Source organism: Marivivens sp. JLT3646, assembly GCF_001908835.1.
In the GTDB taxonomy this organism is placed as follows: domain Bacteria; phylum Pseudomonadota; class Alphaproteobacteria; order Rhodobacterales; family Rhodobacteraceae; genus Marivivens; species Marivivens geojensis.
Genome location: NZ_CP018572.1, coordinates 452061 through 506595 on the forward strand (window position 1 = coordinate 452061; position 54535 = coordinate 506595).

Consider the following 54535-nt stretch of genomic DNA (forward strand, 5'->3'; position numbering starts at 1 on the left):
GTTGCATCCATCGGCGACCACTGAACGTTGTCACAGAGGTTGCGCGCATGGCTGACCGTTTCGTGGATTTTATCCGCCATCTCATCCATGGTCAGGTTCGGGATCGCACGGTGCAACGGCGAGGTGCCGATGAACGTGTGAATACGGCCCGAGCCCGCATGTTTGATCGCTTCAGCGCAGCGATCGATGTCTTTAAAGTTCGCGCGTGCCAGACCGCAAATCGTTGCATTCTTCGAACGCTGAGCGATTTCGGAAACGGCGCGGAAGTCACCTTCGGAGGCGATGGGGAAGCCAGCTTCGATAATATCGACACCCATATCGTCGAGCAGCTCTGCGATTTCGAGCTTCTCTTCGTGGGTCATGGTGGCGCCGGGCGACTGTTCGCCGTCACGCAGGGTTGTGTCGAAAATCAACACGCGGTCTTTGGTCATGTCATAATTCCTTGTCTGTCCTTAGCTTTTTGTCCCGACGCTAAGACACCCCTGAGCGGTCGCGCCGGAAGGCACGCTCAGAGGCTGCTAAGGAGTAGAAGGGCGCACGAGGACGACGCACCGCAAATGCGGGCAGTCTGGGTGATATGATCCAAGCGCGTCATGGGGCGGGACTATACCCATGATTCCCGCGAGGGAAAGAGCGTTTTTGACTGTTTTTGCTCTGGCTCACTTAATGGTCGTGTTTTGGTCGGGGAAAACTGGACAGTAGGGAAGGAGAGGCTAGTTCTGGCGCATGAAACGAAACCTGATCATTGGCGCCTCAGGAGGCATAGGCCGCGCGTTTTGCGACGTCGTGGACGGCGAGGTCATCGGCCTATCGCGCCGTGACAATGGCTTGGATGTGACGGACCCTGCTTCGGTTGATCGCGTGTTCGGTGCCATTGAGGGGCCGTTTGATCGCGTCATCATCGCGGTAGGTATCCTCGCGCCAGACGGCGCCGCGCCAGAAAAATCCCTCTCGGCCATTGATGCGCAGACGATGGCGCAGGTCTTTGCGGTGAACACGATTGGCGTGGCCTTGATCCTGCAGCAAATGCCTCGATTGCTTGCCCCATCGGGGCGGGTTGGGGTCCTGTCCGCGCGGGTTGGGTCGATTGGGGACAATGGATTGGGCGGCTGGCATTCTTACCGCGCGTCGAAGGCTGCCGTGAACCAGATCATTCGTGGCACGGCGTTGGAACTGAAGCGAACGCACAAAGGATCAGTCGTCCTCGCCCTTCACCCTGGGACCGTCGATACGCCGTTCACTGCTGGCTATGCCGCGAAGAAATTGACGCCGACGGACTCCGCCACCGCACTACTCTCCGTCCTCGACGGGGCAGGGGCAGACCAATCGGGGTCGTTCTACGATTTCAACGGGGCGACCGTACCGTGGTAAAGCTCGTCCTTGTTCTGGGTGACCAGCTTTCGCCGACCCTCTCTGCCCTGCGCGAAGCCGATAAATCCCGCGATGTCGTTGTCATGGCCGAGGTCATGGGGGAGGCAACCTACGTTCCCCATCACCCCAAAAAGATCGCCCTCATCTTTACCGCGATGCGCAAGTTCGCGGATCGTCTGAGGGCCGACGGCTGGCGGGTGGACTACACTACGTTGGACGATTCCGAAAACGCCGGAAGCATTGTTGGAGAACTTCTGCGGCGCGCCTCCGAACATAACGCCGCCGAAGTGATCGCGACCCAGTCGGGCGAATGGCGTTTGATCTCAGCGCTTGAAGACCTGCCGATCCCCGTTCACCAGTTCCCTGATGACCGATTCATCGCCTCTCATCGCGATTTCGAGGATTGGGCTGAGGGCCGCAAGGCACTGCGGATGGAGTATTTCTACCGCGACATGCGCCGCAAAACGGGACTGTTGATGGACGGTGATCAACCCGCAGGCGGTCAATGGAACTACGACCACGACAACCGAAAGCCTGCGCCCGATGCGGTCGATTTTAGCGGCCCACTGCGGTTTGAACCCGATGCAACGACGGCAGAGGTTTTGGATCTCGTTGAAGACCGCTTTGGTCAGAACTTTGGCGATTTACGCCCCTTCTGGTTCGCGACAGACGCCCAGCAGGCGCAAACCCAACTCGACCATTGGATCGCGCTGGGTCTGCCGAAATTCGGCGACTTTCAGGACGCCATGCTGACGGGGCAGAAGTTCCTCTGGCACTCGATCATCTCGATTTATCTCAACATCGGCCTCTTGGACCCGCTTGAGGTCTGCAAACAGGCCGAAGCTGCCTATCGCAGCGGCACCGCGCCGCTCAATGCGGTTGAGGGTTTTATTCGTCAGATCATCGGATGGCGGGAATACGTGCGGGGCATCTATTTCCTGCACGGCCCCGACTACATGACCCGTAACGCGCTGGGCCATGATCGTGATCTGCCGTGGCTCTACTGGGGCGGCGAGACAAAGATGCACTGCATGTCTCAGGCCGTCGAACAAACTCGAACAGACGCTTACGCTCACCATATCCAACGGCTCATGGTGACGGGCAATTTCGCTCTTTTGGCGGGGGTCGATCCACATCAACTGCACGAATGGTATCTGGCCGTGTATGCCGACGCCTTTGAATGGGTCGAGGCCCCGAACACCATTGGGATGAGCCAGTTCGCCGACGGAGGCGTGATCGCGTCCAAACCCTACGTGAGCAGCGGCGCCTATATTGACCGCATGTCGGACTACTGTGGGTCGTGCCACTACAAGGTCAAAGACAAAACAGGCGACACCGCTTGTCCGTTCAACTTGCTCTACTGGCATTTCCTGATCCGTCACCGCGACCGTTTTGCGGGCAATGCGCGGATGGGGAACATGTATCGTACGTGGGACCGAATGGACGACACGCGCAAAGAAACGGTTCTAGCTGATGCGGAAACCTGGCTCGCCCGATTGGATGCGGGCGAGGTCGTTTAGTTCGCAGGCGCTTCGGGCGCAGCGTCTGGAGTGGCCTCGGCGGGGGCCTCTGGCGCACCTGTTGCAACATCACCTGCAGGGGCGGCATCATCTCGGGTCACGTAGAGGTCCTGATCCCAATTCCCGCTTTCGATCTGTCCCGAGGCATAGCGCATCGTGCCATCCCCCTGACGTCGACCCGCAACAAAGGTGCCCTGATAGATATCACCGTTCGAGTAGGTCGCGACCCCTTGGCCCGAAATTTCGCCGTTCTGCCATTCACCTTCATAGGTGAAACTCTCGTCCGCTTCGGTGGAAGGATTGTCAGGGATCGTGATTTTGCCCTGTCCGTGACGTTGGCCGTTCTCAAAATGACCAAAATAGACGGACCCGTCGGCATAGGTTGCCGTGCCAATCCCGTGGCGCTGACCGTTTGCCCATTCACCGTCATAGGAATACCCGTCGCCATAGCGCATCACGCCGCGACCGTGGTTTTTTGCGTTCTTGAACTCACCCTCATAGACGAGGCCAGAGGCGTATGTGGCGATGCCTGTTCCTTCGATCACGCCATCAACCCAACCGCCGACATAGGTCGAGCTGTCGGGATAGGTGATTTTGCCTTCGCCATTGGGGAGGTCATTTGCGAACTGCCCCTCATAGACCGAACCATCTGGATAGAGCACTTTGCCCTGACCAGACATAGCGCCGCCTTCCCAGCCGCCGACATAGACATAGCCGTCCGTTCCGCGGAACGTGCCCTGACCGTGGCGGCGGTCATCGTGGAAGCCGCCCTGATAAATATCACCGTTGGCGTAGGTCACCGTGCCCGTGCCTTCGCGGTGTCCTGCGACCAGATCGCCCTCGTAAATGTCGCCGTTCGGCTGGACCAAGCGCCCGATGCCCTCGATCTGACCTGCAACCCATTTGCCCTCGTAGATGGTGCCGTCCTGCATCAGCAGTTTGCCGTCACCTTCGCGGTCATCACGGGCCAACTGACCCTCATAGATCGTACCGTCGGGATAGGTGATCGTGCCAGAACCTTCTTTGACGCCGTTCACCCACTGGCCCGCGTAGCTGTAGCCGTTCGGGCTGCGCATGGTGCCCGTGCCGTGGTGCATCGCGTTGCGGAATTCACCTTCGTAGATGACACCGTTTGCATAGGTCGCAATGCCGCTGCCGGTGATGTTGCCATCCACCCAGTCGCCTTCATAGACACCACCATCGGCAAACGTGATCTTGCCTGTGCCGCTCGGCTTGCCTTCGGCGAATTCGCCTTCATAGACAGAGCCATTGGGGAAACGCGCAACGCCATTGCCTTGGATGCGGCCTTCGACCCAATCACCGTTATATTCGTAGCCGTTGGGTAGGCGATACATCCCTGTCCCGTGCTGTTTGCCGTTCAAGAATTCGCCTTCGTAGACGCCGCCATCCTCGTATTGTTTGGTCTGGACGTCCTGCGCCACGGCCCCTGTCATCGACAGAACCAATACTGCACCGCCCCATAGCGCCCAATTGCGAGTCATCGTTAACTTTCCCTATTCCAGCCCGCGTGATGCTAATAGAGCCCGCCCGCCGATACAACGGTCTAGGGGGGATTGGGCCGCAATCCGCTTTCCCTTAGCGTGGGTTCTGGTAAACCTGTCGTGAGTTAGCGCACAGGACACCGATGACCGATACATTCCGCATCACGATGGCCCAATTGAACCCTACCGTTGGGGATGTCGAAGGCAACGCCGCAAAGGCCAAAATCGTTTGGGACACCGCCCGCGCGGCTGGATCGCAAATGGTCGCTCTGCCCGAGATGTTCATCGCGGGCTATTCGACCCAAGACCTCGTGATGAAACCTGCATTCCAAAAGGCCTGCTATGACCGCATTGTCGCCCTTGCTGCGGAATGTGCAGATGGTCCGATGATCGGGATTGGCGGGCCGCTGGCGGAAAATGGACGGCTCTATAACGCCTATTTTATCCTCAAGGATGGTAAGATCGCAGCGCGTCAACTGAAACACTTCCTGCCCAACTACAACGTCTTTGACGAGGTGCGTCAGTTCAATCGCGGCGCAATTCAGGGGCCTTATGATGCTGGCCCTCTGCGGATCGGATCGCCGATTTGCGAGGACGCTTGGTTCCCCGATGTGGCCGAAGCCATGGTCGAAAGCGGTGCTGAAATCCTCGTCGTGCCGAACGGATCGCCCTACTACCGTGGAAAATTCGACCGCCGCATGAACACGATGGTCGCCCGTGTGATCGAAAACGATGTGCCGATGGTCTATGTGAATACCGTCGGCGGTCAGGACGATCAGGCCTTTGACGGTGGTTCGTTTGTTTTGAACCGTCATGGCAAACTCGCCGTGCAATTGCCATTGTTCGAAGAAGCCGTGGCCCACGTCGATTTTCACCGTACCGATGACGGCTGGGAAGCCGCCGAAGGTCCAAAGGCCACCTTTGGCGATGCGTGGGAACAGGACTATCACGCGATGGTCACGACACTCCGCGATTACATGCGTAAAACGGGGTTCAAGAAAGTGCTGCTCGGCCTATCGGGCGGTATCGACTCTGCCATTGTTGCGACCATCGCCGTTGACGCAATTGGGGCCGAAAACGTGCGCTGCGTGATGCTGCCGTCTGAATACACATCGCAAGGATCGCTCGACGATGCCGAAGACATCGCGAACCGTCTGGGCGTGCATTACGACTATGTGCCGATCAAACAGGGCCGCGATGCGATCACCGAAACGCTGGCGCCACTTTTCGCAGGTCGCGGTGCTGACCTGACCGAAGAGAACATCCAGTCGCGTCTGCGTGGTCTGCTGCTTATGGCGCTGTCGAACAAATTCGGGGAAATGCTGCTGACCACGGGCAACAAATCTGAGGTCGCCGTTGGCTATGCCACGATTTATGGCGACATGAACGGCGGCTACAACCCGATCAAAGACCTCTACAAAACGCGCGTCTTTGAAACCTGCCGCTGGCGCAACGCCAACCATCGTCCGTGGATGGATGGCCCCGCAGGCGAGGTGATCCCCGTTTCAATCATCGACAAACCGCCGAGCGCCGAACTCCGTCCCGACCAAAAGGACGAAGACAGCCTGCCGCCCTATGACATCCTCGATGCGATCCTCGAAGGGTTGGTCGACGATGAAGCCAGCGTTGCCGACCTCGTCGCCAAAGGCTTTGACCGTGATGTGGTTAAGAAAGTCGAACATCTGCTCTACATCAGCGAATACAAACGGTTCCAATCGGCACCGGGCACGCGCCTGACGAAACGGGCATTCTGGCTGGATCGTCGTTACCCCATCGCAAACCGTTTCCGAGATAACGCATAATTACGTCGCTTTCCGTCCTGCATGTCGGAAAGCGAACAGACCCCAGATCGATCGCGCCTAAATGACCGTCCATTCAGTATAGGAATGGACGACCATGATCACTGTGCACACGGTGCCCGACGCTTTTTCAATCGAAGACTGTGACCGTATTCTCGATCTGGTGCGCTCTGCACCGGCGAAGGACGCTAAACTTGTCGGGCGTGAGCAGAACCACAACCTGCGCCGCGCCGATCTCGTTTGGCTCGATGATGTTGAGGGCGCGGATTGGGTGATGAACCGGATCATCGATATTGTGCGCGTGGCCAATCGGGATGCCTATGGCTTTGACCTCACCGACTTTTCCGAAAGTCCGCAGGTCGCCCGCTATGGGGCAGAACGCGAAGGACATTTCACATGGCATTCCGATATCGGTGACGGTCGCGTGGCGTCCAAACGCAAACTGACCATGGTCGCCCAGCTGTCCGAACCCGAGGATTACGAGGGCGGCGCGCTCGAGGTCATGCCGTCAAACGCCGTGGTCACTGCGAATAAGGCACGCGGCACCGTCACCATGTTCCCATCTTATCTGTTGCACCGCGTGACGCCCGTCACCAGTGGCGAACGCTATTCGCTCACCATCTGGGCGCACGGACCTGCGTTCCGCTGATTAATCGAGGGGTTGGCCCAATGCGGCCAGCCCTGCGTTGACCCGCGCAGTTTCTTCAGCCGTCAGAGTGCGGGCGCGGGGATAACGTGGTGCCTCGCGGTCATTCAAGATCGGCCCCCAATTGTGGGTCGTATTAAAGAAGTGGTCAGCGCCTTCCTCACCGAAGACCCGCAGGTATCCCTGAACAACCACGTCCAGATAAGACAACAGGATCGGGCGCGTGACAGGTTCAAGGTAATGCGCAGCGTCGACCTCATACACGGCGGTTGATTGCACCGCGTCGTCGATCAAATGTGTCACGTCGCGGCGCAGATACCCGCTTTCCCGTTCATCCAGCGCCGCCCAATCTGCATTCGGAACCGCCGCCGTCACGCCAAGTAGGGTCGTGCGGTCACAGGGCTCCACGGACAGGAATGCGGGCTCTTGGATTTGCGTATGCCGCCACACGCGACGCCATCCTCGCAGCTTTGCGGGCTTGGGGTCGGGATAGGTGTGGGTGGTCAGGTTTACGAGGCTGCCATAGCCGAAAAAGCGCGGGTGGGTCATGCGAATATCCGTCGTCATCGTCCCCGCACCAATACAGCGTTCGGACCAGAGAGGCGAGGGGCTACTGAGATTCGCTCTTTAGGATGCCACGGTAGGTATAGCTTGGTTTGATCGCGCCAGCGGGTTCGTCGATAAAGCTGGGGTCTTGTGGCAGACATCCCGCCCCGCAGACCTGATAAGCCATCATTTCGGAGCTATCGATATACCACAGACGCCCACCCGGTGTGGCGACCCAGCCGTCGATGCCAGAGTCTTCGTCTGATTCCATATCGGTCGAGGACGGCAGTTCGGAGTTGTAGTCAGGGTTATAGGTGCTGTGGGTGTGGAACGAGGCGATCACATCCATCTTGGCAGGCCATGTCGGCAGATAGCATGACGCTTCTTCACCGCGATTGATCCGCGTGGTCATCAGTTCACCATCGGGCCCATAGCCCAAATACCCGCATAACTCGCGGTTCGCGGCAAATGATTGCTCTTGGATTTTCTCAAAGATCTTGATGACGAACGCGAACTCTGCACCATCAGGTGCTTCGGCTTGGGCGGTCATACTGGTCGCGCATAGAATGCATGCGGCTGTTTTTAAAAATCTCATGGGTGCGAGCATCCCCGCACCCATGATTCCAATCAAGTCCGAATGAACGGAAGATTAGAGAATGGTGATGTTGATCGCGGATTCACGACCATCACGGCCAGCCTGAAGTTCGAATTCGACCTTCTGGTTTTCGTTCAGACCAGTGAGGCCCGAGCGCTCTACTGCAGAGATGTGAACGAAAATGTCTTTTGCGCCGCCATCAGGGGCGATAAAGCCGTAGCCTTTGGTGGTGTTGAACCATTTCACGGTGCCGGTAGCCATCGTGATGTCTCCTGTTTTAGTAACCCGCTCGCGGAATTGCAGCGGAGCCGGCTCGTCAGAACGTGATCGAAGAACTGAGCCGGATTCGGAGACAGCGTCGATAAGTAGTAACTCGCGTCCGTTATGATGGGGTCCTCTCCTTAAATAATCAAGCTTTGTGTGAGGCCCACTTGACAGTTGGCGCAGTCTCGCAACATGTAGCGCAGCTTTGTCCGTAATGGTCGCGTTACATGTCCAAACAGTCCCCCTGAGTCTGATCGCAAATGGCTTGCCGCCGGCGGGGCGGTATTCCTTGTTTGGATGCGATCATGGCACCTTTGCTTACGTCTTCTGGTGATTTGGCGGCTGACCGCCGTTTATCTTATGCCGACGCCCTTTTGGCGGATGGCGATGCGCGCGCGGCGGCTGACCTGATGCGCGAAACCATGCCGACTGTCCCGATGTGGACGGCGGGGTGGATGCGTTTGGGCGAAATGGCCGATGCGGCGGGCGATGCGACCTTGGCCCAAGAGGCCTATGCCCAAGCCCTCGCCACGGACCCGTCTGATCGCTTTGGCGCAACCCTGCGATTGGATTTGCATCGCGCGGTCCCGCTGGCAGAACGTGTTCCTGCAGCGCATGTCGAGGCCCTATTTGACGACTATGCCCCTCGGTTCGAGGCCTCTCTTGTTGGTGCACTGGGGTATTGCGGGCCTGACCGCATTGCAGAGGCGCTCTCTGGTCCGCTTGGACGCGTGCTCGACCTTGGTTGCGGGACGGGCCTCATGGGCGCGGCGATTGTTGGGCGCTATGACTGGTTGGGAGGCTACGACCTATCCGCGCGGATGCTCGCGCAGGCCAAAGACAAAGCGATCTATGACCACCTCGAACAGCGTGACCTCGCCACACTGATGGTAGACGGCACCCGCTATGACACGATCATCGCGGCGGACGTGTTTATCTACATCGGCACGTTAGAGCGGATCATCGGTTGGGTCGCGGCATCCCTGACGGACACTGGCCGCTTTGCCTTTACCGTTGAAGTGCACGACGGGGAGGGGGTCAAACTCCAACCGTCGCACCGCTACGCCCATTCGGAGCAGTATATCCGTTCGCTCTTGGACATTGCAGGGTTCAGGGATATTCAATTATCTCAAACTACCCTGCGCCAAGATCGAGGTGAACCGATTGCTGCGCTGATCGTGACAGCCCGCGCGCCGCTACGCACTTCTGACCGCGAAGGCGAGGCTGAGGAAACCATGGCCTAGGGGCTTGCATCTTTGCCTCACAAACATATATGGTTTTTGAAATATATTAATGGAGGCACCGATGGCTGGCCTGAAAATGACCTGTTTCGATTGTGGGCAGGTGAACCGCGTTCCCGACGACAAACTGACCGCTGGCCCGAAATGTGCCACCTGCGGGACCAAACTCATGTCGAACAAGGCGATCGAGATCGACCTCAAGACGCTTCAGAAAGCAGCGAAAACCGATGATGTCCCGTTGGTCGTCGATTTCTGGGCGCCATGGTGCGGACCCTGTCGCATGATGGCGCCAGAGTTTTCAAAGGCTGCATCTGAATTGTCAGGCAAGGCACGACTGGTGAAGGTCAACACCGAGATGCACCAAACCGCGAGCCCGAAATTCGGGATCCGCGGCATTCCGACGATGGTGAAGTTTGCCAAGGGCAAAGAGGTCAAACGCCAGTCGGGTGCCGTTCCAGCATCCGCCATTATCACGTGGGCGTCGACCTAAGGTCTGATTGGCAGATCAGAGAGTTGTATTCAGGCGGCGTTCGGCATGGTCGGTCGCCAGCCACACCAATGGAATCGCGATGCCCGCGATCATATAGAGCGCAAACGAAGCCATCAGGCTCATGTTCAAGAATACGAGACCTGCACAGGCAGCGAGCAGGCCGATAAAACTTCCAGCAATAAAAGCGACAAACGCCATTTGAGTACCTCAACACACAGGATCAGCAGCGATCCGACGGTCAGGCTTAACGCCGTCAAAGTTGGTGCGTCTTGTTGGCTTATTCCTCTGTTTATCGACCCTATCCTTTGGAGCACGTCTCAACGTGACACCTGTTGCAGGAACATAACACTTTTGTGTTCGAATCCTGAAAGGCAGGGCTGGAACGTCTGAATTTCAGGCCAATTCGATTCGTTTTAGATCGTTTGGTTAATAGAAATTTTCTATCGAATGACGGGTTATCGATATTGTTTTTCGTGGTCACTTCAACGAGTGTCTGGCAAACTTTCGGAGCCCGCTATGACACAAGCCCAGCCCACGCCAGAGGCGATAGGCGAAACCATCGCCCGCCATCTTCACCTCGAAGGCCCGCTTTTGCCGATCCTGCATGATTTGCAGCATGAATTCGGCTTTGTCCCTGAAACCGCCGTTCCCCTGATCGCAGCCGAACTGAACATCGGTCGCGCTGAAGTGCATGGCGTGGTCAGCTTTTACCACGATTTCCGCGATGCCCCTGCGGGCAAGCACGTCGTGAAAATCTGCCGCGCAGAGGCATGCCAGTCGGTTGGCGCGAATGCCCTGTCCGATCACGCTTTGGCAAAATTGGGCGGCGATTGGCACATGACAACGCCGAACGGCAATATCACGATTGAACCCGTGTATTGCCTCGGCCTCTGTGCCTGTGGTCCTGCTGTTCTGGTCGATGATCAGCTCGAAGGTCGCGTTGACGCGGCTCGTATGGACGAAATCCTGGCGGAGTGCGGCGCATGAAAATCTATATTCCTCGTGACGCAGCCGCCAAGGCTCTTGGCGCTGAACGTATTGTCAAAGCAGTAGAAGCAGAGATCAAAGAACGCGGCATCGACGCGCAGATTATCCGCAATGGCTCCCGCGGGATGATCTGGCTCGAACCGCTGGTGGAGGTTGAGACCGCCGAAGGTCGTGTAGGCTATGGCCCTGTGACCGTCGCCGACGTCAAATCGATCTTTGAAGGTGACAGCGATAAGGCGCTGGGCGACGTTGAGCAGATCCCGTTCTTTGCCGCGCAAACCCGCCTGACTTTTGCCCGCGTTGGCAAGATCGACCCGCTGTCCCTGTCCGACTACGAAGCCCACGGTGGCCTCGTCGGTCTGCGCCGCGCCATCACCATGTCCGCCGAGGCTATGGTGGACGAAGTGAAAACCTCTGGCCTGCGTGGTCGTGGTGGCGCTGGTTTCCCTACAGGGATCAAATGGGACACTGTGCGTTTGGCGCAGGGCGAAAAGAAATACATCGTCTGTAACGCCGACGAAGGCGACAGCGGCACCTTTGCTGACCGTATGATCATGGAAGGCGACCCCTTTACCCTGATCGAAGGCATGATCATCGCGGGTCTCGCGACCCATGCGACCAAAGGGTTCGTCTACATTCGTTCCGAATACCCAGACGCCATCGAGCAGATGGAAGCGGCTTGTGTGATCGCTCGCGATGCTGGCGTTCTGGGCAATGTGCTTAACACTGGTCACCAGTTCGACATCGAAATCCGCGTGGGCGCTGGCGCTTATGTCTGCGGTGAGGAAACCTCGCTCCTCAATAGCCTTGAGGGCAAGCGCGGTACGGTTCGTGCGAAACCGCCGCTTCCTGCGCTGCAAGGCTTCATGGGGCGTCCGACCGTTGTGAACAACGTGATTTCGTTGGCGACTGTTCCTGTGATCTTTGAAAAAGGTGCGCAGCACTATGCGGACTTCGGCCTTGGCCGTTCCAAAGGCACCATGCCGATCCAAATCGCAGGCAATGTGAAATTCGGCGGCCTGTTTGAAACTGCGTTCGGTATGCCTCTCGGCGATCTCGTGAACAAAATCGGCGGCGGCACGGCTTCGGGTCGTCCAGTCAAAGCCGTTCAGGTTGGCGGCCCGCTGGGTGCCTATATGCCTGTGTCCAAATTCGACACGCCCTTTGGGTATGAGGACTTCGACCAGAAAGGCGGCCTGATCGGTCACGCTGGTATCGTGGTGTTCGACGACACTGCCGATATGCTTGGCATGGCGCGGTTCGCGATGGAGTTCTGCGCGGTTGAGAGCTGTGGTAAATGCACCCCCTGCCGTATCGGTGCGGTGCGTGGCGTAGAAACCATCGACCGTATTGCAGCGGGCGATAACTCTGCCGTCGAAATCCTGACTGACCTTTGTGAGACAATGAAAGACGGATCGCTTTGCGCGCTCGGAGGGTTCACCCCGTTCCCCGTCATGTCTGCACTGCAAAATTTCCCTGAAGAATTCTCGACCGCGAAGGAGGCCGCAGAATGAAGGACTTTATTATACCGTGGACCGATGATCGCGATCTCGGCACCCCTGCTGTAAAATCTGACAAAACCGTCACCATCACCGTCGACGGGTTCGAAGTCACCGTTCCCGAAGGCACCAGTGTTATGCGTGCCTCTGCGATCGCTGGTATCGATATTCCGAAACTCTGTGCGACAGACAGCGTTGAGGCGTTCGGTTCCTGCCGTCTGTGCGTTGTGGAAATCGAAGGTCGTCGCGGCACGCCTGCGTCCTGCACCACTCCTGTTGCAGCTGGCATGGTGGTTCACACTCAATCGTCCAAGGTTCAGAAAATCCGCAAAGGCGTGATGGAGCTCTACATCTCCGATCACCCGCTGGACTGTCTGACCTGTGGCGCGAACGGCGACTGTGAACTTCAGGATATGGCGGGCGCCGTTGGCTTGCGTGATGTGCGCTATGAAGCGGTCGAAACTCACTTCAAAGCCAAAAACAACAGCGGCGAAGCCAACCCACAGTGGCTGCCCAAAGACGACAGCAACCCGTATTTCACCTACGATCCAGCAAAATGTATCGTGTGCTCGCGTTGCGTTCGCGCTTGTGAAGAAGTGCAGGGTACTTTTGCTCTCACCATCGAAGGCCGTGGTTTCGACAGCCGCGTTTCGGCTGGCGCGTTGAACGACACATTCCTGTCGTCGGACTGCGTGTCCTGTGGTGCTTGCGTTCAGGCGTGCCCGACCGCGACCCTGCAGGAAAAATCCGTGATCGAAATGGGCACCCCGACCCGTTCGGTCATTACAACCTGCGCCTATTGCGGCGTGGGCTGTTCGTTCAAGGCAGAGATGCGCGGTGACGAACTCGTCCGCATGACGCCGTATAAAAACGGCAAAGCGAACCGTGGTCACTCCTGCGTTAAAGGTCGTTTTGCTTACGGCTATGCCACGCACCAAGATCGCATTCTCAACCCGATGATCCGTGACACCATTGATGAACCGTGGCGCGAAGTATCGTGGGACGAGGCGCTGTCATTCGCTGCGACCCGTCTGCGTGGTCTGCAAGAGAAATACGGTCAAAAATCTATTGGCGTGATCACCTCGTCGCGCTGCACGAACGAAGAAACCTTCCTCGTTCAGAAACTGACCCGCGCTGTGTTCGGCAACAACAACACCGACACGTGCGCCCGCGTCTGCCACTCGCCGACCGGCTATGGTCTGGGTCAGACCTACGGCACGTCGGCTGGCACGCAGGACTTTGACTCGGTCGAAGAAACCGATTGCGCGCTGATCATTGGTGCGAACCCGACCGACGGTCACCCTGTTTTCGCGTCGCGCCTGAAAAAGCGTATCCGTCAGGGTGCAAAGCTGATCGTGATCGACCCGCGTCGTACGGACATGGTGAAATCGAACCACATCAAGGCTGATCACCACCTCGCCTTGCGCCCGGGGACCAACGTGGCAATCGTTACTGCGCTGGCGCATACCATCGTCACCGAGGGGTTGATCGACGAAGACTACGTCAAAACCCGTTGCGATTGGGACGAGTACCTCGCCTATGCAGAGTTCGTCAGCGATCCGCGCCATTCGCCCGAAGCTGTTGAAATGCTGACAGGCGTGCCTGCGGTAGAGGTTAGGGCCGCGGCCCGCACCTATGCGACGGCTGGCAAGTCAGCGATCTATTACGGCCTCGGCGTGACCGAACACAGCCAAGGCTCGACCACCGTGATCGGTATCGCAAACCTTGCGATGCTGACAGGTAACGTTGGTATCAACGGCGCTGGTGTGAACCCGCTGCGTGGCCAGAACAACGTTCAGGGGTCGTGCGACATGGGGTCGTTCCCGCACGAACTGCCGGGCTATCGCCATGTGAAAAACGCCGACGTTCGCGAGATCTTTGAAAAGGCATGGGGCGTTGCGATTGATCCTGAACCGGGTCTGCGTATTCCTAACATGCTCGACGCTGCGGTCGATGGCACGTTCAAAGGCCTCTACTGTCAAGGCGAGGACATCCTGCAGTCCGATCCTGATACCAAACACGTTGCCGCCGGCCTTGCTGCGATGGAATGCGTGATCGTCCATGACTTGTTCCTGAACGAAACCGCAAATTACGCGCACGTCTTCCTGCCGGGGTCTACCTTCTTGGAAAAAGAGGGCACCTTTACCAACGCCGAACGCCGCATCAACCGCGTGCGCAAGGTGATGGCACCGAAGAACGGCTATGCGGACTGGGAAGTCACCCAGATGTTGGCGAACGCGATGGGCGCAGGTTGGACCTACACCCACCCGAGCCAGATCATGGACGAAATCGCAGCGACCACTCCGTCGTTCGCGAATGTGACATACGATCTGCTCGAAGAGCGTGGTTCGATCCAATGGCCGTGCAACGACAAGTCGCCAGATGGCACGCCTCTGATGCACGTTGATGGATTTGTCCGTGGTAAGGGTCGTCTGATCGTCACCGAATACGTGGCGACCGATGAAAAAACAGGTCCGCGCTTCCCGCTATTGCTGACCACAGGCCGTATCCTGTCGCAGTATAATGTGGGCGCTCAGACCCGTCGGACCGCGAACGTTGTGTGGCACGATCAGGACGTTCTGGAAATTCACCCACATGACGCAGAAGTCCGCGGCGTGAAGGACGGTGATTTCATCAAGCTCGCATCGCGGTCTGGTGAAACGACGCTGAAAGCGCAGATCACGGATCGTGTATCGCCGGGTGTGGTCTACACGACCTTCCACCACCCAGATACGCAGGCGAACGTGATCACCACGGACTTTAGTGACTGGGCGACCAACTGCCCTGAATACAAGGTCACTGCCGTTCAGGTCAGCCCGTCGAACGGTCCGTCCGAGTGGCAAGAGGACTACAACGCACAGGCTACCGCCTCGCGGCGTATCCTTCCGGCGGCAGAGTGAGCGCGGCGAAATCCATCGCTGGACAGAGCTGGCGGGGCGAGGTGCAGGATATGCACCGCGCCTTGCCCGAAGAAGTGCCTGTTGCCATCGTCTTTAACGGCACCACGCAGGCCGTGATGATGGCAACGCCAGATGCCCTAGATGCCTTTGGGATTGGCTTTGCCCTGACCGAAGGCACCGTCACCACCGCCGATGAGATCGAGAGCCTAGAGGTCATCGAACATGACCAAGGGTTCGAAGTGCGTATGTGGATCGCGGATGCAGCCGCCAAACGGATGGAGGATCGGCGTCGGTCGATGATCGGTCCGGTGGGGTGCGGCCTTTGCGGGATCGATAGCCTAGAGCAGGCGATGCGAAAGTTGACAACTGTCAACATTAACAAGACGTTAACCTATTCTGAGGTCAACACAGCGACCGAAGCGCTGCGCCAGCATCAGCCGTTACACGATCAAACGCGCGCCGTTCATGCGGCGGGGTTCTGGTGCGATGGCATCGTTGCGGTGACTGAGGATGTTGGTCGTCACAATGCCCTCGACAAACTGATCGGCACCTTGGTGCAGCGTGGTATCGATCCTGCGACGGGTGCGATTGTTCTCACCTCGCGGGTGTCCGTCGATATGGTCCAGAAAACTGTGATCGCGGGTGCGCCGATCCTCATCGCCGTATCCGCGCCGACCGTGCAAGCGGTTGAGATCGCCGATGCCGCCAACCTGACCATTGCTGCGCTGGCGCGTGGCGATGGATTTGATGTCTTTACCCATCCTGAACGGATTATCCCCGATGAAGTCTGAAAAAATGGTCTATATGGCGAACCAAATCGCCACCTTCTTTTCCTCGCAGCCTGGCGATGACAAAGCGGACCGCGTTGCCGCCCATATCAAAGATTTTTGGGAGCCGCGTATGCGGGGCCAGTTGAAATCGCATCTCGATGCTGGCGGCGAAGGCCTGTCGCCTTTGGCGCTTGATGGTGCAAAGATCGCGACGGCAGAGTAAACCGACCCATTGAACGTTTTTGTATACCGAGGTATACAAACTGCAAGCCTTTCGACCCTCCGAACTTATGGCGTGCGCTCCCGTGTCTGCAAAAACGATCTTTTCCAATGCTTTACCGATTTCGCTGTCGTTGACGATCGGCGGGATCGGGGGTGGGGTGTTCTACTATTTCCACCTGCCACTGCCGTGGATGCTTGGCGCGATGATCGCGACATTTGCGGTTGTTATGGGCGGGGCAAAGCTCAAGGCACCTGCGATGTTGCGGCCCATCGTGATCTCGGTGATCGGGGTCATGTTGGGGTCGGGATTTGACAGCGGCATCCTTGCCGATGCTCGCGCATGGGCGGTGTCGCTGGCCTTCCTCGGGCTCTACCTTGCCTTCGCATCGGCCATCGTCGTTCCGTTCTACACGCACATTGGTAAGTTTGATCGCACCACCGCGTTTTTCGCTGCGATGCCCGGCGGTGTGAACGACATGATGCTCATCGGCGAGGCGATGGGTGCCGATCCGCGTAAGATCATCCTCGCTCATGCGGCCCGTATTCTGGTGACGATTGCGGTGATCGCATTTTGGTTCCGCGTGGTTCTGGGGTTGAAGGTCACTGGCTTTGCCATCGAGCCTGTGTCGCTGGGTATGATGGATGTTGCGATCCTGACGGCCTGTGCCGTGGCAGGGGTCTATCTGGGGGGTTGGCTGCGTTTGCCTGCTGCGCAACTGGTTGGCCCGATGATCCTGTCCGCAATTGTTCATATAACAGGGCTAACCCATTCTGCGCCGCCACCCGTTCTGGTGATCGTCGCGCAAGTGGTGTTGGGCACCGTTTTGGGCTGCCGTTTTGTCGGGGCGCCGAAAGCAATGGTGGTGCGGTCGCTGGCCCTGAGCCTCGGTGCGACGCTGCTGACGTTGACTGTCACTTTGGTCTTTGCGGTTCTGTTCCATGGGTTGTTCGGGCAAACGGCAGAGCAGGTGATCCTCGCCTATGCCCCTGGTGGATTGACCGAAATGAGCCTCGTCGCGTTGTCGATGAACGCGGAGGTGGCCTATATCTCGGTCCACCACCTCGCACGGATCGCACTCGTGATCGCTTTCGCGCCCATCGTGATGAAGTGGCTGCTGCGCCGCAGTTAACAAATCCGCGGCAGCTGTTCTCCCACGAGCATATCGACAATCCGACTGCCGCCAAAGGCGGTGCGCATGGTGACCATCGGCGCACCCTCTTTGGCCCGACCGATGATGGTTGCGCCCTTGCCGGTGTCCACTGACCGCATCGCCGCCAGCGCCGTGTCCGCATGTTCTGCAGGGACAAAAAGGACAAGCGTTCCCTCGTTTGCCAGGTAGAGCGGATCAAGGCCAAGGATTTCGCAGGTGCCTTTGACCTCTGGCCGAAGGGGAAGAGCGGCCTCGTCGATCTCAATCGTGCAGCCCGCAGCCTCGGCCATTTCGTTGAGCGCAGAGGCGATCCCGCCGCGTGTCGCATCACGGCAGGCACGAACGGGAACAGCAGTGCAGGTGGCTTCCATCAGATGCCCCAATGCAGCGCAATCGGACTGGAGGTCAGAGGACAGCATCATGTCACCCCGCGCGGCGAGGATCGTCGCCCCATGATCGCCGAGCACGCCGTTCACGATGGCAACGTCACCGGGTTGGATCATGTCTGCCCGCAGATCACGGCCCGCTGGGATAACGCCGACGCCTGAGGTGGTGATGAACACTTTATCGGCGGACCCACGCCCGACGACCTTTGTGTCGCCCGTGACGATCTTTACGCCTGCCTTGTCCGCCTCGGCTTTCATGCTGGCGACGATACGGCGGAGGAGGGCGATTTCGGTGCCTTCTTCGATGATGAACGCCGCAGAGAGCCAAAGCGGTTTTGCGCCACCAACAGCCAAATCGTTGACTGTGCCGCAAACTGCGATTTTGCCGATGTCGCCACCGGGAAACTCGACGGGTGTCACCACGTAGCTGTCGGTCGTAAAGGCGAGCTGTGCACCCGCTTCAAGAAGCGCCTCATGGGTCAGGCGGGCCTGATCTTCGCGGCTGGTGGGTTCAAAGACCGAGGTGAAAACCTCTGCGATCAGGTCGCGCATTGCCTTGCCGCCGCCGCCGTGGGACAGCGTTACTTTGTCGTCGCGAAGGGTCATTCAGCAGGCTCCGCAGCGCGGCGTCCGCCGTATTGCCAATAGGCGGCGCAAGCGCCCTCTGAACTGACCATCAGCGCGCCTAGAGGCATCTCTGGCGTGCATCCCTTGCCGAATTGCGGGCAAGCGGTGGGTTTCATGCGACCTGTCATGACGGCGCCGCATTCGCAGCCTTCGGGTTCTTGGACCACACGGGGACCAGCGGCATAACCGATGCCAAACTTCTCTTCGGCATCAAACGCTTTGTAGCGGTCGCGTATTTTCAGGCCAGATGCGTCGATTTCGCCCAGCCCGCGCCATTCAAACGAAGGGCGACGTTCGTAAACGTCTTCCATCGCAGCGATTGAAATCGGATTGCCGTGTTCGGGCACGATGCGCGCGTATTGGTTTTCCACCTCAGCGCGGCCATCGCGGATTTGAGTGAGGACCATCAGCACCGATTGCAAAAGGTCCAGCGGTTCAAACCCAGCAACAACAATCGGCTTGCCATAATCGCGGGCGATAAAATCGTAGGGATGCACGCCGATCACCATCGATACGTGACCCGGCCCGACAAACCCGTCGAGCATCATGTAGGGGTCATCCAACAGCGCCTTGATCGGTTCGGGCACGGTGATGTGGTTGCAGAACACAGAGAAATTGGTCAGCCCATCACGCGCGGCTTGTTGGATCGACAGCGCAGTCGAAGGCGTCGTCGTCTCGAACCCGAGGCCAAAGAATACGATCTCTTTGTCAGGGTTCCGACGGGCCAGTTCCAGTGCATCGAGCGGAGAATAGACCATGCGAATATCGGCTCCGTCGGCCTTGGCCTGAAGCAGCGATTTTTTGGTGCCCGGCACGCGCATCGCGTCGCCAAAGGTCGTGAAAATGACGTTGGGTTTCTCTGCAATCTGCACACATTCATCGACGCGGGACATCGGCAGGACGCAAACGGGGCAGCCCGGACCGTGGATGAATTCGATGCCTTCGGGTGTCAGGCGATCCAGCCCGTACCGGAAAATCGCGTGTGTGTGGCCGCCGCAGATTTCCATGATGTGGACAGGTTTCTCTTTGGTCGCGCCGATCTGGTTGGTGACCTTCTCGATCTCGGCCAAGAGGGACTTTGCCGCCGTTGGATCGCGGAACTCTTCGACGTATCTCATTTCGTTTCCTCCAGCGCCTTCGCACCCTCGGCCATGGCCTCAAGCGTCTCTTGGGCCTCGCCCAAACCACGCAGGGCCTCAAGTGTTTTGGCCGCCTCATCCTCGTCGATAATCGCCATAGCAAAACCGACGTGGATCAGAGCGTATTGGCCGATCAGGTCGTGAGGGTCGCCTGTTAGAACGGGCGCATAGGACACTTCGCGTTTGACGCCAGACACATCTGCCATTGCCATCATGCGGGTGGGGTCGGTGATGGCCACGATCTGACCGGGGATACCTAGGCACATGGCTTAGTCCTCTTCTGCGGGGATGCGGCGGGGTGGCGTAATGCCGTAACGGTCGAGCTTGGCGCGCAGGCCAACCCGTGACAGGCCCAGTTCGGTCGCCGCACGGCTCTTGTTCCATTTCAGGCGGGTGAGGGTTTCGCGCAAAATCCGCATTTCAATCAGTTCAACGCGGTCTTTGAGCGTTCCCTCAGAGGTCAGCACCTCTTCGGCGCGACGATCTGCGCCGTCCTCTGATGGATCAGCCTGCAGGATGTGGCGAGAGATCAACTCAGGACCGAGCACTGGTTCTTGTGCAAAGATCAGCATACGCGTGACCTCGTTTTCGAGTTCCTTGAGGTTCCCTGGCCAATCGTAGTTTTCCAAAAATTCGAGAGCGGTATCCGCAAGGCCATGCACAGGTTTGCCATGCGATTGCGCCGCCTCAAACAAGAGGTGCTGCGCTAAAACGGCGATGTCACCGACCCGCGCCCGCAGGGGTGGGATCGACAGTTCCGTGACGGCCAACGCGTAGAACAAGTCAGAGCGGAACAGCCCATCCGCCACCCGCGCCCGTAGGTCACAATGGGCGCCCGTGAGCAGGCGCATGTTCGTCGACAGCGTTTCATGCCCGCCGATGGGTTGGAAGCTTCCCTCGGTCACGACCCGCAACAGCGAAAGTTGCAGTTCGGGCGACAGGGTTTCGACGCCGTTGAGGAATAGCGTCCCGCGATCCGCTTTTTGCAAGAGGCCGATCTTGTTCGACTGAAGGCTGGGGATCGCGCCGCGTTTCGCCCCGAAAAGCTCTAGCTCGACCATCTCCGACGACATGCCTGCGCAGTTCAGTTCAAAGAACGACCGATCAGAACGGAGCGAGGTATAATGCATCGCCCGCGCGATCTGAGTTTTGCCGACGCCAGCCTCGCCCGTCAGCAAAACGGGCACATCGAAGGACGCATATTGGCGGGCGGCGGTCAGAACGGGGTTCAGCGGTGAATTGGGCGATCGCAGGACGTTTTCGAACCCAAGCCCCTCGCGCAGTGCCTTACGTTGTTTTTCGAGCTTCGATTCCATCGTCTGACCGAGGTATTTCTGCTCGAGCGACATACGGTCGTTTTCACGGGACAGTTGGAACAGATGGCTCGCGTTTTTGGCGGTCATCAACAGATGGTCGGGGTGCCACGGTTTGGTGACGAACTGATAAATGCCCGCCTCATTGATGGCGGCGATCATGTCGTTGGTCTCGGTATAGCCGGTGATGATGATCCGCACGGTTTCGGGCCAGCGGTTGCGCACCTCGGACAGAAATTCGACACCAGTTTTGCCAGGCATCCGCTGGTCGCAAAAGATGACTTGGACGTAGTTGTCCTCCATCAGGGCCAGTGCCTCGTCGGCGTTGGCGGCGGTCAGACAGTCAAAGTCGTCCTCTAGCGCCATCCGCATAGAGGCAAGGCTGTGCGCCTCGTCATCAATCAATAGAACCGTTGGGAGGGTCATTCTGCGGCCCTCGGTTCGGATTTCGCAGTGAGCCGTGCAGTGAGCCATCCGATCCACTGGTCCATGCCTTCGCCTGTGCGGGCCGAAACGCGGAGGATTTCGATGGTCGGGTTCACGCGGCGCAGGTTCTCCTCGTAGAGGTCGAGGTCCACGTCGCAATGCGGGGCGAGGTCGATTTTGTTCAGGATCGCCACCCGAGCGGCGGTAAACATGTCGGGGTATTTCAACGGTTTATCTTCACCTTCGGTAACCGAGAGTATCGCGACCTTGCAGTCCTCGCCCAGATCGAAGGACGCGGGGCAAACGAGGTTCCCGACGTTTTCGATGAAGAGGAATGACCCAGCGGTGAGGTTCAAATGCTCCATCGCATGTCCGACCATATGACCGTCGAGGTGGCAACCCTTGCCTGTGTTGACTTGGATCGCGGGAGCGCCCGTCGCGCGGATGCGGTCGGCGTCATTGGCGGTTTGCTGGTCGCCTTCAATCACCGCAAGAGGGATGTTGCCCAAGGCTTCGATTGTTTTGCACAGGAGGGTGGTTTTGCCTGACCCCGGTGAGGACACCAGATTGACCGCAAAGCACCCAAGATCCGCCAAGGCCGCACGGTTTTCATCTGCGTAGCGGTCATTTTTGGCGAGGATATCCGTCTCGATCTCGATCAAACGCTCTTGGGTCATGCCAGGGACTTCGACGCCCGCAGGGCCGTTGCCAAAGTGGATGTCGCCGTGATCGTGGTGGTGATGCCCGTGGTGATGGTGGTGGCCGTGATCATGATGGTGGTGACCTTCGAGCTTTGCATCACCGCAACCGCAAACTGTGCACATTATTCCACCTCCAAATCTTTGATCCGCATTTCGTCGCCCCCTTGGGGCATCAATTTTCCGCCGCCACAGTCGGGGCAGGGGTCTAATCTATTGTCGATCTCGACCTCTTTCATGCAGTCATAGCAGAGCGCCCGACCGGGGAGGTCAATCATAATAAGTTCCGCGTTTTCCGCGACGGACCCGCGCATCACCACGTCAAAGGCAAAGCTCAACGCGCCTTTTTCGACGCCCGCAAAACGACCGATTTCCACGCGCACTTTGGTCACAGGGCGGTCTGTTGCGCTTTCAATCACGCTACGGATGCCTTCGCAGAGGGACATTTCATGCATGATCGGCCTCGTGAACGGTGACGGGAATACAGGGGTCCAGAATATCCAAAAGCAGCGGCGCAAGGCCAGCGTCGGTTAATGCCGCGAGCGATCTGTCCAAAACGCCACCTTTGGCAAGCAGGTGATCTGTCGGGGTGATCCGCGTCAGATCGGTCACATGTCCGTTCGAGGTTCCGATCTGCAGGCCATAGTCGCCACGCGGGGCGCTGACGATCGTGCCAAAGGCGGTGCGGCGCGGCATTGGATACGGGCGGGTCAAGTCGATCACGCGACCCATTGTGCGCCACAGCGGACCGTGGCCGTCGCTTGCTGCGATTTGGATCATTAGGGGGTGATCGGCATGGCGACCCGCAACTGAGTTTTCGACTGGGGCCTTTTTGAACATAGTGTCCACGCTGACCAAAGGCACGGGACCAGTGTCGGCCATACGTTTCGCAAAGGTGGTCTTGATCGTTGAGAGTAGCGGCGCGATGCCATCGCCCGAGGTCAAGAAAGTCCGAAAATCGGCGAGCCGACGAGGCACGCCGTTCGGACCAAAGCCCGCGCGGATCACGGCCGCTGCATCGCTCTGCCAGCCTTGGGGCAGCGTCGGGGTGCCGATATTCAGCCGCGATGGGAGTGCGATGAACAGTTTCAGGGCGTGGTCGCGGATGGCTTCTTGGCGGGCGGCCTCCAAAAGGTCGGGTGTCGTCGGGAACCCGAGGGCCAACCGTGCGCCAAGCTCTTGGGCCCCACGGCAGAGGTTGAACAGTCGCGGCAGGGTTTCCGCCGCATCCAGTGCTGTGCGCCTGCGCAATAACTCACCCACCGGAAGCTCCGGTGTTGTGGTGACTGTATATCTTGCGCGGGTTTGGATCATTATTCAGCCTCGGTTGCCATATCTGTCGCCAAGCCAGCGGTGATCACCTTGCGGCGGGATGGCACCATATCAATTTCGGGTTCCTCGGCTTCAGGCGGGTTCAATTCTGCCTCTCGTGCAGCGCGGATATCTTCGCGGCGGTCCGTTTCTGCGCGATTTTCTTCTTTGAACAGCTCCGTCAGGACGGCGCGGGCGACATCGACCGCTTGGGCTTGGGTGTTGAAGTCACCCATCGGAGAGAACAGCGAGCAGGCCTTGTAGCCGCCCGATTGTTCCCGAACGTTATGGATGAATTCGTAATTGCCCGATGGAAACGCGATGGTTTCCTTGGCGCCCACCGTCAGGGTCGACCAATCCTCGCCCTCGGCAGGCAAGAGGAACAGGTTCATAAACCACGGTGTAATCAGCACGCCCAAGGGGCGGCCCTCATAGCGGTGAAAGCCGACGGCCTGAACATGCAGCACTTTGTTCACCAGAGGCACGTCACGCATTTTTGCATGCCAGATTTCACGGAAATCAGCTTCGAGCGCGGCAGAGACGGCGGCCATGTCATTGGCGTCTTTGACGCTCTCCGCGCCTGGATCTTCGAGGACCATGAACTGTTCTTTTGGGGCGGAACAGTTCGGGCAAGACCAGTCGTGCGGGAGGTCGATAAAGGCTGTGCCCGGTTCGATCTGGCGGTAATCGTCGCCATCGGCTGGGTCGTAAGGGGTCCAGCAGATTTTACACTCCATAATTGCGGCGCGGCTGATCTTGTCCATTGCGCCTAGGAATGATCCCTCGAACCCGCTCATGCCAACGTCTCCATCACGTCGCGGATGCGGGCATCGCTGTCGTGGAGGTCCTCGTCTGCGGCAAGTGCAACTTCGGGCATGTCGGTGACTTCAAACGTGTCGAGGATCAGCGTGTCCATGGAGTTAAAGAACTGCACCCGCCAAACTTTGCTTAGCGCGGTCGCGGTGACGCGGCAGTTTCCGTAGCCACGGGACAGGATCGTAACGGCCCCTTCGCCGAGGGCAGCGTCCAACCACTCCAGATCGCCCTCGGTGTGGGGCAGGAGGGTGAGGTTGATCACATGCGGGATTTGACCCTTTTGGTAGCTCGCAGATTTGTCCATCAACTCGGCCAGTAGCGCAGGCGCATTGGCAATGGTCGATGGTTTCGGTGCAGCGGTCAAAAGTGCGGGTTTATGCGGGGTATGGGCGCGTTCAATGGCGATCGCGGGAATGGGGGCGACCTCAAGGCGGTCAACGCCTTCGCCTGCCAACAGCCAGACACCTGCAAAGAACGACTCCTGCGCACGGATCGCGGGGATGCCACGAATACGGAGCGAGACTTCGCCTTCGCCCAATGTGTCCGCCATGAATGCGCGGTTCGCCTGATCAAGATGCGATAGGTCATGGCTGCGGCTTTGCCCGTCAATCGCACAATCAGCACATGATTTCGCGATGTCGTGCATCAGCGCGGTGCCTACTGCAACGCTGTTCGGATCGTCGATCTCTGGCGTGTGCGGGGAATACGTCCGCATGTCCTGTGGCATGACGGTGTACTGTAGTTCGTCATCCTCGGCCAAGGGTTGGGAGCCAGGGCCAAAGCCGGTCGGGGGCATTACAAAATTCGACATGATCAGGCTCCTTCAGGGTGCAGCGCAAGGATTTGGGGAATGCGGGACATGTAATCGTCCCAGTCGCGGACCTTTGGGATCGACCCTAAAACCACGCCTTCGCGGTAGAAAACGAGAGCGGGTGTTTTGAACACGCCTGCGGCCTCTTTGGCGGCGTCCTCGAATTCGGTCGCGACGACGGCGCAGTCAAACGCGCCTTGGAAGGTCATTTTAAGTTCGGGCAAAACCACAGCCACATCGGTGGTTTCGAGGTTGCGTACGGGATCGCCCGTGATGAACACGCAATGCACGCCTTCGCCCCGTGTGTATTCGGTCAGGTCGTGGGTTGAGTTTAGGATCGGGTAGCCAAATTCAGAGCTCAGTCGGTCGATTAGCGGATGGGTCATTGTGGCCTCATGCAGTCGATTTGCCATCCGCGAGCGCGGCGGCGAGGTGAGGGGGAAGTTGCGGTTCACGGGCGTTCAGGTCGGCAAACGCATCGCCCAGATCGCCGCCCTGCATGATGGAGCGCAGCCCGTTCAGTGCAGCGGTGATTTTTTCAGCTTCGTCGGCAGAGATGATGTCACGCGCCGCGCCGAGGAACGTTAGGAGCCACGTTCCAGCGGGGACGTCACCGACCAGCGACAGGTCGATCAATTCGATCCGTTCGCCGTCCGTGCAGGTCGCGGCGATGCCTTCGCTGCCGATGACTTTCATCGGGACGCCGACGCACATTATTCGACCTCCGCAGGGAGGAAGCGTTCGTCGCCATAGCGGTAGGCTTCGTCTTCGGACGGGCGGCCATCTTCGTAGGCGGAGCGCAGGATGGCTTTATCCGCGAGGAGTGATTTGTCCCCTTCGCCGCGAGTCGGAACGATCTGCAGTTTGGCGAGCTTATCGAGCGCCACCTTAATCGCCGGTTCGATTTGCGCGGCAACGATATCGCGGAGCCCGCCGCCGTAGTCCTCTAGCTCTTCGGGTTGGCAACCGATCAACAACAGGTCGGGCGGGCAGTAGCCCATCAACCGCGCCGTCGCGATCACATCCTGAAAACCTGTCTGGTGGAGCGACATCTTTTTCGCGCCCAAAAAGGCGGGAACCTCGTCACCTTCGACGATCTTCATCGTGCCCGGTTCGAGGCCGTAATCGACCGCATCAAAGACGATCAGAACGTCGGCTTCTTCGAGGAAGGGCAGAAGATAGAGGCCCTGTGTGCCGCCATCCAAGAGGCGCACATTTTCAGGAAAGGCCCACTGATCTGCCATGCGTTCGACGCAGCGGACGCCAAAGCCTTCGTCGGCCCACAGAACGTTACCGATGCCTAGAATGAGCACACGTTGTGCCATCCAACCCTCCCTGATGATGTCCCCTCTAGTCGGAATCATGGTTACCGACTGTTCGCATAAGTGAGAGTAATGCTTTCAGTTTGCGGCGGTGAGAGAAAAAACATTCTCGGATTTTTCGTTTTAAGTGACTGTTTTATTGTAAAATTTCTGTATGCAATGGGATGCTATGCTGCAGCATAGTAAAAAGTAAGTGATCGATTGTATGTAAATTTGGAAATCATGTAATCGCAAAGAAAAACGGGCGCCTCGGCGCCCGTTTCCGTTCAGAATAAGGATGGGATTATTCTGGACGATCGTCTTTGAAGGTCCGTGTGCCAGAGATCATGGTCGAGACCATCGACTGACGCGACAGGATGTCTTCGCGGATGGCGGCGTAGATGTGGATGATCATGAAAATCACGATGAACCACATGCCCAAATGGTGGACCGAATGCAGTATCTGTGTGTTCCCGACCCAGCCGATCAACCAGCCCATCACGTTGTGCGAGAGAGACCCCGCCTGCGCACCTTCCGCATAGAGCGCCCAGCCCGTTAGGATCATGAACGTGATGCCGAGCGTCATGAAGAAGAACATGGCGATCTGTGCCAGAGGGTTATGACCGACGTATTTCTTTGGCTCTGCTTCGAGGAAGAGATACCATTTCAGTTCGAAGACGACCTCTTTCCACCAGCGTTTGTTCAGGATGGGAACGTAGAACAATTGCTTTGCGTGGTGGTTGCCGACAAAGGCCCAATAGATGCGGGCAAAGAACCCGACCGTCAGGATTTGCGCGGCGGCAAAGTGGCCAAAGCGGATGTAGCCCATGACAAATTGATGGGTCGCCTCGGCAAAGGTCATGGTCGGCAGGGGCGAGGCGATAAACCAGCCCGTTCCGATCAGAACCATGATGCAGAGCGCATTGATCCAGTGCCACAGACGCACAGGCCATTCGTAGACAAAGACCGATGTTCTGCGGCGGATGCTGTCGATGTCCTGCGCGGTTGCGTCCCCCGTCAGGCGGGACGCTTCCAGAGGTTCGACCTCCATGTTTGGTGTGTGAATTGACTGATCAGCCATGGATCACTCCTTCCGAAGGTAGGAGCGAACACCGTAGAGAACCGCAGCCAATGCAATCACACCCAGCCCGTGAAGGGGCGACAGGGTCCAATGCGCGATACCGTCGCCAAGTGCGGCATCGTGGCCCGTATGCGCCACCGCTGTGGTGGCGCTCAGGGTTAGAAGTGCAGTCGCAAGTTTTTTCATTGTCCGATCCTCCCTTTAGCGGACTTTGACGGTGGTGAGTTCCTCACCATCGGGCGACATAACGTGGGTCGAACACGCAAGGCATGGGTCAAAGCTGTGCAGAGTGCGCAGGATTTCGACCGGCTCTTCGGGACGTTCCATTTTGGTGTTCATCAGAGCGGCCTCAAAGGCGCCGATGTTGCCTTGGGTGTCACGCGGAGACCCGTTCCAAGTGGTCGGAACAACGCACTGGTAGTTTTCGATGCGACCATCTTTGACTTTGATCCAGTGACCCAGCGCACCGCGCGGGGCTTCGGTCATGCCAACGCCCATAGCCTCTTTGGGCCAAGTTGACGGGTCCCATTTCGCCACGTTCGCAGTGCTTTCGTCGCCGTTTTTGATATTGGTGACGAGCTTGTCGAAGAAGTGCTTCTGCAAGCGACCGCAGTATTCCGACTCCAGCGCCCGTGCAGCGGTACGGCCAAGGGTCGAGAAGATCGCAGGAAGCGGCAGGTCCATCGTACGCAGCAGGCCATCAACTTGGTTTTTGATGTCCTCATGGCCTTTGGCGTAGCCGACGACGTAGCGGGCCAGCGGGCCAACTTCCATCGCGTGACCTTTCCAACGCGGCGCTTTGATCCACGAATATTTAGCAGCCTCGTCGAGCTCTTGGATATTGGTGCGTGTGCCTTTGGCGTTCGGGCCGAGTTCGTATTTCGGCTCTGTCACGCCATCCCAAGGGTGAAGACCCATGCCCGGCTCTGCGTATTCGTACCACGAGTGGTCAACGAATTCTTGAACCTGTTCAGGATCGCGCACGTCGACATCATGAACAACCGACAGATCGCCATTGATGATCGCGCCGCGCGGCAGGTGAAGTTGATCCGCCGAGAAATCGTTCGGATGCTCTGGGATGTCACCGTAGGCAAGGCATGCTTGCGACGACAGACCGCCACCGTAGAGCCAGTTTTTGTAGAAACCGCCGATGGCAACAACGTCCGGCAAGTAGACGTTTTTGTTGAACTCGATACATTTGTCGATAATCGACGACACGAGGTTCAGACGTTCCATGTTGATCGCGCCAACGGCACCCGTCGAATGGACGTTGATCGGGCATGGAACACCACCAACGAGCCAGTTCGGGTGCGGGTTCTTACCGCCAAAGATCGTGTGAATTTTCACGATCTCTTTTTGCAGGTCGAGCGCTTCGAGGTAGTGGGTGGTCGCCATAAGGTCTGCCTCTGGCGGCAGTTTATAGGCTGGGTTATCCCAATAGCCGTTCTTAAAGATGCCGAGCTGACCCGATTCAACGAATTGCTTCAGTCGGTTCTGAACATCGCGGAAATAGCCTGGGCTAGACAGCGGGTGGCTCGGCGACACCATCTGTTGCAGTTCCGAAGTCGCCTTGGGGTCGGCGCGCAGGGCGTTGACAGGGTTCACCCAGTCCAGCGCGTGCAGGTGGTAGAAGTGCACGATGTGGTCGTGGATCTGCAGGTTCAACTGCATGATGTTGCGGATTGAGTTCGCGTTGTCAGGGATGGTGATCCCCAGCGCATCCTCGACCGCACGGACCGAGGTCAGCGCGTGGGTGCCTGTGCACACGCCGCAAATCCGTTCGGTGAACGCCCAAGCATCACGCGGGTCGCGACCTTTGAGGATCACTTCCAGACCGCGCCACATGGTGCCTGTGGAGACCGCGTTGCGGATGATGCCTTCGTCGTCCACGTTCACTTCGCAGCGCATGTGGCCCTCGATGCGGGTCACAGGGTCGACGACGATACGTTTGCCTGATGTGTCGAGGTCAAAGCCGTTAGGGGTGGTGACCATGGCTTATGCCTCCTCTTTCTTGTCTTGAGTCTTGCGCTGCGCGGCCTTGAGCGCGGACACAGCCGCATGGGCCGCAACGCCTGCGCCAACAACACCAGCGGCGGTCATGCCGATTTTGTCTGCGTTGGCTTCGATGCCGAACTGAGTCAAATCGGTGACGCGGTTGTAGAACGAGCCCTGATCCCAGAACCCATCTTCGGAACAACCGATACAGCCGTGACCCGATTGGATCGGGAACGAGACACCTTCGTTCCAACGCACGGTCGAACAGGCGTTGTAGGTGGTCGGGCCTTTGCAGCCCATCTTGTAAAGGCAGAAGCCCTTGCGTGCGTTGTCATCGTCCCAATGCTCAACAAACTGACCCGCGTCAAAGTGCGGACGGCGGTAGCATTTGTCGTGGATACGCTGGCCGTAGAACATCGCCGGACGACCCTGACGGTCGAGTTCGGGCAGACGGTCGAAGGTCAGCATATAGGTGATGACGCCGGTCATGACTTCGGCGATGGGCGGGCAACCCGGAACCTTGATGATCGGTTTGTCGGTGATGACCTTGTGAACTGGCGTTGCCTGCGTCGGGTTCGGCTTTGCCGCCTGAACGCAGCCATAGGACGCGCAGGCACCCCAAGAAATCACTGCTTTCGCGTGCTGTGCTGCGTGTTTCAGCTGTTCGACGAACGGCTTGCCACCGACGATACAGAACATACCGTCCTCGTTCAGGGGCGGGTTGCCCTCTACGGCGAGGATGTAGTTGCCTTTGTATTTCTCGATCGTTTCTTCCAACGCTGCTTCGGCGTGATGCCCTGCGGCAGCCATCAACGTTTCCGAATAGTCGAGAGAGATCATCGACAGAACCACGTCTTTGGCCAGCGGGTGCGCGCCGCGGATAAAAGATTCCGAACAGCAGGTGCACTCTAGACCGTTGACCCAGATCACAGGCGTGCGCGGTTTGGTTTCCATGGCGTGCGCGATCTGCGGCACAAACGACGGGCCAAGGCCAAGTGCCGAGGCCGTCAGCGAGCAATATTTCATAAAGGAGCGGCGGGTGATCCCCTGCTTCCGCATCACTTCATAAAAGGTTTCGATTTGCGACAAATGACCCTCCCTCTTTGAATTCTGACCCGTGCGAAAGGCGCAATTCGGGCATTGTCCGCTTAGGATCGGGTGGATCAGGGTCTGAAGGTAGGCAAAGAGTGCAAAATTCGCATACAGTGGAATACTGTATTTATTTCATGTTGTTAGGGTGTTTTCGCTGCGATTGCGTCCGGTATGGCGATAACCGCCTATTCGTATAGGTGGTCAGATGCTTTGCGCTGCTGCGATCATCGCCTGACCCAAGGCGAGTCCCCCATCATTGGCGGGAATCTCGCAGTGAACGAGTGTGGGAATGCCCTCTAGCCGCGCCTTGGTCATCGTGAAAAGCGCGACGTTTTGATAGCACCCACCAGAGAGGGCGACAGCCGCGACTTTGCCCTGTTCAAACAGGTCACGCGCGACATCGGCAAAGGCATGAGCGAGGCCACGGTGAAAATGGGTCGCGATCTGAGAGAGCGACACACCGCGGCGCAGGTCGTCACGGATTTGCCCCCAGATCGGTGAAGGATCAATCCAACCGTTGTCGTTACCAAACGTGTAAGCACCGTCGATCGTGAGATCGACTAAGGCTTCTAGTGCTATCGCCGCCTCACCTTCGTAGCTCTGCGCCATCGGGCAAAGGCCAATCACCGCAGCTACCGCATCAAAGAGCCGTCCCGCGCTCGACGACAATGGTGCGTTTAGTCCGTTGGCTACAGCGTGGCGGAGGATGTCGCGGGGGGCATCGGGGAACAGCTCATCGGCCCAATCGCTCAGCCCTGCCTGATCCAGTCGGACCATCGCGTTGCGCCAAGGTTCGCGAGCGGCCCGATCACCACCCGCGAGCGGGGCAGGGGTTAGGCCACCCACCCGCGTGACCGCGCGATAATCACCGAGGAGAACCTCACCACCCCAAAGCGCGCCATCAGGCCCCAATCCCGTGCCATCCAGTATGATCCCCGCGACAGGTCCACCCGACAGCGGCCAACCGTTTTCCGCAAGGCAGGACGCGAGGTGGGCGTGGTGGTGCCAAGCCTCGACCACGGGAAGGCCGAGCGTTTGACCATAGCGCGTCGCGCGATACCCAGGGTGGGCATCAACAGCGACCACGGTCGGTTTGTGGTCGAACAGAGCGGAATAGTCTGTGACGGCTTTCTCGAATTCCTCAGCACATAAGACATCATCCAGATCGCCGAGGTGATGCCCGAGGAGCGCCTCTCTGTTCTTCGTCAGACAAATCGCGCCCTTCATCTGTCCCCCAAGTGCGAGGACTTGGGGCGCGTCCTCAAACCCCTCTGGCAGAGGAATTGTGCTAGGCACACGGCCTCGCGCACGGCGCAAAATCATTGGCGGCTTGGCGCGTTCCACACTGTCGTCCAGTCGGCGCGCAATGTCGCGGTCATGCATCAAAAACGCATCGGCAAAGCGACCCAGTTTTTCGCGGGCCTCATCATTGCCGATCACTTGCGGTTCGCCGGAGAGGTTGCCAGAGGTCATCACCAGCGGTCGGCCCGCCGTCTCGATCAACAGGTGGTGCAAAGGCGTATAAGGCAGCATCCAGCCCAGTTGGTTCTGGTGTGGGGCGAGGGCGTCTGGCAAGGCGTCGGCCTTGGGCAGTAGGACAATCGGCGCAGCAGGATCGGTCAAAAGCGCAAGGTCGGCATCGGTGACACGGGCGTAACGGTGAATGGTGTCGAGCGTTGCCATCAGAGCCAGAGGCTTTGTCGGGCGGTTTTTCCGCGTGCGAAGGGTTTCGATGGCGGTAGGGTTTGTCGCGTCACAACAGAGGTGAAACCCGCCCAGCCCTTTTATCGCTACGATTTGCCCAGCCAAGATGCGCTCCGCTGTGACTATGATCGCGTCGCCTTCGGGTTCGGCCCAAATACGTGGTCCGCAGGTGGGGCAGGCGATGGGCTGGGCGTGGAACCGACGGTCGGCAGGGTTTGCATATTCGGAAGCGCAATCAGGGCACATGGTAAAGGGTGCCATTGTAGTCTGGGCGCGGTCGTAGGGCAGCGCGTTCAGAATGGTGAAGCGTGGCCCGCAATGGGTGCAGTTGGTAAAAGCATATCCCGCCCTGCGGCCGTGCCCGTGTATTTCGTCGCGGCACGCGGGGCAGGTGGCGGCGTCGGGTGTGACGCGAGTCTCCGCGCCCTTTGCCCCGCTTGCCGCGATGACAAAGCCTGACGGCGCTTCATATTCCGCCTCAGTGACTTCGATCTGATCGATGCGCGATAGGGGCGGCTTTTCTGCGGTGATCGCGGAAATGAACGCGGCAGGTGCGGCGTCGCAGTGGATCAGAACGCCCTCAGCGTCATTCAGGACTTCACCGTTCAGGCCGAACCGTTGGGCAAGTTGCCAAACATGGGGGCGAAACCCGACGCCTTGGACCTGCCCACGGACACGGATGCGCCAGCCCATCAGTGCACCGTGCAGACCATGCAAGGATCGAAACTACGCACGATGTGTTGGACCGCGATCGGGGTTTCCTCACCATCGCGGACAGGGGCTCCGACCAAGGCTGCCTCAACGGGACCAGCGTTCCCCTGCTCATCGCGTGGGCTAAAGTTCCACGTGGTCGGCGCGATGATCTGGTAGCCCGTGATCTTGCCTCCATCGAAATTCATCCAATGGCCCAAGGCACCCCGCGCGGCCTCGATCAGACCTTCGCCTGTGCCTGAGGCGGGCATATCCCAGTGCCCCATAAATCGATCTTTGGGATCGATCTGAGCCGCCAAATCTTCGAGAAGCATTTGCGTGCGTGCGATTTCAATCAGCCGCCCCGCAACTCGAGCAAAGGCCGAGGGGTGTCCCGCCAGATCACGGGCCAAGGGGTTCGCGTCGATGATCTGTCGCGCCAGCGCGCCGGTTTCAACAGTTTGGCCGTTCAGACGTGGGGCCTTGCACCAACTGTAGGCCGCGTCGCGCATGTCCTCGTCTGGTTCTGTCGTACCATCGCGGGGATGGGCCGTATCGCCGAGCATCCATGCGTGGCTGAGGTCTTCGGTGATCTGGGTGGTGTCGACGGGGCTAAGGGTGCCGTCCCAAACACCTGACTTAAACGCCCGACGATCTGGCAGCGGGTAGGCGCCAAAGGACATGAACCGCCCCGGACCGAAGCCCATGTCATCCAGCCCAACCGCCTGCGCGATCCTGATAAAGAGGCCTGTATCCCCTGCAGTCCAGTTCAGCAGGTCGTCCTTACTGCTCAGTGCGGCGAAGGTTTCGACAGGCGCACCATAGAGTGTCGTTTCCAAATGACGGCGGAAGCTCCGTAGCGCGGTCTGGATGCGCACCTTGTCCGATGCCGTCGGCGTTTTTGTGACGCCTGCAGGTTGGATGGCGAGGGTATGGGGCCACTTTCCACCCAATAGCCCGACGATGTGCAACAGTTCGGCCCGTGCGGTTACAGCATCGCGGGCGGCAGAGCCTTCCATCGCGGTGAATCGTGCGACTGCCTGATCGTGCCAAGGTTCGGCGCTATACACGGGTCGAGCAAAGTCGGGCATGTAGAACAGGTTAAAGTGCGTCACATGATCGGCGAGGTTTTCGACCGCATGTAAAATCGCGGCGATCAGCATCCCTTGGGGTGGCATCACAGCGCCTGATGCATCGGCGAGAGCAAAGGCCGCTGCCGCCGATTGGCTGATCGAACAAATCCCGCAAATCCGTGGGGTGATCGTCAACGCATCACGTGGATCCTTGCCCAAGAGCATCATTTCAAACCCGCGGAACAAGGGCGAGTTCGTGTAGGCTGCGGCGACTGCACCGTCTCGCACGTCTAAACGAATTTCCAGGTCCCCTTCGACGCGATTAAACGGGCCGACGATCAGGTTGCGGTCTGTCATTTCTTGGGCGTCCTGATGGTGGGAGGGATGGTCACGCGGTCGCTTGTCGCGTTGGTGCCGATCCTGTCTGGCGTTGCGGCCTTGGACAGAGAGGCCAGCGCCATGAACCATGCCTTGGGCATGTCCGAGGGGAGGCCCACGGGAATGCCCGCGATCTTTGGCGTTTCGGTAAATATATGGCGCGGTTCTTCGAACTCTGGTGCGGTGCAAGCAACACAGGGATAGCCGCCACGTGTGCATGACCCAGCGCCGTTCCACGGGCGGATATTGCAGTCACCGACGGCTTGGGTGCCGATGCAGCCCAAATGCTCCATCATGCAGCCGATCTGGCTGAGCTCCTTGGCCGAGGCTTTGTATTCGTAGAATTCGTTCTTCGTGCAGCCGTGATGCACGAGGTGATCGGCAAAGAACCGTGGCCGCGCATAGCTATCGAGGTCAGCAGGCGTGAGCGCGTCATCGGCCAGCATCAACAGCGTCTCTGTCACCCAGTCAGGATGCATCGGGCAGCCTGAGATATTGATGACGGGCAGTCCACCTTTTCCGACGAAACCCGACGAGAGGATGCCGCCCGCATGGGTGCCATCGAACTGCAACCCGACCGCATCTGACGGGTTCCCGCCTGCGGTCGTCACGCCACCAAAGGCCGCACAGCTTCCCACAGCGATCACATGCCGCGCGAGTGGGGCAAGCGATTGCACCCAGTCCATCATGCTCCGACCCGTGCCCGACAACATCTGATATCGGCCTGTATTGCGCGGACCACGTGCGATAGCGCCCTCGACACAAAGGATGTCGAGGGGGGTCTCCTGCGCTTCAATCTGCGCCAAGAGGCGGCGCACCTCGTCGCCAGAGGCGACAGAGAGGGCAGGGTGCCAGATAAAGTTGATGCCCGCGCCACCCAAAAGATCGAACACATTCGGGTTTTCAGCGCAAAGGAGCGACATCGTGCAGCCACCACAGCCCGATGCCTGAAGCCAGAGAACGTTCATTCCCCACCTCGTTTCAAGGACAGTCGGAAACATGCACCGCGTTCAGATGGGCAGAGTTGCAGTTGCCCCCCGTGTTCCTCTGCGATCTTGTGAGAGATCGATAGGCCGAGGCCCGTTCCCTTGCCCACGGGTTTGGTGGTGAAGAACGGGTCAAAGATGGACCCTGCGATGTCTGGGCCGATCCCGGGGCCATTATCCGAGACCTGAACAAAGACGTGGTCACCGTCTTGGCCAAGGGTGATCTGGATATGCGGGCCCTCTGTGCCTTCAACCGCATCGAGCGCGTTTTGAACGAGGTTCATAATGACCTGCTGTACGTGACCCACGCGCCCGTTCGCCATGAGGGTCAGGGGGGCGTTGGTGACAATAGGTGCAGGGGTTTTCATCCCGCGCACGACCCAATGGGTTGCCACACGTGTCGTCTCTACCAAATCGAAATTGGCAAATTCGCCTGTGCCGTCTGCTGAAAGCCTGCGCAGGTCTTCAACAATATCGCGGACCCGTTCCGACCCGTCCCGCGCGCCGTCAATTGCGGTGCGCATATTCGCCAGTTCACGATCGAGCCGCAGTTCCTTGCGCAATTCGATCAGCTCCGCCCGCGAGGCCCCTGCCTGCACTTGTTCGAAATAGGTCACAAACCGTGCCACGTATTTTTCCAAGGCATGGGTGTTGGCGTAGATAAACGAAATCGGGTTGTTGAGTTCGTGCGCAACGCCTGCGAGCAAACGACCCAGCGAGGCCAGTTTTTCATTGCGAACGAGGTGGGCTTGGGCCTCTTGCAATGCGCGGTGGCTTTCGGCGAGTTCGGAATAGGCCTGACGCAGTTCCCCCACAGGACGCCCGATCAGCACCGCGCCAAGGCTTTTGCCGCGTTCCCCAATGCGAGGCGTGATCGACAGGTCAATTGGGGTGGGACCAGCAGAGGTGGGCAATTCCGCCTCAAACCGAACGGATTTTCGGTTTTGCACGACCTTTTGCACGGCCTCATGCAGCGCGGCATCTGACGTGAGATCAGCCAAGGGGCGGCCCCGCACACTCGCAGGGTCTAGGCCCAAGAGCATTTGGAACGACCCTGCCGCCTGTTCGATCAGACCGTCCCGATCCACGACGATCAAAACGTCCGACACCGAGGCAAAGACCGAGGCCATAAAGCCACGCATTTCATCAAGCTCGGCGTTCCGAACTTCTAGCTCGCTTTGATAACTGACCAGCTCTGCGTAGGTTTTATCGACGGCCCGCAGCACATCGACCCATGCCTCATCGGACACGGGTGTTTGTCCACTGCTCAGGTCATGGGTGTCGATCACGCGAGGCTCCTCTTTGGGATAGCTTAGCGAGTTTGCAGGCCACGTCAAAGGAGAGCCCGCGTGAATTCATAGACTTAAGGTCGAATAGGATACGTCCCTGCAAAGTAGCCGTGCAGAGACGTGGTCATATGATCAGGCGGTGATCAGAAGTCCGCAGTGACACCCGGCAGGTTCAGTGCCTTGATCAGGTCGCGCAATTCCTGACGGGCGGCGAGGTTCGAGATGTTCAACTGTGTGACGCCAATATCTTTGAGATCGAGGAGCGTCAGGCCACGTGGGAACAATTCGCGGAAAATGACGCGTTCGTTGAACCCAGGCGCCACGCGGAACCCAATCCGACGCGACAGTTTGTTCAGCGCGGATTCCATCTTTTGTTTGTTGACCATCGCCTGTGCGCCCAAACGGTTCCGCACCACAACCCAGTCAATCGGCTGGAGGCCTGCCTGAGCACGCAACTGACGCGCGCTCCACACCATTTCGGAATAGACCGATGGGCCAGTGATATTCTCACCATCGCTGTCGATATGGGCGAGAAGGTCGAAATCAACAAAGCTGTCGTTCAGTGGTGTGATCAGCGTATCAGCGAGCGAGTGCGCAACTTGGCTTAGGCGGGTGTGCGAACCGGGGCAGTCGATCAGGATGAAGTCGCATTCGGGTTCCAACGCGGCTACGGCTGCGGATAGACGATGATCGAATGCGTTCTCACCGGGCTGCAGGTCGGCCTGATCCACCTCAGGAAGGTCGCGGTACACTGGAATGGCGAGGTTCAGACCCTCGGCGTCCGAATATGTTTTGCGGTTATCCAGATAACGCGCCAGCGACTTCTGCCGCATATCGAGGTCAAGCACACCAATCCGGTGTCCCATCCGCGCCAAAGCCGTTGCCACATGCATCGACACGGTCGATTTGCCCGCGCCACCTTTTTCGTTACCGACGACGATAATATGCGCCACGCCCGATCCCCAGTGCTGTTACTTGGCCGCACTATATGGCGCGAAACCGCCAAGGAAAAGATGTGCCGCCTGTGATGCCGCAATTACTTAATCCTTGACGTGCAAAGGCTAAGGGTCCATACGCCGCCCCTGATGACCGTCCCGTCCGCGTGAGACGTGCGCTGAGATGTGCGCAAGACGTCATCAACCTACAGGTTCCCACTTTCACGCAAGGGGCCGCGTAGATCCGGCAGTTCGACACCCGGTCGAACGGCGAGCGATCCGCGCAACTCTTGCAGTCTCCGGCGCTGGGCCGGACCAATGCGTTGCCCGCTGGGCTGCGCGGAACAGGATTTTTATGGACTTCGATATGCTGGGGCTCGCCCCCCGCCTTGTGACTAAACTTGCCGAACTCGGCATTACTGACCCCACCCCGATTCAAGCGCAGGCCATCCCGCACGCGATGAACGGTCGCGACGTTATGGGCCTTGCGCAAACGGGCACGGGCAAAACCGCTGCTTTCGGTCTGCCGATGCTCGACGCGTTGATGAAAAACGGTGATAAGCCTTCGCCGAAAACCACTCGTGCGCTGATCCTCGCGCCGACCCGTGAGCTTGCTAAACAGATTGCGGATAGCTTGTCTGCGTTTTCGTCTGGCTCGCACCTTAAGACCGTTCTCGTCGTCGGTGGCGCAGGGATCACGGGCCAAAGTCGTCGCCTAGAAAAGGGTACGTCTATTCTCGTCGCGACCCCTGGTCGTTTGCTTGACCTGATCGACCGTGGTGCTGTTCGTCTCGATGAGACACAGTTCCTCGTTCTGGATGAGGCCGATCAGATGCTCGACCTCGGCTTTATCCACGCGCTGCGCAAAATCGCGACGCTGATCCCCAAAGAGCGTCAAACCATGCTGTTCTCGGCGACCATGCCGAAGCAGATGGCTGAATTGGCCGAAAGCTACTTGTCCAACCCGATCCGCGTTCAGGTGAACCCTCCGGGTCAAGCAGCAGAAAAGATTGATCAGTGCATCCACTTTGTTGCGAAGGCTGCAAAAACCGATCTGTTGATCGAGCTGTTGGACGCACACCGCGACGAGTTGGCGCTTGTGTTTGGCCGTACCAAACACGGGATGGAGAAACTCTCTCGTGTTCTCGAAAGCAAAGGCTTTGCTGTCGCTTCGATCCACGGGAACAAATCCCAAGGTCAGCGTGACCGTGCGATCAAGGACTTCAAAGAAGGCAAGGTGCGCGTGCTTGTGGCAACCGATGTTGCTGCCCGTGGCATCGACATTCCTGGCGTGCGTCACGTTTATAACTACGAATTGCCGAACGTGCCTGACCAATACGTGCACCGTATTGGCCGGACAGCGCGCGCGGGTGCCGCTGGTTCTGCGGTTGCCTTCTGTGCGCCTGACGAAATGTCGGATCTGCGCGATATTGAGAAGACACTCAAAACGACAATCCCAGTCGCGTCGGGTCGTCCGTGGGAGGTTGTCGGCAACGAGCCGAAACGCAAACCCGCTGGCAATGGCCGTGGTGGTCCGCGTCGCTTTGGCAACAAAGGCAGCGGCGGTGCTGGGAAGCCCAAAGGGGATCGTCCGGCATTTGGCAAACCCGCAGGCGACCGTCCGTCGTTTGCTAAACCGGCAGGGGGCGGCCAGCGTCGTCGCAAGCCCCAAGGCAATCGCGCCGCAGGATAAAATGACAAACGCGGGCCTTCGGGTCCGCGTTTTTCGTTCCACCAACCCCCAAAACAAAAACGCCGCGCAAAGTGCGCGGCGTTTCCGTAAACCGTGGGTTTGGGATTAGAAGCCCAGACCAGCGTATTTGTTTTTGAACTTCGATACGCGACCACCTTGGTCGAGCAGGCGCGACGTACCGCCAGTCCATGCAGGGTGCACGGTCGGGTCGATGTCGAGTGCCATCGTGTCGCCCTCTTTGCCCCAAGTGGAGCGCATGGTGATAACGGTGCCGTCGGTCATTTTCACTTCGATGAAGTGGTAGTCGGGATGGATGTCTTTTTTCATAATCCGTCTCCTTACGCGTCAGCGCCGCTGTTGAGCGGTTTGTAGTTGGTGACTTCTGCGATACGTGCGGATTTACCACGACGTGCGCGCAGGTAGTACAGTTTCGAGCGACGGACTTTACCGCGACGTACAACTTCGATCGAGTCGATGTTGGTCGAGAAGAGCGGGAATACGCGCTCTACGCCTTCGCCGAAGGAAATTTTGCGAACGGTGAACGAGCCAGCGATGCCCTTGCCGTTTTTACGGCTGATGCAGATGCCTTCGTACATCTGAACACGGGTGCGGGTGCCTTCGGTCACTTTGTAGCCTACGCGAACGGTGTCGCCGGCTTTGAAGTCGGGAATGGTTTTCCCGAGGGAGGCGATTTGTTCCGCCTCGAGCTGTGCGATCAGATCCATCTGACCTTCTCCTATGATGCTTGTGGTGGTCCCACAAAGTTAATGCGTCCTCAGAGCTCTTGGTCTTCTTTCGGGTCCGCCGCAGCGCCCGCCAGAGTTCAGGTCGACTTTACTTATTCACCGATGCTGCGAGCCGTGGTGGCTGCCGAAGAAAACGCGCCAAAGCAATAACAACACGGGCCTATGGAATCGCAGGGACCCCTAGACAGGGCGCGTATAGGGGATTGGGGGGTGTTGGGCAAGGGGGCATTGCATCGCATTTTTGAGCATATTATTTAATTTTTATGCTTTAAATTTAAATAATATGCATTATATGTCGGAGTAGTGATTAATAATGGAGCGATGTTATGGCTTTTAGAATGAACGAGCAGGTAGAAGTGGGGCGCGATCGGGCGAAAAGGTACCTAATTCCAAGAGAATTTACAAAAGAACAGAGAGAAGCGGCGGCCGCTGAAATCCATCGGATTGAGCGGGAGTTGGGTCCTGTAGTTTCGGAATATCCAAGTTGGCATCCATTGGTGAGAAATCACTCGCCTAGACTGCCAGAAACTTTTCCAAATCGTCGTTGCGGTTACGAAGGCCTTGATCATACTGTTTGGTTCGTAAACGGTTTTATTACCTGTCCATACACAGGGAGCGGCAACGTTCAGAAGATAATTGATTCAGTTGAGAAACTGCCGAGTCATCCAAAATTCACGATAACAATTCGTGAACTGGAAACTCGGATGTACTTTGAAGGCACGACGACCCTTCTAGTGAAGTGTGAATGGTCCGGAACGCTTCCTGCGCATCAGCAGATACCTAAATCATTGGCAATTCCATTGATGTTGCAGCAAGAAATACCAGCTTGGGAATGGGCAGTGCGATCAGAAAGCTGGACGACGATGCAACGATATATATTGGGTGAACCATGTGGAAATCGCTCATCCCTCTTCGTAGATCAAGAAACTGGGTTGGCGCTTAAAAAAGCCTATCAGATGCTTGTGGATAGTGGCATGTATGGGTTGCAGAATTAAATTTTCTCGTACCTCTCCCACATATCAGGCCTTCTCTCCTTCGTAAGCTCCTCGGCCTGTTCTTTCCGCCACTTCTCTATATTCGCGTGGTGGCCGGACATGAGGACTTCGGGGATTTCGCGGCCGCGCCATTCTGCGGGGCGGGTGTATTGGGGGTGTTCCAAGAGGCCGTTGGAGTGGCTTTCGTCCACCACGCTTTCGGCGTTCCCCAGCACCCCAGGCAGCAGGCGAACGGTGGCGTCGAGCATGGCTTGGGCCGCGAGTTCACCGCCCGTTAGGACGAAATCGCCGAGGGATACTTCTTGGATGTTGTAAGCGTCGATCACGCGCTGGTCGATGCCCTCAAAGCGGCCACAGATCATGGTGATCCCGTCATAGGACGCCCAGTCCCGCGCCATCGCCTGATCGAACCGCTTCCCACGCGGGGAGAGGTAGACGAGCGGCATACGGCCACGGGCATTGCGGCCTGCTTCTTGGATCGCGGGGTCGAGGACATCAGCGCGGATCACCATGCCAGCGCCGCCGCCCGCAGGGGTGTCGTCGACGTTCTTGTGTTTGCCGATCCCGTAGTCACGCAGGTTGATCGTCCGCAGCGCCCAGAGGTTTTCCCGCAGCGCCTTGCCTGTCAGACTATCGCCGAGCACCCCCGGAAAGGCATCGGGCATCAGTGTGATGATCTGCGCGGTCCATGTCCCCACCCACTCCGGCTGTTCGGTCAGCAGGTCGGTCGGTTTCAGGGTCGGGCGCATCACCTTGCGGCCAATGCTGCGGGGGGTATCGGGTGTATCAGTCATGCGGCTGTCTTAGGGCAATTGGGTGGGATTGGGAACGTCCCCTTTGCGCCACCCGCCCAAGTTGGACTGTTTGGCGAGCCGCTCTTTGGCATCGATCAGCGCGGCGTCGGTGAGGTCAGACCGGTTGAGCGTCAGGAACTCGCGCCACAGGGTATCGGACGGCCCTTCGTTGCCTTTGCCCACGGGGGTAAAGCGGTCTGTGGGGATGCCGAACAGATCAAGGAGCGCACCACCGGGGCCGAGGGGATGGCGCGCTGACATCTCAAGTGGAAGCGTTTGCGTCGGACCGCATTGGGTCGCGATGGCCGAAATGATCGGACCAAAGTCGGCGGCCTTTGCATATTTCGTGGCAAAAGCATCGGGGGCGAGCGTTAGGCGCTGGCCTTTGAGGTGGTGGCGGTAGGCAGAATACAGCCACGGTTCGGCATCGCGTGTGGTCACGACGATCTCCGCCTCGGCGTCAAAGCGATCACGCAGGTAGCCGACGACATAGGTCAGGATGATAGGGGCGGCCTGATAGGTTTTTACCTTTGGCCAACCAGGGAGGTGCCCACAGAGCGCCTCGCACGAAATCAGAATATCGCGGGTATCGTGGGGTGTGTCGGCAAAGACCTCATCAAGGCGGTCTGCCAGATCGATCAAGGTCAGAGGATTGCCGCTGCGCGAATAGCTATGGGTCAGTTGGGTGACGGGCTTGAGGTGGCGGAGCATGAACAGATGAACATGCGCCGCCAGCTCTTCGCGATTGGTCCAAAAGAAATGCTGGATAGAGCTGGTGCCAGTCTTGTGAAAGCCCGGATGCAGCAAAATCCGACGTTTAGGCATCAGGGAAGAGTCCTTCGGGTGGGTCAGCGACGATGCGACCCGCGGCGATGTCGACGGTGGGCACGGCGGCTTTGGTAAACGGCAGAAGGACAGTATCGCGGTAGCCCATCTTCGTCACTTCCAAGAGGTCCGTCGCACCGTGGTTCACGACCGTTTTCACAGTGCCAAGGTCGTTGCCGCCTGTGTCAAAGACCGAAAGGCCGATCAGGTCGGTGTAGTAGAATTCATCATCCGGAAGGTCGGGCATGACATCGCGCGATGCGAACAGTTCAGTGCCTTTGAGCGCATCCGCGTCTTCTTTGGTGACGATGCCGTCCATATGGGCGGTGAGGCCGTTATTTGTGATGCCCGTCAGGACAACAACAGGGAAACTACGACCATCCGCAGTATAAAGGGGCGTGTAGTCGGCGATGGCTTCGGGGTCAGAGCAATAAGACTTCAGGCGCACTTCACCACGGACGCCAAAGGCACCTGCGATAGAACCTACGACAACGCGATCTTCGGGCATGTCGATCCTCTTACCTTACAAGCATATCAGGGAGAGCTTGCCGTTGTTCCCAACCAGCGCGCTCGAGTTCTGGAGTTTCATGTTCTTCTTCGGGATAGCCGATACAGAAATAGCCGATCAATTTCCAGTCGTCCGGAACACCAAGGTCACGTGCCAAACGGTCAGGATCAAGGATGGAGACCCACCCCATGCCGACCCCATGCGCTTTGAGCATGAGCCAGAACTGCATGACGGCGGACACGCAGGAATAAGCCTTCATTTCGGGCATCGTACCCGCGCCGAGGCCCTTGCCCTTGGTCGTGCCAGCGTCGCACCAAACGGACATCTGAACGGGGGACAAATCCATGCCAGACAGCTTTAGCCCCGAATAGATTTTGGCATCGTCACCGCTGTAGCCCGCGAGAGCATCGGCGTTCGCCTCAAGGAAGTTCTCACGCGCGGCGGCACGGCCCTCTGCGCTGTTCACCATAACAATCCGCCATGGTTCCGACAGGCCCACAGAAGGGGCGAGCGAAAAACTACGCAGGCAACGGTCAACGATTTCGGGATCAATAGCGTCAGGTTTGAACCGACGGACATCGCGGCGCATGCGGATCAGTGACCAGAGATCACTTTGAAAGTCGGGTGAAAACCCAGTCATGCGCGATGGCTCCTTTGTGCGGCATTGCCCGTCGTTATGCTGGCAAGGTCAGACAAAATAGCCCCAAAGACAAGGGGGACTGCTCGGCCCCGAAAGGCCGAGCAGAACGATTATTATTCTTCAGCAGCTTCTTCTGCCGGTGCAGCAGCTTCGGCAGCTTTAGCAGCTTTAGCAGCAGCGCGCTCTTGAGCAGCTTTACCCGGAACAGCTTTGTTCGGGTTGTTGCGGACTTTTTTCGCAACGAGGCCAGCAGCTTCGAGGAAACGTGCAACACGGTCGGTCGGCTGTGCACCCTGAGCGAGCCAGAACTGAACGCGCTCTACGTTCAGTTTTACGCGGTCTTCGCTGTCTTTAGCGAGAAGCGGGTTGTAGGTGCCCAGTTTCTCTTTGAAGCGACCGTCACGCGGCATGCGCGAGTCAGCAGCAACGATTGCGTAGTGAGGGCGTTTTTTCGAACCACCGCGAGCGAGACGGATTTTCATAGCCATGGGTTGATCTCCTTGAATGGCGTGGTGACGGGCGGGCCGTCAGGATTGGTGTTGTTTGTGGTGTTGAATCACTTCCTGAATAACGAAATTCAGGAATTTCTTGGCGAACTCAGGATCCAGATCGGCCTGTTCCGCAAGGTCGGTCAACCGTTTGATCTGTGCTTCTTCGCGCACGGGATCAGACGGAGGAAGTTCGTTTTCCGCTTTCAGCTTCCCAACGGCTTGGGTGTGCTTAAAGCGTTCGGCCAGCGTAAAGACGAGGATCGCGTCCAACCGATCGATGGACTCGCGGTGGCCTTTGAGGATCGCTGCTGCTTTTTGAACGGCGTCGGTCATTCTGTCCTCTTACGCTGGAATATCGGGCGAATAGCGGTAGGTGATGCAGCCACCGAAATCAGCGGCCTCGTCACGCACCGCGCCCAGCTTTTCAGCCAGACGGATCGCACGGGTGTTGTCAGGGTGGATGTAGCTCACCAATGTCGGCCAGCTCAGCGCGTTAAACGCGTTGTTGCGGGCAGAGCGGGCGGCTTCATAGGCGTAACCTTCGCCCTCGTACTCTTCGAGGAAGAGGAAACCAACTTCGGGTTCGGGGTCGCCGAATTCATGGTCGAGCATTACAAAGCCCAAGGTCACGAAATCGCTGTTACGCTCAACGGTCCAGAGGCCCGCGCCACGCAGAACCCAACCTGCGATCAACTGGTTGAAATCGAGCCACGCTTGGTCGCGGTCCATCGGGCCATCAACGAATTTGCCGCGCTCGGTGCAGACGATTTTCGCGTAGTCCTCAAAATCGGTGATACGCGGTGCGCGCAGGGTCACACGATCAAGGATGATACGGGGTAGGGCGCCGCGAATACGGTCGGTTGCAACGGCTGCTTGGCCTTCAGGGGCGTTTTCCCATGCACGTGTCATTGAACAGCCTCCGGTTTCGGGTGGCGATAAACCCAGCACGGTTGATCGGGTTTCGGCTGCGGTGCGTTTTCATCCAGTACAGCGCCCAACTTTTCCGCGAGGTTCGCAGAGCGGGTGTTGCCGATGCCAACGTAGCTGACGATGGTGTCCCAGTTCAGAACGTTCCACGCATGATCAATCGCTGCGCGGGCGGCTTCAGTAGCGATGCCTGTGCCTTCGATCGACGTATCCCAAACGGTCCAGCCAATTTCGGTTTCTGGCCAATCCGCAGGGAACCATGGACCAATCAAGCCCAGCGGTGTGTCATCGCCCTTGCGGGTCACGATCCACATGCCATAGCCGCGGATTTGCCAATGCCCGATCTCGGACGCGAAGGCACGCCATGCCTTGCCCAGATCAAACGGCCCACCCACGCCTGCTGCGCGGTCAGACATGAAAAAGGCGCATGCGGCCTCCATGTCCGAAGCCTTGGGCTCGCGCAGGATAAGACGTTGGGTTTCGAGCGTTTGCATGGTTATTTCTTTTTCCCCATGCCCAGACCCGATAGGCCACCCGGCAAACCGCCGAGGCCACCAAGTCCGCCCAGACCCGGAAGTTTACCACCCGGCAACTGGCTTCCCAGTGCCTTGGCCGCTTGTTCCATTGCTTTGGGATCGTCCATGTTTGGCATGTCAGGCATACCGCCTTTGCCGAACATTTGTTTTACGGCTGCTTTGAGAGCGCCGCCTTTGCCCATTTTGCCCATCTTCTTCATGACGTCGGCCATCTGCTTCTGCTGCTTGAGCAGCTTGTTCAGTTCCGACACCTCGAGGCCAGCGCCCGCAGCAACCCGCTTTTTACGGCTGGCTTGCATGACATCAGGGTTAGCGCGTTCGAGTTTGGTCATAGAGTTGATCAGTGCGATCTGGCGACGCAGCATGATGTCGTCGAACCCAGCTTCTTTGATCTTGCCAGCGTGTTTCGCCATGCCGGGCATCATACCCATCAGGCTTTCCATGCCGCCCATCTTGAGCATCTGGTCCAGCTGCATCTTCAGGTCGTTCATGTTGAAGCGACCCTTCTGGAAGCGCTTCATCATACGTTCGGCTTGTTCGACCTCGAGCGTCGCCTGTGCCTTTTCGACCAGCGCAACAATGTCGCCCATGCCGAGGATACGGCCAGCAACGCGTTCAGCCTCGAACGTCTCAATGGCGTCCATCTTTTCACCCAGACCGACAAAGCGGATGGGTTTACCTGTGATGGCGCGCATCGACAGCGCAGCACCGCCGCGACCGTCACCGTCCATACGAGTGAGGACAACGCCAGTCACACCGATCTTAGCGTCAAACTCTGTTGCAACGTTCACCGCGTCCTGACCCGTCAGGCCGTCGACGACCAGAAGGGTTTCGCGCGGGTTCACGGCATCACGAACGTCGGCGGCCTGCTGGATCAGATCTTCGTCGATGTGAAGACGGCCCGCGGTGTCGAGCATATAGATGTCATAGCCACCGAGGCTCGCCTGAGTTTTAGCGCGCTTTGCGATGGTGACGGGATCTTCGCCTTTGACGATCGGGAGTGTGTCTACACCGATCTGCTGGCCGAGGATTTGAAGCTGTTCCATAGCCGCAGGACGGTTCACGTCGAGCGATGCCATCAGGATGCGCTTGCCTTCGCGTTCTTTCAAACGCTTCGCTAGTTTCGCGGTGGTGGTGGTTTTACCCGAACCCTGCAGACCGACCATCAGGATCGGGGCTGGCGGGTTGTCGATCTTTAGGCGGTCGGCTTCTGCGCCACCCGACAGAACGGCGATCAGTTCGTCGTGGACGATCTTGACGACCTGCTGACCCGGAGTGATCGATTTCGTTACCGCAGAGCCGGTTGCCTTAGCCTCGACCGCTTTCACAAAGCTGCGAACAACAGGCAGAGAAACGTCGGCTTCTAGCAGCGCAACGCGGACTTCACGAAGCGCGGTTTTAACATCGTCCGCGGACAGGGCCCCCTGTTTCGTCAGACGGTCAAATACTCCGCCAAGGCGTTCGGATAGATTTTCAAACATGCCATGGCCCTCCAGCGACCCGTTACTCATTTGGTCGCTACATAGGCATCGACCGCTCAAACCACAATCGCGCCCATGGGCGCAACGCGCTGATGGACGGCGATCCCCCCCGAATAGGGAAGGGACCGGAAGACTCGGCTTCCGGGGAATTTGGCCTGCGTTTACGCGCGTGGAACCAGTGAGTCAAGCACGCCTTGCCCTTGCGCCTTTTGGTTCAGTGGCTAGATTGACGTGGTCGATTTAAGGATTTCCACGATGGATCATTGGGATGAGGTGCGCACGGCATATCAGGTGGCGCGTTTGGGCACGGTTAGTGGTGCGGCCGAAGTATTGGGCGTTCACCATGCTACAGTGATCCGTCACATCGACGCTCTCGAAGGGCGTCTGGGCGTGAAATTGTTCCAGCGACACGCACGGGGCTACACACCCACTGAGGCAGGGCAGGACCTGCTAAAGGTCGCAAAGGCGGCAGATGACCAGTTCCATCAGCTCGGTGCGCGGTTAAAAGGGCACGGGGATGGGGTGACGGGCGATCTGACTGTGACGTCGCTCGCATCGTTTTCGACGATGCTCACGCCTGTGATGGTGAAGTTCCAAAAGCAGAACCCCGAAGTAAAGATCCGTTATCTCACAGGCGACCGTCTGTTCCGCCTCGAATACGGTGAGGCGCATGTCGCGATCCGTGCGGGGGCTGCGCCTGATCAGCCTGACAATGTCGTCCAGCCCTTTATCAAACAGACCGTCGCGATGGTCGCCGCCCAGAGTTACATCGACCGCATGGGGATGCCAGAGAACGACGCGGACCTCGCACAGCACGAGTTCGTCAGCCATGACGACACTGACAGCCGTGCACCGTTCCACCGTTGGCTTCTCGCGAATGTGCCGTCGTCGCAGATCGTTTATCGCACGATGGACAACCGTTCTATGCGGGACGCCATCGCGGCTGGGGCGGGGATCGGGTTCTTACCCTCTTACGAATTTGGCATGATGCCGGGTGTCAAACAGGTCATGCCGCCGCGCGAAGAGTGGTCAACCAGCCTCTGGCTCGTCACGCACGTCGATCTGCACAGGACGCCAAAGGTGCAGACCTTCCTCAAGTTCCTCAAGGAAGAGGCAAAGTCGTGGGTGGAGTGATCCGCCCCCATCTTGCGGGACATTTGGCGATGTTGGTGTTCTCTGCCTCAGTGGCGGGGAGCTTTTCGCTAGGTGCTTCTGTCGCCAATGACATTTCGCCCGTTGCGCTCAATACGGTTCGATTTTGGGTTGCTGTTGCGATCCTAGGTATCGTGATGAAGTTGACGGGAAAGGGCGGGCGTCAGACGTTCAAGGCGCCTTGGCGGTACGCGATACTGGGTGGGATGTACGCCTGCTACTTTGTCCTAATGTTCATGGCGCTCAAATCCACGTCGCCTGTGAACCTGTCGGTGGTGTTTACGCTGACACCCGTCATGGCGGGTGGCTTTGGCTACTTTCTGCTGAGACAAGTCATGTCCTCTCGTATCGCGCTGGCCCTCGCAATTGGCGGTGCGGGGGCGGTTTGGGTGATTTTTCGCGGCGACCTGAGTGCCTTCCTCGCATTCGAAGTCGGCAGCGGCGAGGCTCTCTATTTCTGGGGCTGCGCGGCGCACGCGCTCTATACGCCGCTCGCACGGCGGCTCAATCGCGGCACACATGTTATTCCTTACACATTCGGCACATTGGTCGCGGCGGCGATCTGGATTACCGGATATGGCTGGCGTGATCTGTTGGTGACGGATTGGACAAACCTCCCGAACCTCGTTTGGATCACAATCCTCTATATCGCGGTCTTTGCGACCTCGATGTCGTCGCTACTGCTGCTCTTCGCGACCCAGCGCCTGCCATCGTCCAAGGTCATGGCCTACACCTACCTTGTGCCGACGTGGGTGATTGCTTGGGAATACATCCGTCACGCCTACGTCCCGCCAGGGATCGTGCTGGTCGGCGTGGCAATGACGCTTATTGCTCTGCTTCTTCTTCTGCGAGAATAACGCCCTCAGAGGCGAGGAACTGTTCGAACGCATCCAGATCGAGGCCGTCCATCTGACCAAAGCCCTGCATCCAAACGCTCGCTTCACGCAGGGCGTCGGGTTCTAGCTTACACCATTTTACCCGTCCGCGTTTCTCCTGAGAGATCAGGCCAGCGTCTGCCAGAACGGTTAGATGTTTTGAAATCGCAGCAAGCGACATGGCAAACGGTTCGGCCACATCCGTGACCGCCATATCATCCTCCAGCAGCATCGACAGGATCGCGCGGCGGGTGGGGTCGGCCAAGGCCATAAAGACGGTATCAAGTGTAGCTGCCATATCCGCCGATTAAGCTGCCTTCATACCAAAGGTCAACCGATTGGTTGAATATAAAGAATGGACAGTTTCGGGGCTAAATGGGCCGTGGGCGGAATCGCACAGTGGGTGGGCTTGGTAATTTTATCTATAATTAACAGTGCATTACGCTGAACGTTTTGTCACATCACGGCTTATTGACTCATTGATCCTAAGGCCATAGCTAGTCCCCAACCTTCAGAGGGGATTTTCGAGTGACTGATCCGAACGATCTTGACCGCCTAAAGGCGCTAGACATCCGGATCAAAGAGGTGAAAGCCAAAGCGCCCGAAGTGAACCATATGAAGAAAGACTACTCTCAAGCGCAGCACGCGTGGCGGATGGTCACCGAACTTGTAGCTGGTCTCTTGATTGGCTTCGTCGTCGGATACGGGTTGGATTATGCCTTTGGCACCATGCCTGTGTTTCTGGTGATATTCATTTTTCTGGGCTTTGCGGCCGGTGTTAAAACCGTGATCGGCTCGGCTCAGGAACTACAGAGGAAACTGCTGGACACGTCGTCCAGCAAAGATGGGGATAACTGACGTGGCGACTGAAGCGCATGGCGAAGGCACAGGCCTTGTTTTCCACCCGCTGGACCAGTTCAAGGTAACTCCGCTGTTCGGGGATGGCCCCGTACATTGGTACACCATCACCAACGCAACGTTGTGGATGGCCCTCGCTGTTCTGGCGATTGTTGCGATGTTCGTCATCGGTAGCCGCGGTCGCGCAATCGTGCCGTCGCGCGGTCAGTCGATCGCAGAGCTGTTCTACGGCTTTGTCTACAAGATGGTTGAAGACATCACCGGCCACGACGGTGTGAAGTACTTCCCGTACATCTTCTCGCTCTTCTGCTTTATCTTCTTCGCGAACTTCCTCGGCCTTCTGCCGCTGTCGTTCTCGCCCACCTCGCACATCGCAGTAACTGCTGTTCTTGGCTTTGGCGTGTTCATCATCGTAACCCTCATCGGTTTCGTGAAGAACGGCATCGGCTTCCTCGGCATGTTCTGGCTGAAAGACGCACCGCTCGCGCTGCGCCCTATCATCGCGATCATCGAGGTTATCTCTTATTTCGTCCGTCCCGTTAGCCACTCCATCCGTCTTGCAGGTAACATCACTGCAGGCCACGCGATGATCAAAGTATTCGCAGGCTTTGCCGCGATCGCTGCTGTGGCTCCGGTATCTGTTGTGGCAATCGCAGCAGTCTACGGTCTCGAAGTTCTCGTAGCCGGTATTCAGGCATACGTGTTCACCATTCTGACCTGCATCTACCTCAAGGATGCGCTGCACCCAGCGCACTAAGAGACGCAGGACTGAATTCCTATCCAGCCAATTCCATCGTAAGGAGATACAATCATGGAAGGCAATATCGCACAACTCGGTCAGTTCATCGGCGCAGGCCTCGGCGCAATCGGTTCCGGCCTTGCTGCTATCGGTGTAGGCAACGTTGCTGCCAACTACCTGTCGGGCGCTCTGCGTAACCCGTCGGCTGCTGCTTCGCAGACCGCTACCCTCTTCATCGGTCTGGCATTCGCAGAAGCACTGGGGATCTTCTCGTTCCTCGTTGCTCTGCTGCTGATGTTCGCAGTCTAATCACCTGACGCATCCTTACGGTCGGGCGGCGCGGGACTAACCCTGCGCCCCCGATGACACCCAAGGGTCCGACGGAGAGAGACGAGATGGCAGACGAACACAACACGGTCGAGCATGTCGCGGATGCTGCGGAACACGCAGTAGACATGGCTCATGGTGCCGAAGCTGGCGGTGCAGCAATGCCCCAGCTCGACCCTACGACCTTTTCCAACCAGATTTTCTGGCTTCTGGTCACGCTCGTCGTGATCTATCTAATCCTGTCCAAAATTGCCCTGCCGCGCATCGCTGCGGTTCTGGCAGAACGGTCGGGAACCATCACCAACGATCTCGCTGCGGCTGAAGAGCTGAAAGCGAAAGCTGTTGCAGCTGAAGAAGCGTACAACAAAGCACTTGCTGACGCTCGTTCCGAGGCAGCTCGTATCGTTGATGAAACCAAGGCAGAGATCCAATCGCAGCTGAACGCCGAACTGGCCAAGGCAGACGACGAGATCGCAGCCAAAACTGCCGAGGGCGAAAAAGCCATCGCGGCAATTCGTGATAACGCGCTGTCCAGCGTGACCGATGTAGCAACGGAAACTGCCGCTGCTCTGGTCGCTGCGCTGGGTGGCCAAGCTGACGACAAAGCTATCGCTGCTGCTGTCGCCGCGCAGATGAAGGGCTGAGATTATGAAGAAGCTTCTGATCCCCGCATTCATCCTGATGGCTCAGCCTGCGCTGGCATCGTCCAAAAACCCGTTCGCGGCTGAATTCTGGTCGCTGCACAACACTGACTTCATCGTTCTGTTGGCGTTCCTCGTCTTCGTCGGTGTCCTTCTCAAGTTGAAGGTTCCGTCCAAGGTTGGCGAAATGCTCGACGGTCGCGCGGCATCTATCCGGTCTGATCTGGAAGAAGCCAAATCGATCCGCGAAGAAGCACAGACCCTGTTGGCCTCGTTCGAGCGCAAGCAGAAAGAAGTGCAGGAACAGGCAGACCGCATCGTGGCAACAGCTAAAGAAGAAGCTGAAGCCGCTGCAGTTCAGGCCAAAGCAGACATTGCAGCATCCGTTGCACGTCGTCTTGCTGCCGCCCAAGACCAGATCGCAAGCGCTGAAGCGTCTGCAGTCAAAGAGGTCAAGGATCGCGCAGTTATGGTCGCTGTTTCTGCAGCCAAAGAAGTGGTCGCTAAGCAGATGACCGCAGCTTCGGCGAACAAACTGATCGACGACGCGATCGCGACTGTGGAAGCAAAGCTCCACTAACGCCCGCCGTCATCACCTGAATAGAACCCCGTCTGCGCTGCAGGCGGGGTTTTGTTTTTGCGGTAAAGCCATTGGAACGAAAAAGGCCGCCCGTTCGGGGCGGCCTCGATCGGTTCGGATTTGGGATCAGTTCGTCGGGATGATGATGATCTCAACACGGCGGTTCTGCGCACGACCTTGTGGTGTCAGGTTGTCCGCAACAGGCTGGTTCTCACCACGGCCTGCGGATTGGATACGCATCGCCGGAACGCCTGCATTGATTAGGACGGAGGTCACAGCCTGCGCACGGCGCAGCGACAGGTCTTGGTTATAGGCAGCGGAACCAGTGTTGTCGGTATGGCCGATAACCTGAACGATGGTGTTCGGATATGCATTGATCGAACGCGCAACCGTGTAGAGGTCGTTTTGCAGGCCTCCTGTCAGGGTCGCGCTGTCGGTCGCAAAGAGGATGTCCTGCGGCATGGTGACGATCAGCTGGTTGCCTGTATTCACGATGCTGGATTGGTTGCCCAGCTGCTGACGCAGTTCAGCTTCCTGAAGGTCGAGTTGGCGTCCCCCAACGGCGCCAAGGCCACCACCGATTGCCGCGCCGATGATCGCATTGCGGCGACGTTCTGCGGTGTCATTGCCACCTGTCGACGCACCGAGGAGTGCACCAATACCTGCGCCAACAACCGCACCCGTCTGGGTGTTGCGGTTCGGGTTCGATGGGTCGGTCATTTCACATGCAGCCGTGCCGAAAAGTGCGATAGCCGCAACAGCGAGCGAAGAACGAGCAAGAATCATAAGTCTATCCAGTCTTATTGAGCGACGCAGAAGATTGCGCCTATTGCCCTTTGATATGCCTCAAACGCGATTGATATCCAATAACGCAACAATAACGGGCAAAAATTCGCCCATTGGATTTTGGTTTATGCGGCAATCCTGTCCTTGCCTGATCGGATTGCGGCGGGCATACCCACTCTATGGTTAAGCAGCTTGATTATCATACCATCCGTGAGATTTTCACCCGCTTTCAGCAGGCCGAGGCCGAGCCGAAAGGGGAGTTGGATCACGTCAACGCCTATACGCTGGTCGTGGCTGTCGCGCTCTCTGCGCAGGCGACCGATAAGGGCGTGAACCGCGCCACCGCCGAATTGTTCAAGATTGCCGATACGCCGCAAAAGATGTTGGACCTTGGCGAAGACGGGCTGATTGAGCACATCAAAACCATCGGTCTATTCCGCAATAAGGCTAAGAACGTCATCAAACTCAGCCGTATTCTCGTCGATGAGTATGGCGGCGAGGTGCCGAATTCCCGTGCGGCGCTCGAAAGCCTCCCCGGGGTCGGGCGCAAGACGGCGAATGTGGTGTTGAATATGTGGTGGCAGTATCCAGCGCAGGCTGTTGATACGCATATCTTTCGGTTTGGAAACCGCTCTGGCGTGGCTGTGGGTAAGGATGTCGTTGCCGTTGAGCGGGCGATTGAGGATCATATCCCTGCCGATTTCCAGCTTCACGCTCATCACTGGATGATTTTGCACGGGCGGTATACATGCCTTGCCCGAAACCCGAAATGCGCGACCTGTGTGATCCGCGATCTCTGTCTGTTTGAGGAAAAGAACCTATGAAGAAGTTTCAAGTCGTCGGTATCGGCAACGCAATGGTCGACGTGCTGACCCAAGAGACCGAAGCGTTTCTGACCGAGGCGGGCATCGAAAAAGGCATCATGCAGTTGATCGACATGGATCGTGCGGTTGATCTTTATAGCCGTATCGGTGCGGCCAAGGAAATCTCAGGTGGCTCTGCGGCGAACACGATTGCGGGGATTGCACATCTTGGTGGACGGACGGCCTATGTGGGTAAGGTCAAGGATGACCAGCTTGGCGCGATTTTCGCTCACGACTTGCGGGCGCAGGGTGCTGTTTATGAAACCAAGCTCGCCCCCAAGGACGCAGCCCAGGAAACGGGTCGTTGCATCGTCGTCGTGACACCTGATGGTGAGCGGTCGATGAACACCTATCTGGGCGTGACAGAGTTCCTTGAACCCTCGGACATCGACGTGGATATGATGGCCGACGCAGAGTGGATTTACCTTGAGGGCTACCGCTTTGATGGGCCCGAGAGCCACGCCGCGTTCGCCAAGGCGATCAATGCGTGCAAGGGCCACGGTGGTAAGGTGTCGATCACCCTC

Annotated in this window: 63 protein-coding genes (2 of these 63 only partly in view); 23 read left to right on the forward strand and 40 right to left on the reverse strand. The window is 58.0% G+C overall.

Annotated features, from left to right (window positions below):
* Positions 1-431, reverse strand: the beginning of a protein-coding gene (locus BSK21_RS02305) for a 2-isopropylmalate synthase (protein ID WP_067550126.1). Its footprint begins 1129 nt before the window's first position; the window shows 431 of its 1560 coding nt (coding positions 1-431); the start codon lies at positions 429-431; its stop codon lies off the left edge, out of view.
* Positions 432-726: 295 nt separating this feature from the next.
* Between BSK21_RS02305 and BSK21_RS02310 the strand changes: the two genes are divergently transcribed.
* Entirely contained in the window at positions 727-1371 is a 645-nt protein-coding gene (locus BSK21_RS02310; RefSeq protein WP_074038945.1) for an SDR family NAD(P)-dependent oxidoreductase, read from the forward strand.
* On the forward strand, positions 1365-2891 hold the full coding sequence (locus BSK21_RS02315) for a cryptochrome/photolyase family protein (RefSeq protein ID WP_067550124.1): 1527 nt from the start codon (positions 1365-1367) through the stop codon (positions 2889-2891). Before BSK21_RS02310 ends, BSK21_RS02315 begins: the two co-directional genes overlap by 7 nt.
* Here the strand turns inward: BSK21_RS02315 and BSK21_RS02320 are convergent.
* Positions 2888-4345 (reverse strand): MORN repeat-containing protein, encoded by a 1458-nt coding sequence (locus BSK21_RS02320; RefSeq protein WP_067550554.1) that lies wholly within the window; start codon positions 4343-4345, stop codon positions 2888-2890. The genes BSK21_RS02315 and BSK21_RS02320 overlap by 4 nt on opposite strands.
* A 191-nt stretch (positions 4346-4536) precedes the next feature.
* Between BSK21_RS02320 and BSK21_RS02325 the strand changes: the two genes are divergently transcribed.
* Both BSK21_RS02325 and BSK21_RS02330 read left to right on the forward strand, forming a co-directional pair.
* On the forward strand, positions 4537-6195 hold the full coding sequence (locus BSK21_RS02325; protein WP_067550122.1) for an NAD+ synthase: 1659 nt from the start codon (positions 4537-4539) through the stop codon (positions 6193-6195).
* A 94-nt stretch (positions 6196-6289) separates the two neighbouring features.
* Positions 6290-6841 carry a 2OG-Fe(II) oxygenase gene (locus BSK21_RS02330; RefSeq protein ID WP_067550120.1) on the forward strand — a complete coding sequence of 184 codons (552 nt, stop codon included), beginning with the start codon at positions 6290-6292 and terminating at the stop codon, positions 6839-6841.
* On the opposite strand, the gene BSK21_RS02335 is transcribed toward BSK21_RS02330, so the two are convergent.
* The 3 genes from BSK21_RS02335 to BSK21_RS02345 all read right to left on the reverse strand — a co-directional run bounded on the left by BSK21_RS02335 (position 6842) and on the right by BSK21_RS02345 (position 8240).
* A complete protein-coding gene (locus BSK21_RS02335) occupies positions 6842-7405 on the reverse strand; it encodes a gamma-glutamylcyclotransferase family protein (protein WP_232230448.1) in 564 nt (187 codons plus the stop codon).
* A gap of 43 nt (positions 7406-7448) precedes the next feature.
* Complete coding sequence (locus tag BSK21_RS02340; protein WP_197498173.1) at positions 7449-7934, reverse strand: DUF4329 domain-containing protein; 486 nt, start codon at positions 7932-7934, stop codon at positions 7449-7451.
* A 99-nt stretch (positions 7935-8033) separates the two neighbouring features.
* Positions 8034-8240, reverse strand: coding sequence for a cold-shock protein (locus BSK21_RS02345; protein ID WP_067550117.1), 207 nt, complete (start codon positions 8238-8240; stop codon positions 8034-8036).
* A gap of 308 nt (positions 8241-8548) precedes the next feature.
* Between BSK21_RS02345 and BSK21_RS02350 the strand changes: the two genes are divergently transcribed.
* Positions 8549-9487 carry a class I SAM-dependent methyltransferase gene (locus BSK21_RS02350; RefSeq protein WP_067550550.1) on the forward strand — a complete coding sequence of 313 codons (939 nt, stop codon included), beginning with the start codon at positions 8549-8551 and terminating at the stop codon, positions 9485-9487.
* 61 nt (positions 9488-9548) lie between these two features.
* Positions 9549-9974 (forward strand): thioredoxin TrxC, encoded by a 426-nt coding sequence (gene trxC / locus BSK21_RS02355; RefSeq protein ID WP_067550115.1) that lies wholly within the window; start codon positions 9549-9551, stop codon positions 9972-9974.
* 15 nt (positions 9975-9989) lie between these two features.
* Here the strand turns inward: trxC and BSK21_RS02360 are convergent, their stop codons facing one another.
* On the reverse strand, positions 9990-10172 hold the full coding sequence (locus tag BSK21_RS02360; RefSeq protein ID WP_067550113.1) for a hypothetical protein: 183 nt from the start codon (positions 10170-10172) through the stop codon (positions 9990-9992).
* Positions 10173-10490: 318 nt separating this feature from the next.
* On the opposite strand from BSK21_RS02360, the gene BSK21_RS02365 reads away from it, so the two are divergent.
* From BSK21_RS02365 to BSK21_RS02390, 6 genes are all read left to right on the forward strand, one after another.
* Positions 10491-10961 (forward strand): formate dehydrogenase subunit gamma, encoded by a 471-nt coding sequence (locus BSK21_RS02365; protein ID WP_067550111.1) that lies wholly within the window; start codon positions 10491-10493, stop codon positions 10959-10961.
* Complete coding sequence (locus BSK21_RS02370; RefSeq protein WP_067550109.1) at positions 10958-12475, forward strand: NADH-quinone oxidoreductase subunit NuoF; 1518 nt, start codon at positions 10958-10960, stop codon at positions 12473-12475. The genes BSK21_RS02365 and BSK21_RS02370 overlap by 4 nt, the downstream gene beginning before the upstream one ends.
* The gene (fdhF, locus tag BSK21_RS02375; protein ID WP_067550107.1) at positions 12472-15360 is read left to right on the forward strand and encodes a formate dehydrogenase subunit alpha; all 2889 of its coding nucleotides are present in this window, start codon (positions 12472-12474) and stop codon (positions 15358-15360) included. Before BSK21_RS02370 ends, fdhF begins: the two co-directional genes overlap by 4 nt.
* The gene (gene fdhD, locus BSK21_RS02380; protein WP_074038946.1) at positions 15357-16151 is read left to right on the forward strand and encodes a formate dehydrogenase accessory sulfurtransferase FdhD; all 795 of its coding nucleotides are present in this window, start codon (positions 15357-15359) and stop codon (positions 16149-16151) included. Before fdhF ends, fdhD begins: the two co-directional genes overlap by 4 nt.
* Positions 16141-16353 (forward strand): formate dehydrogenase subunit delta, encoded by a 213-nt coding sequence (locus BSK21_RS02385; protein WP_067550105.1) that lies wholly within the window; start codon positions 16141-16143, stop codon positions 16351-16353. Before fdhD ends, BSK21_RS02385 begins: the two co-directional genes overlap by 11 nt.
* An 82-nt stretch (positions 16354-16435) precedes the next feature.
* Complete coding sequence (locus BSK21_RS02390; protein ID WP_231924789.1) at positions 16436-17482, forward strand: AbrB family transcriptional regulator; 1047 nt, start codon at positions 16436-16438, stop codon at positions 17480-17482.
* Here the strand turns inward: BSK21_RS02390 and hypE are convergent.
* The 21 genes from hypE to BSK21_RS02495 form a co-directional block, all read right to left on the reverse strand.
* Positions 17479-18495 carry a hydrogenase expression/formation protein HypE gene (gene hypE / locus BSK21_RS02395; protein WP_074038947.1) on the reverse strand — a complete coding sequence of 339 codons (1017 nt, stop codon included), beginning with the start codon at positions 18493-18495 and terminating at the stop codon, positions 17479-17481. The two genes, BSK21_RS02390 and hypE, sit on opposite strands and share 4 nt — an antisense overlap.
* Positions 18492-19634 (reverse strand): hydrogenase formation protein HypD, encoded by a 1143-nt coding sequence (hypD, locus tag BSK21_RS02400; RefSeq protein ID WP_067550099.1) that lies wholly within the window; start codon positions 19632-19634, stop codon positions 18492-18494. The genes hypE and hypD overlap by 4 nt, the downstream gene beginning before the upstream one ends.
* Positions 19631-19921: a HypC/HybG/HupF family hydrogenase formation chaperone gene (hypC, locus tag BSK21_RS02405; protein WP_067550097.1), complete on the reverse strand. Its 291-nt coding sequence runs from the start codon at positions 19919-19921 to the stop codon at positions 19631-19633. The genes hypD and hypC overlap by 4 nt, the downstream gene beginning before the upstream one ends.
* 3 nt (positions 19922-19924) lie before the next feature.
* The gene (locus BSK21_RS02410) at positions 19925-21394 is read right to left on the reverse strand and encodes a sigma-54 dependent transcriptional regulator (RefSeq protein WP_156529576.1); all 1470 of its coding nucleotides are present in this window, start codon (positions 21392-21394) and stop codon (positions 19925-19927) included.
* The gene (gene hypB / locus BSK21_RS02415) at positions 21391-22218 is read right to left on the reverse strand and encodes a hydrogenase nickel incorporation protein HypB (RefSeq protein ID WP_067550093.1); all 828 of its coding nucleotides are present in this window, start codon (positions 22216-22218) and stop codon (positions 21391-21393) included. The genes BSK21_RS02410 and hypB overlap by 4 nt, the downstream gene beginning before the upstream one ends.
* Positions 22218-22547 carry a hydrogenase maturation nickel metallochaperone HypA gene (locus BSK21_RS02420; protein WP_067550091.1) on the reverse strand — a complete coding sequence of 110 codons (330 nt, stop codon included), beginning with the start codon at positions 22545-22547 and terminating at the stop codon, positions 22218-22220. The genes hypB and BSK21_RS02420 overlap by 1 nt, the downstream gene beginning before the upstream one ends.
* A complete protein-coding gene (locus BSK21_RS02425; protein ID WP_067550089.1) occupies positions 22540-23406 on the reverse strand; it encodes a hypothetical protein in 867 nt (288 codons plus the stop codon). Before BSK21_RS02425 ends, BSK21_RS02420 begins: the two co-directional genes overlap by 8 nt.
* On the reverse strand, positions 23406-24200 hold the full coding sequence (hybE, locus tag BSK21_RS02430; RefSeq protein WP_067550087.1) for a [NiFe]-hydrogenase assembly chaperone HybE: 795 nt from the start codon (positions 24198-24200) through the stop codon (positions 23406-23408). The genes BSK21_RS02425 and hybE overlap by 1 nt, the downstream gene beginning before the upstream one ends.
* Positions 24197-25030, reverse strand: coding sequence for a hydrogenase expression/formation protein (locus BSK21_RS02435; RefSeq protein ID WP_067550085.1), 834 nt, complete (start codon positions 25028-25030; stop codon positions 24197-24199). The genes hybE and BSK21_RS02435 overlap by 4 nt, the downstream gene beginning before the upstream one ends.
* A 2-nt stretch (positions 25031-25032) precedes the next feature.
* Positions 25033-25416 carry a hydrogenase accessory protein gene (locus tag BSK21_RS02440; RefSeq protein ID WP_067550083.1) on the reverse strand — a complete coding sequence of 128 codons (384 nt, stop codon included), beginning with the start codon at positions 25414-25416 and terminating at the stop codon, positions 25033-25035.
* 7 nt (positions 25417-25423) lie between these two features.
* Complete coding sequence (locus BSK21_RS02445) at positions 25424-25744, reverse strand: HypC/HybG/HupF family hydrogenase formation chaperone (protein ID WP_067550081.1); 321 nt, start codon at positions 25742-25744, stop codon at positions 25424-25426.
* On the reverse strand, positions 25744-26355 hold the full coding sequence (locus tag BSK21_RS02450) for a HyaD/HybD family hydrogenase maturation endopeptidase (RefSeq protein ID WP_067550079.1): 612 nt from the start codon (positions 26353-26355) through the stop codon (positions 25744-25746). The genes BSK21_RS02445 and BSK21_RS02450 overlap by 1 nt, the downstream gene beginning before the upstream one ends.
* 280 nt (positions 26356-26635) lie before the next feature.
* Positions 26636-27412: a Ni/Fe-hydrogenase, b-type cytochrome subunit gene (gene cybH / locus BSK21_RS02455; RefSeq protein ID WP_067550077.1), complete on the reverse strand. Its 777-nt coding sequence runs from the start codon at positions 27410-27412 to the stop codon at positions 26636-26638.
* 3 nt (positions 27413-27415) lie between these two features.
* The gene (locus BSK21_RS02460) at positions 27416-27598 is read right to left on the reverse strand and encodes a hypothetical protein (RefSeq protein ID WP_067550075.1); all 183 of its coding nucleotides are present in this window, start codon (positions 27596-27598) and stop codon (positions 27416-27418) included.
* 15 nt (positions 27599-27613) lie between these two features.
* Positions 27614-29404 carry a nickel-dependent hydrogenase large subunit gene (locus BSK21_RS02465; RefSeq protein WP_067550073.1) on the reverse strand — a complete coding sequence of 597 codons (1791 nt, stop codon included), beginning with the start codon at positions 29402-29404 and terminating at the stop codon, positions 27614-27616.
* A 3-nt stretch (positions 29405-29407) separates the two neighbouring features.
* Positions 29408-30496: a hydrogenase small subunit gene (locus BSK21_RS02470; protein ID WP_067550071.1), complete on the reverse strand. Its 1089-nt coding sequence runs from the start codon at positions 30494-30496 to the stop codon at positions 29408-29410.
* 204 nt (positions 30497-30700) lie between these two features.
* Positions 30701-32896: a carbamoyltransferase HypF gene (gene hypF, locus BSK21_RS02475; RefSeq protein WP_067550069.1), complete on the reverse strand. Its 2196-nt coding sequence runs from the start codon at positions 32894-32896 to the stop codon at positions 30701-30703.
* Positions 32896-34323 (reverse strand): nickel-dependent hydrogenase large subunit, encoded by a 1428-nt coding sequence (locus BSK21_RS02480; protein WP_074038948.1) that lies wholly within the window; start codon positions 34321-34323, stop codon positions 32896-32898. The genes hypF and BSK21_RS02480 overlap by 1 nt, the downstream gene beginning before the upstream one ends.
* On the reverse strand, positions 34320-35312 hold the full coding sequence (locus BSK21_RS02485; RefSeq protein WP_067550067.1) for a HupU protein: 993 nt from the start codon (positions 35310-35312) through the stop codon (positions 34320-34322). Before BSK21_RS02485 ends, BSK21_RS02480 begins: the two co-directional genes overlap by 4 nt.
* Positions 35309-36619, reverse strand: coding sequence for a sensor histidine kinase (locus BSK21_RS02490; RefSeq protein ID WP_067550065.1), 1311 nt, complete (start codon positions 36617-36619; stop codon positions 35309-35311). Before BSK21_RS02490 ends, BSK21_RS02485 begins: the two co-directional genes overlap by 4 nt.
* A 143-nt stretch (positions 36620-36762) precedes the next feature.
* Positions 36763-37572, reverse strand: coding sequence for a division plane positioning ATPase MipZ (locus BSK21_RS02495; protein ID WP_067550063.1), 810 nt, complete (start codon positions 37570-37572; stop codon positions 36763-36765).
* Between the two features lie 337 nt (positions 37573-37909).
* On the opposite strand from BSK21_RS02495, the gene BSK21_RS02500 reads away from it, so the two are divergent.
* Complete coding sequence (locus tag BSK21_RS02500; RefSeq protein WP_067550061.1) at positions 37910-39247, forward strand: DEAD/DEAH box helicase; 1338 nt, start codon at positions 37910-37912, stop codon at positions 39245-39247.
* 105 nt (positions 39248-39352) lie between these two features.
* Here BSK21_RS02500 and rpmE read toward each other — a convergent pair whose 3' ends face one another.
* Together rpmE and rplS are read right to left on the reverse strand one after the other, a co-directional pair.
* On the reverse strand, positions 39353-39574 hold the full coding sequence (gene rpmE / locus BSK21_RS02505; RefSeq protein WP_067550059.1) for a 50S ribosomal protein L31: 222 nt from the start codon (positions 39572-39574) through the stop codon (positions 39353-39355).
* An 11-nt stretch (positions 39575-39585) separates the two neighbouring features.
* Complete coding sequence (gene rplS / locus BSK21_RS02510; RefSeq protein ID WP_067550057.1) at positions 39586-39972, reverse strand: 50S ribosomal protein L19; 387 nt, start codon at positions 39970-39972, stop codon at positions 39586-39588.
* A gap of 347 nt (positions 39973-40319) precedes the next feature.
* Here rplS and BSK21_RS02515 point away from each other — a divergent pair, with 347 nt between their 5' ends.
* A complete protein-coding gene (locus tag BSK21_RS02515; RefSeq protein ID WP_067550055.1) occupies positions 40320-40988 on the forward strand; it encodes a hypothetical protein in 669 nt (222 codons plus the stop codon).
* Here BSK21_RS02515 and trmD read toward each other — a convergent pair.
* The 9 genes from trmD to ffh form a co-directional block, all read right to left on the reverse strand.
* Positions 40985-41782: a tRNA (guanosine(37)-N1)-methyltransferase TrmD gene (gene trmD, locus BSK21_RS02520; protein WP_067550053.1), complete on the reverse strand. Its 798-nt coding sequence runs from the start codon at positions 41780-41782 to the stop codon at positions 40985-40987. The two genes, BSK21_RS02515 and trmD, sit on opposite strands and share 4 nt — an antisense overlap.
* A gap of 9 nt (positions 41783-41791) precedes the next feature.
* Positions 41792-42607: a hypothetical protein gene (locus tag BSK21_RS02525; RefSeq protein WP_067550051.1), complete on the reverse strand. Its 816-nt coding sequence runs from the start codon at positions 42605-42607 to the stop codon at positions 41792-41794.
* A complete protein-coding gene (gene rimM / locus BSK21_RS02530; protein WP_067550049.1) occupies positions 42600-43115 on the reverse strand; it encodes a ribosome maturation factor RimM in 516 nt (171 codons plus the stop codon). Before rimM ends, BSK21_RS02525 begins: the two co-directional genes overlap by 8 nt.
* A gap of 10 nt (positions 43116-43125) precedes the next feature.
* The gene (bluB, locus tag BSK21_RS02535) at positions 43126-43755 is read right to left on the reverse strand and encodes a 5,6-dimethylbenzimidazole synthase (RefSeq protein ID WP_067550047.1); all 630 of its coding nucleotides are present in this window, start codon (positions 43753-43755) and stop codon (positions 43126-43128) included.
* Positions 43756-43868: 113 nt separating this feature from the next.
* Positions 43869-44243, reverse strand: coding sequence for a 30S ribosomal protein S16 (rpsP, locus tag BSK21_RS02540; RefSeq protein ID WP_067550045.1), 375 nt, complete (start codon positions 44241-44243; stop codon positions 43869-43871).
* 39 nt (positions 44244-44282) lie between these two features.
* Positions 44283-44579: a chorismate mutase gene (locus BSK21_RS02545; protein ID WP_067550043.1), complete on the reverse strand. Its 297-nt coding sequence runs from the start codon at positions 44577-44579 to the stop codon at positions 44283-44285.
* Positions 44580-44588: 9 nt separating this feature from the next.
* Positions 44589-45155, reverse strand: a complete 567-nt coding sequence (locus BSK21_RS02550) for a GNAT family N-acetyltransferase (RefSeq protein ID WP_067550041.1) — start codon at positions 45153-45155, stop codon at positions 44589-44591.
* Positions 45152-45667, reverse strand: a complete 516-nt coding sequence (locus BSK21_RS02555; RefSeq protein ID WP_067550039.1) for a GNAT family N-acetyltransferase — start codon at positions 45665-45667, stop codon at positions 45152-45154. Before BSK21_RS02555 ends, BSK21_RS02550 begins: the two co-directional genes overlap by 4 nt.
* Before the next feature lie 2 nt (positions 45668-45669).
* Positions 45670-47190: a signal recognition particle protein gene (gene ffh, locus BSK21_RS02560; protein WP_067550037.1), complete on the reverse strand. Its 1521-nt coding sequence runs from the start codon at positions 47188-47190 to the stop codon at positions 45670-45672.
* Between the two features lie 255 nt (positions 47191-47445).
* Between ffh and BSK21_RS02565 the strand changes: the two genes are divergently transcribed.
* Positions 47446-48324, forward strand: a complete 879-nt coding sequence (locus tag BSK21_RS02565) for a LysR family transcriptional regulator (RefSeq protein ID WP_067550035.1) — start codon at positions 47446-47448, stop codon at positions 48322-48324.
* 29 nt (positions 48325-48353) lie between these two features.
* Complete coding sequence (locus BSK21_RS02570) at positions 48354-49199, forward strand: DMT family transporter (RefSeq protein ID WP_067550546.1); 846 nt, start codon at positions 48354-48356, stop codon at positions 49197-49199.
* Here the strand turns inward: BSK21_RS02570 and BSK21_RS02575 are convergent.
* Positions 49168-49515 carry a helix-turn-helix transcriptional regulator gene (locus BSK21_RS02575; protein ID WP_067550033.1) on the reverse strand — a complete coding sequence of 116 codons (348 nt, stop codon included), beginning with the start codon at positions 49513-49515 and terminating at the stop codon, positions 49168-49170. The genes BSK21_RS02570 and BSK21_RS02575 overlap by 32 nt on opposite strands.
* A 230-nt stretch (positions 49516-49745) precedes the next feature.
* Here BSK21_RS02575 and BSK21_RS02580 point away from each other — a divergent pair, with 230 nt between their 5' ends.
* The 5 genes from BSK21_RS02580 to BSK21_RS02600 all read left to right on the forward strand — a co-directional run bounded on the left by BSK21_RS02580 (position 49746) and on the right by BSK21_RS02600 (position 52362).
* Positions 49746-50075 carry an AtpZ/AtpI family protein gene (locus BSK21_RS02580; RefSeq protein WP_067550031.1) on the forward strand — a complete coding sequence of 110 codons (330 nt, stop codon included), beginning with the start codon at positions 49746-49748 and terminating at the stop codon, positions 50073-50075.
* A gap of 1 nt (position 50076) precedes the next feature.
* Positions 50077-50832 carry a F0F1 ATP synthase subunit A gene (locus BSK21_RS02585; RefSeq protein WP_067550544.1) on the forward strand — a complete coding sequence of 252 codons (756 nt, stop codon included), beginning with the start codon at positions 50077-50079 and terminating at the stop codon, positions 50830-50832.
* 54 nt (positions 50833-50886) lie between these two features.
* Positions 50887-51123, forward strand: a complete 237-nt coding sequence (locus BSK21_RS02590) for a F0F1 ATP synthase subunit C (RefSeq protein WP_067550029.1) — start codon at positions 50887-50889, stop codon at positions 51121-51123.
* 146 nt (positions 51124-51269) lie between these two features.
* Positions 51270-51785 (forward strand): F0F1 ATP synthase subunit B', encoded by a 516-nt coding sequence (locus BSK21_RS02595; RefSeq protein ID WP_067550542.1) that lies wholly within the window; start codon positions 51270-51272, stop codon positions 51783-51785.
* Positions 51786-51822: 37 nt separating this feature from the next.
* Positions 51823-52362: a F0F1 ATP synthase subunit B gene (locus tag BSK21_RS02600; protein ID WP_231924798.1), complete on the forward strand. Its 540-nt coding sequence runs from the start codon at positions 51823-51825 to the stop codon at positions 52360-52362.
* Positions 52363-52488: 126 nt separating this feature from the next.
* On the opposite strand, the gene BSK21_RS02605 is transcribed toward BSK21_RS02600, so the two are convergent.
* Positions 52489-53148, reverse strand: coding sequence for an OmpA family protein (locus BSK21_RS02605; protein WP_067550025.1), 660 nt, complete (start codon positions 53146-53148; stop codon positions 52489-52491).
* A gap of 179 nt (positions 53149-53327) precedes the next feature.
* Between BSK21_RS02605 and nth the strand changes: the two genes are divergently transcribed.
* Together nth and BSK21_RS02615 are read left to right on the forward strand one after the other, a co-directional pair.
* Entirely contained in the window at positions 53328-53972 is a 645-nt protein-coding gene (gene nth, locus BSK21_RS02610; protein ID WP_067550023.1) for an endonuclease III, read from the forward strand.
* Positions 53969-54535, forward strand: partial view of an adenosine kinase gene (locus tag BSK21_RS02615; RefSeq protein ID WP_067550021.1) — the 5' portion only. 426 nt of this gene lie beyond the right edge of the window; the window shows 567 of its 993 coding nt (coding positions 1-567); it begins with the start codon at positions 53969-53971; its stop codon lies beyond the right edge, outside the window. Before nth ends, BSK21_RS02615 begins: the two co-directional genes overlap by 4 nt.

Excerpts from the sequence above, each read along its gene's own strand:
- BSK21_RS02310 (WP_074038945.1), top strand. The coding sequence starts at position 727 with ATGAAACGAAACCTGATCATTGGCGCCTCAGGAGGCATAGGCCGCGCG.
- BSK21_RS02320 (WP_067550554.1), bottom strand. The coding sequence starts at position 4,345 with ATGACAGGGGCCGTGGCGCAGGACGTCCAGACCAAACAATACGAGGAT.
- BSK21_RS02325 (WP_067550122.1), top strand. The coding sequence starts at position 4,537 with ATGACCGATACATTCCGCATCACGATGGCCCAATTGAACCCTACCGTT.
- BSK21_RS02330 (WP_067550120.1), top strand. The coding sequence starts at position 6,290 with ATGATCACTGTGCACACGGTGCCCGACGCTTTTTCAATCGAAGACTGT.
- BSK21_RS02335 (WP_232230448.1), bottom strand. The coding sequence starts at position 7,405 with ATGACGACGGATATTCGCATGACCCACCCGCGCTTTTTCGGCTATGGC.
- BSK21_RS02340 (WP_197498173.1), bottom strand. The coding sequence starts at position 7,934 with ATGACCGCCCAAGCCGAAGCACCTGATGGTGCAGAGTTCGCGTTCGTC.
- BSK21_RS02345 (WP_067550117.1), bottom strand. The coding sequence starts at position 8,240 with ATGGCTACCGGCACCGTGAAATGGTTCAACACCACCAAAGGCTACGGC.
- BSK21_RS02350 (WP_067550550.1), top strand. The coding sequence starts at position 8,549 with ATGGCACCTTTGCTTACGTCTTCTGGTGATTTGGCGGCTGACCGCCGT.
- trxC (WP_067550115.1), top strand. The coding sequence starts at position 9,549 with ATGGCTGGCCTGAAAATGACCTGTTTCGATTGTGGGCAGGTGAACCGC.
- BSK21_RS02360 (WP_067550113.1), bottom strand. The coding sequence starts at position 10,172 with ATGGCGTTTGTCGCTTTTATTGCTGGAAGTTTTATCGGCCTGCTCGCT.
- BSK21_RS02365 (WP_067550111.1), top strand. The coding sequence starts at position 10,491 with ATGACACAAGCCCAGCCCACGCCAGAGGCGATAGGCGAAACCATCGCC.
- BSK21_RS02370 (WP_067550109.1), top strand. The coding sequence starts at position 10,958 with ATGAAAATCTATATTCCTCGTGACGCAGCCGCCAAGGCTCTTGGCGCT.
- fdhF (WP_067550107.1), top strand. The coding sequence starts at position 12,472 with ATGAAGGACTTTATTATACCGTGGACCGATGATCGCGATCTCGGCACC.
- BSK21_RS02385 (WP_067550105.1), top strand. The coding sequence starts at position 16,141 with ATGAAGTCTGAAAAAATGGTCTATATGGCGAACCAAATCGCCACCTTC.
- hypE (WP_074038947.1), bottom strand. The coding sequence starts at position 18,495 with ATGACCCTTCGCGACGACAAAGTAACGCTGTCCCACGGCGGCGGCGGC.
- hypD (WP_067550099.1), bottom strand. The coding sequence starts at position 19,634 with ATGAGATACGTCGAAGAGTTCCGCGATCCAACGGCGGCAAAGTCCCTC.
- hypC (WP_067550097.1), bottom strand. The coding sequence starts at position 19,921 with ATGTGCCTAGGTATCCCCGGTCAGATCGTGGCCATCACCGACCCCACC.
- BSK21_RS02410 (WP_156529576.1), bottom strand. The coding sequence starts at position 21,394 with ATGACCCTCCCAACGGTTCTATTGATTGATGACGAGGCGCACAGCCTT.
- hypB (WP_067550093.1), bottom strand. The coding sequence starts at position 22,218 with ATGTGCACAGTTTGCGGTTGCGGTGATGCAAAGCTCGAAGGTCACCAC.
- BSK21_RS02420 (WP_067550091.1), bottom strand. The coding sequence starts at position 22,547 with ATGCATGAAATGTCCCTCTGCGAAGGCATCCGTAGCGTGATTGAAAGC.
- BSK21_RS02425 (WP_067550089.1), bottom strand. The coding sequence starts at position 23,406 with ATGATCCAAACCCGCGCAAGATATACAGTCACCACAACACCGGAGCTT.
- hybE (WP_067550087.1), bottom strand. The coding sequence starts at position 24,200 with ATGAGCGGGTTCGAGGGATCATTCCTAGGCGCAATGGACAAGATCAGC.
- BSK21_RS02435 (WP_067550085.1), bottom strand. The coding sequence starts at position 25,030 with ATGTCGAATTTTGTAATGCCCCCGACCGGCTTTGGCCCTGGCTCCCAA.
- BSK21_RS02440 (WP_067550083.1), bottom strand. The coding sequence starts at position 25,416 with ATGACCCATCCGCTAATCGACCGACTGAGCTCTGAATTTGGCTACCCG.
- BSK21_RS02445 (WP_067550081.1), bottom strand. The coding sequence starts at position 25,744 with ATGTGCGTCGGCGTCCCGATGAAAGTCATCGGCAGCGAAGGCATCGCC.
- BSK21_RS02450 (WP_067550079.1), bottom strand. The coding sequence starts at position 26,355 with ATGGCACAACGTGTGCTCATTCTAGGCATCGGTAACGTTCTGTGGGCC.
- cybH (WP_067550077.1), bottom strand. The coding sequence starts at position 27,412 with ATGGCTGATCAGTCAATTCACACACCAAACATGGAGGTCGAACCTCTG.
- BSK21_RS02460 (WP_067550075.1), bottom strand. The coding sequence starts at position 27,598 with ATGAAAAAACTTGCGACTGCACTTCTAACCCTGAGCGCCACCACAGCG.
- BSK21_RS02465 (WP_067550073.1), bottom strand. The coding sequence starts at position 29,404 with ATGGTCACCACCCCTAACGGCTTTGACCTCGACACATCAGGCAAACGT.
- hypF (WP_067550069.1), bottom strand. The coding sequence starts at position 32,896 with ATGGGCTGGCGCATCCGTGTCCGTGGGCAGGTCCAAGGCGTCGGGTTT.
- BSK21_RS02480 (WP_074038948.1), bottom strand. The coding sequence starts at position 34,323 with ATGACAGACCGCAACCTGATCGTCGGCCCGTTTAATCGCGTCGAAGGG.
- BSK21_RS02485 (WP_067550067.1), bottom strand. The coding sequence starts at position 35,312 with ATGAACGTTCTCTGGCTTCAGGCATCGGGCTGTGGTGGCTGCACGATG.
- BSK21_RS02500 (WP_067550061.1), top strand. The coding sequence starts at position 37,910 with ATGGACTTCGATATGCTGGGGCTCGCCCCCCGCCTTGTGACTAAACTT.
- rpmE (WP_067550059.1), bottom strand. The coding sequence starts at position 39,574 with ATGAAAAAAGACATCCATCCCGACTACCACTTCATCGAAGTGAAAATG.
- rplS (WP_067550057.1), bottom strand. The coding sequence starts at position 39,972 with ATGGATCTGATCGCACAGCTCGAGGCGGAACAAATCGCCTCCCTCGGG.
- BSK21_RS02515 (WP_067550055.1), top strand. The coding sequence starts at position 40,320 with ATGGCTTTTAGAATGAACGAGCAGGTAGAAGTGGGGCGCGATCGGGCG.
- trmD (WP_067550053.1), bottom strand. The coding sequence starts at position 41,782 with ATGACTGATACACCCGATACCCCCCGCAGCATTGGCCGCAAGGTGATG.
- BSK21_RS02525 (WP_067550051.1), bottom strand. The coding sequence starts at position 42,607 with ATGCCTAAACGTCGGATTTTGCTGCATCCGGGCTTTCACAAGACTGGC.
- rimM (WP_067550049.1), bottom strand. The coding sequence starts at position 43,115 with ATGCCCGAAGATCGCGTTGTCGTAGGTTCTATCGCAGGTGCCTTTGGC.
- bluB (WP_067550047.1), bottom strand. The coding sequence starts at position 43,755 with ATGACTGGGTTTTCACCCGACTTTCAAAGTGATCTCTGGTCACTGATC.
- rpsP (WP_067550045.1), bottom strand. The coding sequence starts at position 44,243 with ATGGCTATGAAAATCCGTCTCGCTCGCGGTGGTTCGAAAAAACGCCCT.
- BSK21_RS02545 (WP_067550043.1), bottom strand. The coding sequence starts at position 44,579 with ATGACCGACGCCGTTCAAAAAGCAGCAGCGATCCTCAAAGGCCACCGC.
- BSK21_RS02550 (WP_067550041.1), bottom strand. The coding sequence starts at position 45,155 with ATGACACGTGCATGGGAAAACGCCCCTGAAGGCCAAGCAGCCGTTGCA.
- BSK21_RS02555 (WP_067550039.1), bottom strand. The coding sequence starts at position 45,667 with ATGCAAACGCTCGAAACCCAACGTCTTATCCTGCGCGAGCCCAAGGCT.
- ffh (WP_067550037.1), bottom strand. The coding sequence starts at position 47,190 with ATGTTTGAAAATCTATCCGAACGCCTTGGCGGAGTATTTGACCGTCTG.
- BSK21_RS02565 (WP_067550035.1), top strand. The coding sequence starts at position 47,446 with ATGGATCATTGGGATGAGGTGCGCACGGCATATCAGGTGGCGCGTTTG.
- BSK21_RS02570 (WP_067550546.1), top strand. The coding sequence starts at position 48,354 with ATGTTGGTGTTCTCTGCCTCAGTGGCGGGGAGCTTTTCGCTAGGTGCT.
- BSK21_RS02575 (WP_067550033.1), bottom strand. The coding sequence starts at position 49,515 with ATGGCAGCTACACTTGATACCGTCTTTATGGCCTTGGCCGACCCCACC.
- BSK21_RS02590 (WP_067550029.1), top strand. The coding sequence starts at position 50,887 with ATGGAAGGCAATATCGCACAACTCGGTCAGTTCATCGGCGCAGGCCTC.
- BSK21_RS02595 (WP_067550542.1), top strand. The coding sequence starts at position 51,270 with ATGGCTCATGGTGCCGAAGCTGGCGGTGCAGCAATGCCCCAGCTCGAC.
- BSK21_RS02600 (WP_231924798.1), top strand. The coding sequence starts at position 51,823 with ATGGCTCAGCCTGCGCTGGCATCGTCCAAAAACCCGTTCGCGGCTGAA.
- BSK21_RS02605 (WP_067550025.1), bottom strand. The coding sequence starts at position 53,148 with ATGATTCTTGCTCGTTCTTCGCTCGCTGTTGCGGCTATCGCACTTTTC.
- nth (WP_067550023.1), top strand. The coding sequence starts at position 53,328 with ATGGTTAAGCAGCTTGATTATCATACCATCCGTGAGATTTTCACCCGC.